31 protein-coding genes and 2 tRNA genes are annotated in these 45,027 nt (G+C 39.9%); 30 read left to right on the top strand and 3 right to left on the bottom strand.

From position 1 onward, the window contains the following. The first annotated feature begins 822 nt into the window (after window positions 1–822). The 23 genes from A2536_00165 (at window position 823) to A2536_00055 (ending at window position 30,727) form a co-directional block, all read left to right on the top strand. Entirely contained in the window at window positions 823–1,905 is a 1,083-nt protein-coding gene (locus A2536_00165; protein OGF47939.1) for a hypothetical protein, read from the top strand. Beyond that, window positions 1,902–4,523, top strand: a complete 2,622-nt coding sequence (locus A2536_00160; protein OGF47937.1) for a hypothetical protein — start codon at window positions 1,902–1,904, stop codon at window positions 4,521–4,523. The genes A2536_00165 and A2536_00160 overlap by 4 nt, the downstream gene beginning before the upstream one ends. 432 nt (window positions 4,524–4,955) lie before the next feature. Further along, window positions 4,956–5,573: a hypothetical protein gene (locus A2536_00155; protein ID OGF47938.1), complete on the top strand. Its 618-nt coding sequence runs from the start codon at window positions 4,956–4,958 to the stop codon at window positions 5,571–5,573. Beyond that, a complete protein-coding gene (locus tag A2536_00150) occupies window positions 5,570–6,568 on the top strand; it encodes a tryptophan--tRNA ligase (protein OGF47936.1) in 999 nt (332 codons plus the stop codon). Before A2536_00155 ends, A2536_00150 begins: the two co-directional genes overlap by 4 nt. After that, entirely contained in the window at window positions 6,561–7,277 is a 717-nt protein-coding gene (locus tag A2536_00145) for a hypothetical protein (protein OGF47935.1), read from the top strand. The genes A2536_00150 and A2536_00145 overlap by 8 nt, the downstream gene beginning before the upstream one ends. Before the next feature lie 31 nt (window positions 7,278–7,308). Continuing rightward, window positions 7,309–7,854 carry an SMC-Scp complex subunit ScpB gene (locus tag A2536_00140; protein ID OGF47934.1) on the top strand — a complete coding sequence of 182 codons (546 nt, stop codon included), beginning with the start codon at window positions 7,309–7,311 and terminating at the stop codon, window positions 7,852–7,854. Continuing rightward, complete coding sequence (locus A2536_00135; GenBank protein ID OGF47933.1) at window positions 7,847–8,647, top strand: hypothetical protein; 801 nt, start codon at window positions 7,847–7,849, stop codon at window positions 8,645–8,647. Before A2536_00140 ends, A2536_00135 begins: the two co-directional genes overlap by 8 nt. Window positions 8,648–8,688: 41 nt before the next feature. Continuing rightward, a complete protein-coding gene (locus A2536_00130; protein OGF47932.1) occupies window positions 8,689–9,486 on the top strand; it encodes a hypothetical protein in 798 nt (265 codons plus the stop codon). Next, the gene (locus A2536_00125) at window positions 9,486–10,553 is read left to right on the top strand and encodes a prephenate dehydratase (GenBank protein OGF47931.1); all 1,068 of its coding nucleotides are present in this window, start codon (window positions 9,486–9,488) and stop codon (window positions 10,551–10,553) included. The genes A2536_00130 and A2536_00125 overlap by 1 nt, the downstream gene beginning before the upstream one ends. A gap of 236 nt (window positions 10,554–10,789) precedes the next feature. Further along, entirely contained in the window at window positions 10,790–11,590 is an 801-nt protein-coding gene (locus A2536_00120) for a hypothetical protein (GenBank protein OGF47930.1), read from the top strand. 174 nt (window positions 11,591–11,764) lie between these two features. Next, window positions 11,765–12,211 carry a type II 3-dehydroquinate dehydratase gene (locus A2536_00115; protein ID OGF47929.1) on the top strand — a complete coding sequence of 149 codons (447 nt, stop codon included), beginning with the start codon at window positions 11,765–11,767 and terminating at the stop codon, window positions 12,209–12,211. Between the two features lie 5 nt (window positions 12,212–12,216). After that, on the top strand, window positions 12,217–15,372 hold the full coding sequence (locus A2536_00110) for a hypothetical protein (protein OGF47928.1): 3,156 nt from the start codon (window positions 12,217–12,219) through the stop codon (window positions 15,370–15,372). Further along, complete coding sequence (locus tag A2536_00105; protein ID OGF47927.1) at window positions 15,369–16,325, top strand: hypothetical protein; 957 nt, start codon at window positions 15,369–15,371, stop codon at window positions 16,323–16,325. The genes A2536_00110 and A2536_00105 overlap by 4 nt, the downstream gene beginning before the upstream one ends. Further along, a complete protein-coding gene (locus A2536_00100) occupies window positions 16,313–17,314 on the top strand; it encodes a hypothetical protein (protein OGF47926.1) in 1,002 nt (333 codons plus the stop codon). Before A2536_00105 ends, A2536_00100 begins: the two co-directional genes overlap by 13 nt. Window positions 17,315–17,381: 67 nt before the next feature. Next, window positions 17,382–17,768 (top strand): hypothetical protein, encoded by a 387-nt coding sequence (locus A2536_00095; protein ID OGF47925.1) that lies wholly within the window; start codon window positions 17,382–17,384, stop codon window positions 17,766–17,768. A gap of 70 nt (window positions 17,769–17,838) precedes the next feature. After that, window positions 17,839–18,168: a hypothetical protein gene (locus A2536_00090; GenBank protein OGF47924.1), complete on the top strand. Its 330-nt coding sequence runs from the start codon at window positions 17,839–17,841 to the stop codon at window positions 18,166–18,168. Then, window positions 18,165–19,934 (top strand): hypothetical protein, encoded by a 1,770-nt coding sequence (locus A2536_00085; protein ID OGF47923.1) that lies wholly within the window; start codon window positions 18,165–18,167, stop codon window positions 19,932–19,934. The genes A2536_00090 and A2536_00085 overlap by 4 nt, the downstream gene beginning before the upstream one ends. A gap of 122 nt (window positions 19,935–20,056) precedes the next feature. Beyond that, window positions 20,057–23,590: a hypothetical protein gene (locus A2536_00080; protein OGF47922.1), complete on the top strand. Its 3,534-nt coding sequence runs from the start codon at window positions 20,057–20,059 to the stop codon at window positions 23,588–23,590. Between the two features lie 65 nt (window positions 23,591–23,655). Beyond that, a complete protein-coding gene (locus A2536_00075) occupies window positions 23,656–26,040 on the top strand; it encodes a hypothetical protein (protein OGF47921.1) in 2,385 nt (794 codons plus the stop codon). Window positions 26,041–26,232: 192 nt separating this feature from the next. Then, window positions 26,233–26,309 (top strand) — tRNA-His (locus A2536_00070). A 113-nt stretch (window positions 26,310–26,422) separates the two neighbouring features. Continuing rightward, complete coding sequence (locus A2536_00065; GenBank protein ID OGF47920.1) at window positions 26,423–28,186, top strand: hypothetical protein; 1,764 nt, start codon at window positions 26,423–26,425, stop codon at window positions 28,184–28,186. 5 nt (window positions 28,187–28,191) lie between these two features. Next, a tRNA-Leu gene (locus A2536_00060) sits at window positions 28,192–28,275 on the top strand. A 349-nt stretch (window positions 28,276–28,624) separates the two neighbouring features. Then, on the top strand, window positions 28,625–30,727 hold the full coding sequence (locus A2536_00055; GenBank protein OGF47919.1) for a ribonuclease R: 2,103 nt from the start codon (window positions 28,625–28,627) through the stop codon (window positions 30,725–30,727). Between the two features lie 38 nt (window positions 30,728–30,765). Here the strand turns inward: A2536_00055 and A2536_00050 are convergent, their stop codons facing one another. After that, window positions 30,766–31,521: a hypothetical protein gene (locus A2536_00050; GenBank protein OGF47918.1), complete on the bottom strand. Its 756-nt coding sequence runs from the start codon at window positions 31,519–31,521 to the stop codon at window positions 30,766–30,768. A 92-nt stretch (window positions 31,522–31,613) separates the two neighbouring features. Between A2536_00050 and A2536_00045 the strand changes: the two genes are divergently transcribed. The 3 genes from A2536_00045 to A2536_00035 all read left to right on the top strand — a co-directional run bounded on the left by A2536_00045 (window position 31,614) and on the right by A2536_00035 (window position 36,733). After that, complete coding sequence (locus tag A2536_00045; GenBank protein ID OGF47917.1) at window positions 31,614–33,560, top strand: hypothetical protein; 1,947 nt, start codon at window positions 31,614–31,616, stop codon at window positions 33,558–33,560. 238 nt (window positions 33,561–33,798) lie between these two features. Beyond that, a complete protein-coding gene (locus tag A2536_00040; GenBank protein ID OGF47916.1) occupies window positions 33,799–34,653 on the top strand; it encodes a glycine--tRNA ligase subunit alpha in 855 nt (284 codons plus the stop codon). Next, entirely contained in the window at window positions 34,646–36,733 is a 2,088-nt protein-coding gene (locus A2536_00035) for a glycine--tRNA ligase subunit beta (GenBank protein OGF47915.1), read from the top strand. The genes A2536_00040 and A2536_00035 overlap by 8 nt, the downstream gene beginning before the upstream one ends. Before the next feature lie 198 nt (window positions 36,734–36,931). On the opposite strand, the gene A2536_00030 is transcribed toward A2536_00035, so the two are convergent. Continuing rightward, a complete protein-coding gene (locus tag A2536_00030) occupies window positions 36,932–38,167 on the bottom strand; it encodes a hypothetical protein (protein OGF47914.1) in 1,236 nt (411 codons plus the stop codon). Window positions 38,168–38,291: 124 nt separating this feature from the next. Continuing rightward, complete coding sequence (locus A2536_00025; GenBank protein OGF47913.1) at window positions 38,292–39,509, bottom strand: hypothetical protein; 1,218 nt, start codon at window positions 39,507–39,509, stop codon at window positions 38,292–38,294. 187 nt (window positions 39,510–39,696) lie between these two features. Here A2536_00025 and A2536_00020 point away from each other — a divergent pair, with 187 nt between their 5' ends. The 4 genes from A2536_00020 (at window position 39,697) to A2536_00005 (ending at window position 44,801) form a co-directional block, all read left to right on the top strand. Next, entirely contained in the window at window positions 39,697–40,386 is a 690-nt protein-coding gene (locus A2536_00020; GenBank protein OGF47912.1) for a hypothetical protein, read from the top strand. After that, a complete protein-coding gene (locus A2536_00015; protein ID OGF47911.1) occupies window positions 40,383–43,463 on the top strand; it encodes a hypothetical protein in 3,081 nt (1,026 codons plus the stop codon). The genes A2536_00020 and A2536_00015 overlap by 4 nt, the downstream gene beginning before the upstream one ends. Window positions 43,464–43,612: 149 nt before the next feature. Then, window positions 43,613–44,335 (top strand): hypothetical protein, encoded by a 723-nt coding sequence (locus tag A2536_00010; protein ID OGF47910.1) that lies wholly within the window; start codon window positions 43,613–43,615, stop codon window positions 44,333–44,335. Continuing rightward, window positions 44,328–44,801 (top strand): hypothetical protein, encoded by a 474-nt coding sequence (locus A2536_00005; GenBank protein ID OGF47909.1) that lies wholly within the window; start codon window positions 44,328–44,330, stop codon window positions 44,799–44,801. Before A2536_00010 ends, A2536_00005 begins: the two co-directional genes overlap by 8 nt. The last annotated feature ends 226 nt before the right edge of the window (window positions 44,802–45,027 follow it).

Raw genomic sequence — 45,027 nt, 5'->3', positions numbered from 1 at the left:
GTATAATTATTAACACGGGTCACAAAAGAATAAAATCCTTGATTTTTCAGTGCAAAAGTTATGGCTTAATTTGCTTGTTGCGGAATCGCTGCCCCCCACCTTTACAAATCGCAAAAATTGAGTTATAATGTACTTATGAATAATGCGATTTATATAAACATAGTGCTCTTCGTAATAATCATTGTACTTATTGCTATAATCCTCAAATACCGGAGAAAAGATAAAGATAAAATAACGGAGACTATAGATTCCGTTATTGATTTTGGCGGAAAGCTGGTTTCTTCTATACCGGAAACGGGGCAAGACCTCATTTCTATGATCAGAAATACAATCTCGGAAGACAAAATACCTCTTACCTCTATTTTTGATATAAGTAAGGGTGTAGTTTCTCAGATGACCCTTCAGGAATTAATGGATCTTATCGTGAGTGTTACCTCGAGGCTTCTTGATACGGAAGTCTGCTCGCTTATGTTGTTGGATCCGGAAAAAAAAGAGCTTAAGATATTTTCTGCAAAAGGGCTTTCAGAAGAGATAACAAAAAAAACCATCCTAAAACTGGGAGAGGGTATTGCAGGGCGTGTTGCAGAGTCAAATGAACCTTTGTTTGTCCCTGATATCAGCAAAGATCCCAGATTTAAAGGCACCGGAAATCCTATTTATAACGGTAAATGTCTAATAAGTGTTCCTCTTACGGTAAAAGATAAAGTTATCGGTGTTATTAATGTTAACAGTAAGACAAAATCCCAGAAGTTCAATGAGGATGATCTTTACTGCCTGATGATTATAGCTACTCAAGCGGCCATTGCTATTGATAATGCAAGGATGTACAGGGAGGTAACGGATAAACTAAAAGCCCTGACGACTCTTTTGGAAATAAGCAAGGAAGTTGCGTCCATGAAAGAGCTTGGTTATGTGCTCCAGCTCATTGTTGATAAAGCCAAAGAGATAATGGATGTAGAGGTTTGCTCTCTCAGGCTTCTTGATGAAGATGGCGATACCTTGAGGATAAGGGCTTCGGTAGGATTGAGCGAGGAGTTTGTAAAAAAAGTTTCTAAAATTAAAGTCGGTCAGGGGATAAACGGTAATGTGGTAAAAGAAGGAAAACCGATTGCAATCTCAAATGTGCTTGAGGATAAAAGATATCTTTCAACGATTGCGGCTCAAAAAGAGGGTATTATAAGCCAGCTTTCAGTACCCATTGCTCTTAAAGAAAAAATTATCGGAACTCTGACAATTTATAAAAATATTGAGCATGTGTTTATGCAGGAAGAGATTAACCTTCTTTCCACCTTCGCGGCTGAGTGCGCGGTGGCAATAGAAAATACCAGGCTTTACGAGAATTTAAATAAAAGTTATTTTGAGACCATTCAAACGCTTGCTCTGACAATAGAAGCCAGAGATCCTTATACAAAGGGTCACTCCGACAGGGTTACCCAGTATGCGCTTGATATTGCAAAAGTTATGGGATTGTCGGAAGCAGAGATCACTACTATTAGATATGCGGGAAAACTGCATGATATAGGTAAAATTGCAATAAAGGATGATATACTTTCCAAACAGGGGCCGCTTACCACTGCGGAAAGAGCTGAGGTAAAACTTCATTCGGATAAAGGAGCTCAAATACTGGGTCCGCTTGAATTTATGAAAGGGATCTCAACTTTCATCAGGGGACATCATGAAAGATTTGACGGCGGCGGGTATCCTGACGGGATAAAACAGGAAGAGATACCTCTTATAGCAAGAATTCTCTCGGTGGCAGATTCCTATGACGCTATGACTTCTGACAGGCCTTATAGAAAAGGCATGGAACAAAATATTGCGGTAGTGGAACTTGAAAAAAATTCCGGTTCTCAATTCGATCCCGATATAGTTAATGCTTTTATAAAGGTTCTTGGTAATAAGTGAGAATCATCACTACCCATACTAATGCTGATTTTGACGCCCTCGCCTCTCTGGTTGCCGCACAAAAACTCTATCCCGATGCCGTCATGGTATTTCCCGGAAACGCAGAGAAGAAGGTTAATGAATATCTCGCCCTTTATAGCAATGAATTTAAAGTCTATAAGGTTAAAGATATCGACCTCAATGAAGTTGACGATCTTATAGTCGTTGATACTAAGGCAAAGAAGCGCATCGGTGAACTGGTTAAAATCCTGAATAATAAAAATCTTAAGGTAACTATCTGGGATCATCACCCTGAAGGGGAAGATGATATTTCCGGAGAGGAGATAATGAAAAACGTCAGGGTCGGTTGCGCTATTACAAAGTTCCTTCTCAAATTCAAAGAAGAAAAAATAGCCATAAGCGAGACTGAGGCGACACTTTATGCCATAGCCCTTTATGAAGAAACGGGTTCCTTCGAATTTTTGACGGTTACTCCTCTTGATTTTCAGATGATGGCGTACCTTATAGAGTGCGGCGCAAAAATTAATATTGCGAGAGATTTTCTTAAAGAAGGTTTTTCGGCCGAACAGGATGCGCTCTTTCGTAAACTTCTTAATTCTATTGAAACCTATGACGTAAAGAGTCTGCCTGTTCGTATTGCGGTTACTGAGATGGACAGGTTTGTAAAGGATATTGCGCTGGTGGTGCATAAGCTTCGTGATATGGGAAATCTGGACTGCATTTTTGTTATTGTAAAGCTGCCCGAGCGTATTCACCTTGTGTGCAGGTCTTCACTTGATGAAATAAATGCAGGTGAAATAATGAAGGAGTTTGGGGGCGGGGGTCATAAAGTAGCTGCTTCCGCAACGCTTAAGGAAGGTACTCTTTTTGATGTAAAAGAAAAGCTTCTTCGAATTCTCCGCGAAAAGACCAGGCCTTTTATGATTGCGTCAGACATCATGAGTAATCCGGTATTAACCATTAAATCTGATGTAACCGTAGAAGAAGCAAGGAAAATAATGCTTCGCTTTAATCACAGTTCGCTTCCTGTCGCAGAGGGTAATATCCTGATGGGTATTGTTTCAATCTCGGATCTTGATAAAGCAATACAACATAAGCTTAATGATGCGGAAGTATCCGGTTATATGTGTACAAATGTTAAAACTGTAGGTCCGGAAACAGCCGTATCAGATATTCAAAAACTTATGATAGACGAAGGTGTCGGGAAGATCCCTGTTATAGACAGCAGTTTAATAATAAAAGGTATTGTGACCAGAACAGATGTTCTTAGAAGCCTTAACAAAGATATTATGAAAGATAAAATTATCCAGATAGAGAAAAAACTGGAAAGCGCTGATCCGCACTTGCATAATGTAAAAGATCTTATGGAGAAAAGACTGGGAGGAAAAGTCTACAGTCTGCTTCAGGAGATAGGAAAACTCGCAGATAAAGAAAAATGTAAGGTTTATGTGGTCGGCGGCTTTGTGAGAGATCTTCTTTTGAACATTGAGAACTTTGACATGGATATTGTTATCGAAGGTGATGGAATAGGTTTTGCTTCTGTTCTGGCAAAGAAATTGAACGCGGATATAAAAAAACATAAAAAATTTGGCACGGCCGTACTTAATTTACCCGGCGGGTTTAAAATAGATGTCGCAACAGCCAGGGTGGAATTTTATGCGTATCCGGCGAGTGCTCCTACCGTTGAATTTTCCAAGATTAAATATGACCTTTACAGGCGCGATTTTACCATTAATGCCATGGCAATTGAATTAAACCGCCAGGATTTTGGCATGCTGGTTGATTTCTTCGGCGCGCAGAAGGACTTACAGGAAAAGCAGATAAAGGTTATGCATAATATGAGTTTTGTGGAAGACCCGACCAGGATCTTTCGGGCAATCCGTTTCGAACAACGGTACGGGTTTAAGATGGAAGAAAGCTCCATGAATTTTTTGGATAATGCTCTTGATCTGGAAATGTTCGACCAGCTTGCCACTTATAAAATGAAAGATGAACTGGTGCTTATTCTAAGCGAGGACCTTCCTTTAAAAGCCATTGACAGGATGAGAGAACTTGATGTGCTGAAATATATTCACCCCGGTATTAAAGTAACTCCCGCGAAAAAACATATTTTCAGGGAGATTACCAATAGTTTTACGGTGGAAGTTCTTTTTCTTGATGATCCTGTTGACAGATGGCTTGTGAATTTTCTTGCGCTTGTAGATGATCTTAATCTGGACCAGATCACCCACATTTGCGAAAAATTTAAGTTATCTTCTAAGGTTATAGCCCAGCTTTCACAGATAAGGACCGGGGAAAAAGAAATACTCCGTATTCTGGAAAAAGTAAAGATGAAGAATAGCGAGGTGTATAATCTGCTTTTTAAAGTCTCTTACGAAGGTCTGTTATTTTACATGTCAAAATCCAAATCCATGCGCGCCAGACAAAGAATTCACCTGTATTTATCTTCCTTATACAAAATAAAGGTAGATGTGACAGGTGAAGATTTAAAAGCCTACGGCATAAAACCCGGTCCTGTTTATAAAGAAATATTCAAAGAGCTCTTAAACCTGAAGCTGGACGGCACGATAAAGACACGGGCGGAAGAACTTGAACTTGTAAAAAAGTACAAGTTCTAAGTTTTTAAGGTTTTTAAAGTTTGTAAGGTGTTATAAGGTTTAGAATCGTTGTAGGATTATTTATTGTGTAGGCGGTTTTGAAAACCACTGGCGTAAGCTTGCGGATTATCTTAGTTTTCTTCCTCTCTGGGGAGACGGGATATGATTTTGCTAGATTTAATACCACCTCTTAAAAAGACTTTATCCCGCTGATATATATCCTATCGGGAAAAGCTTTGCTTACAAACCTTAAAAACCTTACAAACTTTATAAACTGGAACGTGTGTCTGCCAATAGCTGCATTTTCACAAATAACCTTATAGATTAGTATTTTCCATTGTATTTATTGGTAGAACTATGCTTTTGACATAACCGGAAAACTGTGTTAAAATACGTTAATTATTATGCTTTTGTAGAAAGGAGTTTCTCTTGTTTGATGGCGGCTATATTCAGATGAAATTGATACTTTTGCCTGTGATTTTATTGGCTTTAACTACTCATGAATTTGCGCATGCATATGTTGCCTACCTCAGGGGGGACGGGACTGCAAAGGCGATGGGAAGAATGACTCTTAATCCCTGGCCGCATATTGATATTCTTGGTTTAATCTGTTTGATTTTTACATTTTTTGGGTGGGCAAAACCGGTTCCTATTAATCCTGCTAATTTCAAGGATCCAAAAGTAGATGAAATACTTGTTTCTCTTGCGGGAGTTACCGCAAATCTTATTCAAGCGCTTTTCTTCGGCTTAATAATCCGCTTTGTTGATTTAACCGTATTTGGCAGTTATGCTTCCATTGTACATTCAATGCTTGTTATGTCTGTGGCAATAAATTGCGGTCTTGCTATATTTAACCTTATCCCCATTCCGCCTCTTGACGGTTCGCATGTGCTCAAAGAACTGCTGCCTTCCTCTCTGTCAATAAAATATGTTATGTTTTTTGCTAATCGGACGATTGGTTTTATTGTACTTATTTCATTACTTCTTTTACTAAACAGCGGGCTTAGCGTGATTTTAACTATACCGATAACCTTTCTTGTTCGAATATTTTCGGGAGTTACCTTGTTATGACCGGGCAAAAGAAAACCATATTAAGCGGGATGAGGCCTACGGGCAAGCTTCACATCGGGCATTTGCTCGGAGTGCTTAATAACTGGGTTTCTTTGCAGGATGAGTATCACTGTTACTTTGAAGTAGCAGACTGGCATGCGCTGACGAGCGAGTTCGCAAATACTAAAGCAATGTCGGAAAACATAAAAGAAATGGTCACAGACTGGCTGGCGGCTGGGCTTGATCCGGAAAAATCAGTCATGTTTGTTCAATCACAGATAATCGAGCATGCCGAGCTTCATCTGCTGCTTTCCATGATAACGCCTCTTCCGTGGCTGGAAAGATGTCCTACTTATAAAGAGCAGATAAACGAGATTAAGGATAAGGATCTTTCAAATTATGGTTTTCTCGGCTACCCGGTACTACAGGCGGCTGATATTTTGATATATAAGGCAAACGTAGTTCCGATAGGTCAGGATCAGCTGCCCCATCTGGAGCTCACCCGGGAGATTTGCCGCAGGTTTAATAATATCTACGGCAGAGTTTTTCCTGAACCTATGCACTTATTTACCAAAGTACCGAAACTTCTCGGAACTGACGGCAGGAAGATGAGCAAATCGTATAATAATGCTGTTTTTATTTCTGATTCAAAGGAAGAGTACACTAAAAAAATAAAGTCGGCTTTTACGGATCCTCTGAAGATGCGTAAAAATGATCCAGGACATCCGGATGGTTGTCCTATCTTTATGCTGCAGAATATCTACAGCTATGAAGAGACTGTCGGGATCAGGAAGGATTGTGAATCCGGAGCTTTGGGTTGTGTAGACTGCAAAAAGATATTGCTGGATAATCTTTCAAAAGAGATGGAACCGATACAGGAAAAACGGAGTAAGATCATTTCTAAAAAAGGTTATGCCGAAGAAGTCCTCCGCGAAGGCACCAAAAAAGCAGATACTGTTGCAAAAAAGAATATGGCGGAAGTCAGAGAATCGGTATTCGGGAAAAACTATGTTTAATATAGTTTCTAAGACATATGAGGGGCCTTTTGAAGTTCTTTTAATGCTTGTAAAAGATGACGAACTTGATGTTAACCGTGTTTCGGTTTTGGATATAGTTAAAAGTTTTTCGACTAAGAATATCAATGAAGGCAGTGATTTTATTGCAGGCGCGGCTAACCTAATATACATGAAATCCGAAGCCCTGCTTCCCAAAGAAGAAGAGGTGTTGACGGAAGAAGATATAGACTTGCAAAAACTTCTGGAGCAGTACCGGAGGTTTAAGGCTGTTGCGGGTACGCTGGAACAAAGGGAAACGAAACAAAGAGATATCTTCTTCAAAGATGTCGATTACTCCGGAGAGTTTGCGGAAGAACAGGTGGTTGAAGTCACGCTCTATGACCTGATGTCCTGTTTTAAGAGCGTCCTGGCCTACCTTCCCAAAGACGAAATTATGTCTATTTCTAGGGAGGGTATTACGGTTGTCCAGAAGACCAACGAGCTTCTGGAAGAGCTGGAGAACGCGGACCGTATAATGTTCGTGGATTTCCTTAAGAAACAGCCGACTAAAGAACATATGATTGCTGCTTTTCTGGCTATGCTTGAACTTATAAGGCTCGGGCTTATCTCCTGCAAACAGAACGTTATCACGCATGAGATATTTGTTATGAAAAAGAAGCAGATTGTTTTCAACGCGGATGAACTTAGAGACGGGGAAGTCGCAGGTTAAAAAAATATCGAATTTGAAGGCGGGAGATTAAATGGACGGTAATTTCGCAAGATCGATAATAGAGGCGCTTCTTTTTGTCGCAGATGAACCGCTATCGACAAAGGCCATTAAGGCTGTCCTTGATGAATTAAAAGAGGATGAAATAAGAAAGCATATTGCCGATCTGGCGCTGGAGTACGAGACTACCGGCCGGGCTTATGCTGTTACGGAAATAGCCGAAGGCTTTCAGATTGTTACGCGCCCGCAATTTGCGGAGTGGATAAAAAAAATGTATAAGAGCAAGCTGACTCACCGCCTTTCAAAACCGGCGCTTGAGACTCTTGCCATTATTGCATATCGTCAACCTGTTACAAAAATTGAAATTGAGTCAATAAGAGGTGTAAGCGCGGAAGGTGTTATAGATACCCTGCTCGAAAGAGATCTCATTGCCATTAAAGGCCGTAAGGATGTGGTAGGCAGGCCTTTGTTGTACGGGACTACCAAAGAGTATTTACGGTACTTTGGTTTAAAAGACCTGACAGAAATGCCGAAGATAGAAGAACTTATCGGAAAAATGGGGGAAGAATCAGATGTCTGAAGATTATTCCGAGCGAAGAAAACATAGGCGTATAAAGCTTGAATTTGAAGTTAGTTTAACCATAAAAGAGACCGGCAAGGTTTTTAAGGGAACGACAATGAACTTAAGTGCGGGAGGCATGTCTGTTATTCTTGATGAATTTATTCCTCTGGGGAAAAATCTTCTTTTATCTTTTAAAGTTCAAAGTGGTCTTGCTTTTAGCGGTATATCTGCAAAGGTGGTCAGATCCAGCGATATTGATGACAGATTTATATACGGTCTGGAATTTCTCAATATGCCTAAAGAAGGTATGGAGAATATTAACAGCATTGCCGATGTGATATTTTTTATAAAAAAGATAAAGTTGTTTTCCATTATAACGGATGAGGAAGCTCTTTTTTTAAAGAATGTAGGTACGGATGTTGATTACGCTGAAGGGGCCATTATCTTTAACGAAGGTGCCGATGGGGATGCTTTTTACGCAGTGATAAACGGGAAAGTAAGGATTAGTAAAAAATCAAATATTGATGATACCAATGAAGAAGTTCTGGCGCTTATCCGGGAAGGAGAGTTTTTCGGTGAAATGGCGCTCTTTGATGAAGGATTGCGTACTGCTAATGCGGCGGCGCATACAAGCTGTAAACTCTTTACTATTACAGCGGATCAGTTTAATGAACTTATAAAAACAAATCATAAGCTGGCAATTAAAGTTCTTCTTGGCTTTATCCGGACGCTTTCAAAAAGATTAAAATCCATGAATCAGGAGATGGTGGATTTGCTGTTCAGTGAAGCAGCTTTAAATGATATGAAATAGTATTATTAAAAAACTGGGGAAACAACACGGAGGGCAGATCTATGCAGGAGAGAAGAAAATTTAGCAGAATAAATATCAGGGTTTCTGTAGGGGTAATGGTAAGAGATCTTGGAGACAGGGTATTTATAGGAACTCTTACTAATATCGGATCGGAAGGTATTGGATTGCTTATAAATACTTTTCTTCCTCAAGGGACAACATTATTTATTAACTTTGAGCTGCAGGAAGGGCTGAAGATTGACGGTATAGAAGGTCAGGTTATCCGTTCCCGCGAAGCAGAAGACAAGTTTTTTTCTGCCGTCCGCTTTATTACGCTGGATGCTGAGTTAAAGAGAAAACTGGAGATTTACGTGGGTTCGGTTCTGTTTCTGAAAAAAATTAAGCCGTTTAGCACCCTCTCTGATGAAGAGGCCTGGTATATCAGGAAAATAAGCAAAGAGGTTTATTTTAAGGAGGGGCAGAAGGTTTTTGAAGAGGGTACGGAAGGTGATGCGTTTTATATTATGATTAACGGTAAGGTTAAAATAGTTAAGAGAAATCCTCAGGGAAAAGAGGAAACTCTTGCAACGGTTAAAGAAGGGGATTTTTTTGGAGAGATAGCTCTTTTGGATGAAGGCCTAAGATCTGCCGGAGCAGTCGCTTTTGAGAATGCCAGTCTTTTTGTTATTACCAGGGAGGACTTTAAAAAGGTTTTGGATAATAATGATATGCTCTCCCACAAACTTCTTTGGGTTTTTATTCGTACTCTGTCGCACCGCCTCCGGGAGGTAGATAAAGTTATGGCAGATATGTTCTTTACTCCCATAAAAAAGGGCGGCGATCAGGGTGAGGTGAAATAATGAACTTAAAAAAAATCAGGGAAAAAATAGACGGTACGGATAAAAAATTACTTTCCCTGTTAAATATTAGAGCCGGTCTGGCGCTGCAGGTAAAAAAGCATAAATCGGGAGCCGGATATGAGGTTTATGTCCCTGAACGCGAAGCTGCGGTATTTAAGAAAATACTGTCAGGAAATAAAGGACCTTTTCCGGATAATTCTGTAAAAGCGGTTTTTAAGGAGATAGTATCTGCCTCAAGAGCTTTGCAAGCGCCTTTAAAGATTGCCTACTGGGGCCCGGAAGCTACTTTTACCCATCTGGCTGCGATTCGTCATTTTGGCTCTTCCGTAGAGCTTGTAGCAATTAAGAATCTTGCGGATATTTTTGCTGAAGTAGAAAATGGAAGAGCTGATTACGGTGTTATTCCCATTGAAAATTCCACGGAAGGTGTGGTAAATCATACACTTGATATGTTTGTAGATTCAGATCTGAAAATTTGTGCGGAGACCTTGTTGAAGGTTTCTTATAATCTTCTCAGTAAATCTAAAAATCTTTTACAGATTAAGAAGATTTATGCTTTTAATCAGCCTCTGGCGCAATGCCGTAATTGGATTAAGACTAATTTGCCGGAGATAGAAATTGTAGAGGCAAAAAATACAGCCGAGTCTGCCCGTCTTGCGGCTAAAGATAAAAACAGTGCGGCCATAGCAAATTCTTTAGCAGGAGAGCTCTATATCCTAAATTCTCTGGCGGTCCGGATTGAAGATATACCGGATAACTTTACCAGATTTTTAATAATAGGCCGGAAAAATGTGGCAAGAACCGGAAATGACAAAAGCTCTGTGCTTGTTTCTTTGAAAGATAAAGTGGGGGCATTGTATTCCATGCTTTTGCCTTTTAAAAAGTATAAAATCAATCTTACAAGTATTGAGTCGCGTCCTTCAAGAAAGAAAGCGTGGGAATATTTCTTCTTCATTGATATGTCCGGACATGTGGAAGATGCAAATGTAAAGAAAGCGCTGAGTGAGCTCCGGAAGGAATGCCGGTTCTTTAAGGTGCTTGGATCATACCCGGCGGAGAAACAATAAAAGAAAGTACTAATGACTAATGACTATTTAATGAAGGGCGAAATGGAACCTTCGCCGATATAATAGTTTTTAAAAGTATAGGAAAGTATAAAAGAGATTTTACGAGAGCTGATTAGGATTTAGAGCAGACTTTATCAGTGGAATCTTTTTCAATAAATATACGGAAGCTTTATCCGTTACAATAAATAGTCATTAGTCAATAGTACTTAGTAATTACATCTTTCAAAGGAGTTTTTATGATACAAAAAATAGACATACATCTTCATCCGATAGCAGGTGATTCTAAGATGGAAAAGTATCTCCGGATAATGGATAAGCATAATGTTGTCGCCGGTCTTGTTCACGGTTTTCCGGAAGAGGGCTGGGACTGGGGTAAGGATATGCCTAATCCCAATGAAGCTGTTGTTGAAGCCGTAAAAGCCCATCCTCAAAGGTTTTTTGGTACTGTTGCCGTGGATTTTTCGAAAGGGGTTGATAAAGCTCTTGATTTAATAAAGAAGTATGGAGATAAAGGCCTTATAGGCATAAAACTATTTCCGAATGTAGGTTTTGATCCCAATGATGATCAGTATGAACCGATCTGGCAGGAAGTAGAAAAGAGAAAAATGCTTGTATTTTCTCATTGCGGCTGGATCTTGCCAAACAGTAAAAATCCTTCCATGAGATTGGAGTCTGTAGACGGAGCAAGTCCTTTTCATTTTGAAGTGCCTGCCAGAAGGCATGCCGGTATTAATTTTATATTTGCGCACTTTGGCGGGGGCGCGACGTATCTGGAGACGCTTGTTCTTACCTCCAGGCTTAAAAATGCTTTTGCCGATACCTGCCCGGGCTGGGGAAGGTGGGTTTTTGAGAATGATATGCCCGGTTTGAAATCGATGTTCAGGACCCAGTTGATGTACGGGACTGATAACGCCGGAGAACAATATGGTTTGGATGATGATTGGTGGTCCGAAAAACTGACTTCTCTGGGTTTCACTTATGGTGATATCCACTTGTATTTTTACGAGAATGCTAAGAAGATACTAAAAATACAGTAACGAAAATTACCAATGACAAATGACTAGTGACTATTTAAGGTGGGTGATAAAAGCACCGCTGATATTTATTGAAAATAATAAATGTTTTAAAATATTTGGCGGGTATTTTCCCCGCGTTCCTTAAATAGTCGTTAGTCAATAGTACTTAGTCATTATCTTTTAGGAGGGGTTTTTATGAAAAACATACTAGTAATTCACGGGCCGAATCTTAACTTACTCGGTAAGCGGGAGCCGGATGTGTACGGAAAAGTGACTCTCGAATCTATTAATAAAGAACTGAAAGCCCTGGCAAGGAAAAGTAAAGTTGGTATAAAAATATTTCAGACAAATACTGAAGGTGAAATTGTAGATATTATTCAAAAAGAATGTGAATCCTGGGCGGATGCAATGGTCATTAATCCTGCTGCCTACACTCATACAAGTGTGGCTATAAGAGAAGCCATATCTGCCGTAAAGATCTCGGCAGTTGAAGTCCATCTTTCCAATATATTTAAGCGTGAAGAATTCAGGCATAAATCCTATATTTCTCCTGTTTCCGCCGGAGGAATATTTGGTTTTGGAAAAGACAGTTATATTCTTGGATTCCTTGCGGCTGTAAATATATCTAAAACCAAAAGGTAAATAAAGTGGGCAAGCTTCTGCGATGGGCAATTTTTATTCTTTTGTTTTTTGTCCCGCTTTGTTCTCCTGAGTGGTTCCCGTACCTTAATTTGATTTACCCGGTCCTTGTTTTGTTCTTTTATTTTATATTTATCATAGACCGGTTCTTTGTAACAAAGGAAAGTTATACCTCTTCTCCAATGAATTTCCCTGTATTGTTTCTTTCTGCTGCATTTGTTTTTGCCGCTCTTTTTTCAAAGACTGTTCCTTTTAATGTGATGAACATTCAACTTATTTATTTTCTGGCTATCTTTCTTGTTTCTTTAAATATTTTTAGTTCTCCTGTTGACAGAAAAAAAGCAGCTTTTGCCGTACTTGGCGGCGCAGTATTTACGGCTATTTATGCTTTTTATCAGAAATTTACGGGACTTTCTGATATGGCTGTTTACCTTGATAAGAATAAGGACATTGTTTCCAATCCCAGAGTATATGAAGAATTTCTTAAAAATATAGGCGCCGGAAGAGTTTTTTCCACCTTTCTAAATGCGAATGTTTTTGCAGGCTATATTGCAATGGTCTTACCTGTTGCTTTGGGGATTTTTCTTTCCGAAGCAGGTAAAGGAGCCTCTGCAAACAACGGCAAAAGTCTGTTGACAAAAATAGGTGTGGGGTTTATTGTGGTCATTTTAACGGCATCCCTTGCTCTGACCTCTTCTGTCGGAGGAATGCTTGCTGTTTTATTTTCTCTTTTAGTCTTTCTTTTGTCCGTGATCAAAGAAAAGAAAAAGGTGCTTCTGGCAGCAGGTGCTTTATCTGCTGCTTTTTTCGCGGCGGTATTATTTCTTCGGCCTGATATTTTAGATTTTTCAAATATGGATAATTCTGTTCTTAACCGGTTTGGTTATTTCAGTGAAGCTGTTAAAATGTTCATGAAAAACCCGGTTCTGGGGAGCGGAGTAAACACCTACGGGTCTCTGGCCGCAGGCGGGGTTAAATATCCGCACAACTGGTATCTGCAGACTCTTGTCGAGACAGGGGTTTTAGGTTTTGGAGCACTGCTTATTTTTGTTTGCGTCATGGTAAGAGAAAGTATCAGAACTTTAAAAAGAATGGAAGGAAGAAAGAAGCTTGTCTTTGCCGGTTTATTTGCAGGATTTTGCGGCTTCCTCTTCCATAATCTTTTAGATATAGACAGTAACCTCTGGCAGAATTCTTTGACCGCCTTTGCGCTGGCAGGAATTACCGCTGCCGGTTTTAAGTCCGGTACCAAAACAAAAAATAATCCGGTTATTCTTCCTGTAATATCCGGATACTTGAGCCGTAATTATTTCCGTATATTTTCTATAGTTCTGCTGTCGGTTTCCATAATACTTTCTGCAAGCCGTTTTGAAAATGAAGCCCTGATAATATTTGTGTTTTTAAGCGCGTTTCTTTTTCTTTCGTTTGTTTCTTTGAGCAATACGTATATCAGGACAAAATTAGATATTTTTGTAATTGCCCTGCTTTTCACCTGTTTCATTTCCTTAGTGGTTTCAGTAAACAGATTTGTTTCTTTTCGGGCTGTATATTTACTGCTCGGATGCGTGATGGTCTATTATTCCGCGGTTAATAGTATAAGTAAAGCCAAAGATATCGGTTATTTTTCTTTCTTTACGGGGCTGGTATGTTTGTTTGTTTCTGTTGCCGGGATTTCTCAATATATATGGTTCAAAGCGGACAGAGTAGATGCTTTTTTCCCTAATCCGAACTTTCTCGGCGGATTTCTTGCGGCGGGAATCGGGTTCCTTTTATATGATATCCTGAGTAAAAAAGGAACAATTCGAATATTCTATGCAGTAAGCGCGGTACTTTCTTTCATTTGCCTTCTTTTAACAAAGTCCCGGGGCGCTTTATTGGCGTTCGGAATAATTTTAGTATTCTTTCTGTTTGCTCTGATAATATTAAAGAAAAAGAAAATAGTGAAAGAACCGGTTAGATTTTGGACCACAGTCAGCATACTGGTTGTGATTGGGATCTTAATAACTCCCCTTAACCCTGTAGTTAAAAGGGCCGCCAGGGACGGAGTATATGACGATGCAGCGTATTCCAGAGGTAAAATAGCAGTAAGCGCTTTTAAGCTGTTTAAAGACAGGCCTTTTCTTGGTTATGGGCTTAATACCTTTAAAGATATTGCACCCAAATACCGGTTTCCCGAGGGTGGAACTATAGGTAACTACACCAGGGTCGCTCATCATGCGCATAATGAATATCTGCAGACAATGGCAGAGCTCGGAGTTTTGGGGGCGGGTTTAATTTTAGTCTTTCTTTTTGTACTTGTGAACAGGTTTATAACTATTATAAAAAATACAAAGGACAAGGGAAAAATATTTACGGCTTGCGCTGTTTTTACTTCTCTTACAGGTTTATTTGCCCATGCTCTGGTTGATTTTAATTTTCATTGTCTGCCGACCCTGATATTCTTTGTTCTTCTTACGGGTGTGCTCTTTTCCGGATACTTTACATCAAAGAAAGCTCTTGCTGCAGAAAAACCAAATTATTTTAAATTTAAAATATTTGCTGCGCTTCTGGTTTCAATATTTATGCTTCTGGCAGGGATGTCGTATCTTTCCGTATATTTTTACAAGATGGAACCTTCAAATGCCGGGGAATTTGAGAGGAATATGAAGCTGTCAATGTTTTTAAACCCCGTGTTTGCGGACAGTTACGCCGGGCTGGGGAAATTATATGCAGGCGGTTACTTGAATACAAAGGACAAAAAGTTGTTCTTTGAAGCGGAAAAGAATTTTAAACAGGCGGCAAAAAATAATCCGGCAAATCCGGAGTTCAACAGAGAACTTGGGCTGTTTTATTTTTATGCAGGTTACCCGTCTCTGGCTTTGCAGGAGTACGCTGCTGCAATCCAAAAAAGTCCTTTTGATGTGTTTTTTAAGTCCGAAGTTGCAAGGATCTGCTATTTTGAGGGCAGGTATGAACATGCAAAAAAATATGCCGGAGAAGCCGTAAGCCTTGAACCAAATTACGCAGGCGGGCATTGGGCGCTTTACGAAATATATATGAAGCAGAAAAATACTAAGGCAGCCGGCCGGGAGAAAGAAAAAGCGCTGGAAATAAATAAAAAGTACCGGAGCCTTGCAACCATTACCTATGAGAGAAATCTGGTTTTTCTGGGCGGTGAAAGATGAAAGTAACCGCGGTGATAATAAATCATAATGGCGCTGAGTTTCTGGAAAAGTGCGTAAATTCAGTGACGGCGCAAGTGCTAAAAACGTTTGAAATTATAATAATTGACTCTTTTTCTTCGGATGATTCAGCGGAGATACTCGCAAAATACGGCGAATTTAACATTAAAAAGCTAAGTAAAAATATAGGCTTTGCAGCTGCGGCAAATATAGGAATAAGGGAGAGCTCCGGGGATCACGTACTTATTATGAATTCCGATACTTGCTTGAAAAATGATTTTCTGGAAAAACTTTGCGGGACGGCTGAAAAACTTGACGGTACTTACGGAATGTTCTCCGGAAAGCTTCTCAGGATGCAGGATGAGAATTTAGTAGATTCAGCAGGACAGTTCATAAGGCGTACTCTCCGACCGATAGAGAGAAATTACGGCAAGGCTGACAAGGCGTATCCTGCCGGGGATTGTTTTTTCCCCTGCGGCGCTGTAATGCTTTTGAAAAGAGAGATGCTTGAAAGCGTAAAATTTGAAGAAGAGTACTTTGATGAGGATTTCTTCATGTATTTTGAGGATTTTGACATGGGACTACGGGCAAATGCGACGGGGTGGAGATGTTACTACGAGTCTAAAGCGGTTGCAACTCACTTTAGAGGAGGAAGTGACGGGAAGAAGGGCAGCAAGATTTTTCTATTCAGGAAAAAGAGCCTTGAACTTAAACGGCATCTCCTGGCAAACAGATACCTGGTGCTGGCCAAAAATGCACCGGCAGGTTTGATAATTCGAAATCTTCCGTTTATTATTCTATATGAACTATTATTTTGGATTTATCTTATTATATTTGATATAAGAGTAATACCGGGAATGAAGAAATACTTTAAACTTCGCAATCGGATGAGAGAAAAGGGGAAGGTAGTCAGAACAAAAATTATGAAATCGGAGATCAAGAAATGGATTATTTAGATTACTTTATAGTATTTGCCGGTGCTTTTATTCTTTCCATGGGATTTGTCCCGTTAGCCGCTTATTTCGCAAGGAAATACGGGATCATGGATAAACCCGATAATGAGCTTAAAAAGCACGGCAAGGCAATTCCTTATCTTGGCGGTGCTGCAATATTCCTGGCATTCTTTATCACCCTGGTGATAAATCAGCTGGTAGAACATCATAGTCTGCGCGGTTTAGTGGGACTTATTATGGCAGGGAGTTTGATATTTGTTCTGGGAGTTGTAGATGATATCAAAAAACTTTCTGTACCTCTTAAGTTTAGTGTTCAGATCCTTGCCGCCGTAACGCTTATAATCTTCGGAATAAAGGTACAGTTTTTGGAGAACGAATTACTGAATGCCGTGCTGACAATTATATGGGTGGTTGGAGTGACGAATGCTTTTAACCTGCTTGATATAATGGACGGACTTTCTTCCGGAATAGCAGTTATTGCCGCGCTTACCTTTTTTGTGCTCGGGGTGGACGCAGGTAAACTATTTTCTCCGCTTGCATCTCTGGCCCTGGCGGGATCCTGTGTCGGATTTTTATATTATAATTTTCCTCCTGCAAAGATATTCATGGGGGATGCCGGCAGTCTTTTTATCGGCTTTATGCTCGCGGCATTTTCTCTGACAGAAAGTTATACCAATGTGAATAATCTTGCTGTTCTCACTCCGGTAATAATCCTAGGGGTGCCGATATTTGATACACTCTTTGTAATGTTGATGAGGGCCAAACAGGGAAAACCTGTTTATTTCGGAAGCCCGGATCATTTTCCTCTGCGCTTGAAGCGCTCCGGTATGTCAGGTAGAAGGGTACTCACAATAGTCTACTCTGTTGGTTTTATTCTGGCTATAGTTGCGTATGTATCGACAAAGCTTCCTGTTTTCCACGCAGGAATACTTTATACTCTGGTATTTGCCTTCGCTATATTTGCAGGAGTCAAATTGAGCCGGATGAAGTAAGTGTCCTAAGTTAATAAAGTTTGTAAGGTTTTTAAGGTTTGTAAAGTAAAAGATAAAAAAGGTGAAAATGGATAATATTTTTGCTATTTCTTTATTTTTAATTGAAATTTTATTAATAATACTTGTTCAATTTTCAATGCGCTATACCTATGAAATTACCGAAAATACTCTAAATATCAGGTCTCGAATATTGTTTTTTGTCCCTTTGTTAAGAATGAACATTAATCTGGGTGAAATTAGTGAGTTGCGAAAAATTAGTGCATTGAAATTATTTACATTCGGAGAGAGAGATTGGAACTATGTTTATTATTCTAAGGTAAAAAAGTCAGGAATTGAAATAGTGCTTAAAAAGGGCTCTTGGAAGCATCCAAAATATATGTTCATTACACCTGATGATCGTGATGTATTTATGGAAATAGTCAAAACAAAGAACCCCGATATTAATATAAGTTAATCCTTCTTGTGTGTTCTTGACAATAACCATAAAGTATGGTAATATTACCATATAGTATGGTGGAGGGTGTATGTTGAAGCCTATATTTGGGAATGATGTTGTTGAGAAAATTCTATTTTATATGTATTACTGTAAAAAGGCTTATGCAAGCAAGCTTGCAAATGTTTATGACATCAGAATAAATGGAATACAACAGCAATTGACGCGTCTTGAACAGGGCGGAATCCTTGTAAGTGTTTTAGTCGGCAGAACCAGAATGTATGAGTTAAACCCCAGATATCCTTTTGCCAAAGAATTGATTATTTTAATAAAAAAAGCTTCAGAGTTCCTTCCTGAAGGATATGCTGATAAATATTATATGGAAAGAAATAGGCCCCGCCAAAAAGGAAAACCGTTATGAATAATAATTGGGCAACAATGAAAGTAAAAGATGTAGCGGTTGTTGTCCAGGGGACTTTAAGTAAATATGGTATAGATTCGACTCTTGTTGGGGGTGCTTGTGTTGAAATATACTCCAATAATAAATACTCTTCAGGAGATATTGATATAGTTTCTGACTGGCCGCTTGGGGAAATTGAGAATGCTTTAACGGAAATAGGTTTCAAGAGAAAAGATAAAACGAGATTCTTTGAAAAAAAAGATTGTGAATATTTTCTCGATTTTGTTCAACCTCCTCTGGCTATAGGAAATGCTCCGGTAAAACAGCTTTCCATTATTAAGACTCGAAAGGGTATGATAAAACTCCTTACACCATCGGATTGTGTTAAAGATAGACTGGCTGCTTATTTTTACTGGGACGATAAACAATCACTGGAGCAGGCTATTCTTGTGGCAAAAACTAAAACTCTTGACTATAAAAGCATCGAGAAATGGGCAAAAGGGGAATCAAACTTAAAAAAGTATCGAGAGTTTATTTCCAGGGCTAAGAAGATTACAAAAACGCGGAATATATGTGTATTCTTGACAGCCGTACTCGGCTGTCTTTTGTGTGTCTCAAATATAGCAGGAGAGACGGGTTCTAAAGACGGCAAAAAAGCTCCCAACGAGTACTGGCAGAAGCAAATAGAAAAATTTGAAAAGAAATATAAGATCACCGTGGATTACAAAAAGCTTTTTTATAACAGCTCCGGCGTAAATGGTGAAAAAGCTCTTGATTCCCAGCTTGCGGTGTATGTTCCAATGCTCATGTCGGAGTTTTCCATTTATCCCCCTGCACTATTTGAAAGTTCAATGATGAAAAAGATAGTCCTTTGCCGGAATATGAAAAATAATGAAAATCAGAGACTGGGGTACGCTCTTTTTATGAGGGGAAATAATGCTTTTTTTCAGAATGTAGGGGAACTAGATACTTTTAACCATATCCGGCTTACGGTGCATCACGAGTTTTTCCATTCCTTGGATGAACTTAAAGGGGAAGAAGAGGAAGAGTGGGAAAAACTAAATCCAAAAGATTTTAAGTATTTCTGCAGGTTCGGAATAGGCGAGGAATTCCTTGACAAAATTGCGAAAGACCGGCAGAACAAAAAGCCTTTTTCCGGTTTTATAACAAGATACTCCCAGGCAAATGCAAAAGAGGATCGCGCGGAGATATTCTGTCATATGGTGTTTTACCCGGAAGTTATAAAGAAAAAGAGCAAAAACGATCCGGTTATTGCGGCAAAGATTAAATATATAAAAGCCCTGCTGAGCAAAATGTGTAAAGAAATGGATGACGGTTTCTGGGAGATGGCGGAGAAACGACAGGTCTGGAAGATGAGCTCTTATTCCAGGGGAGAGTACTATCAGTACATAGGTGATTATAAAAATGCTTTTAAATATTTTAAAAAAGCTGCTGAAGATGATCCGGAAAAACCTGAAACTGATGAGTTTTATACGGAGGAATGGTACAAAAACTCTTCAGAACTAGCAAAGACCCTCTCGGAGTATGAAGTGGGTCAATATTTGTTTGATGACCGGAACGGTGATAATCAGGAAGCCGTTTCCTGGATCAAGAAATCAGCCGGTAAAGGCTATGTTGATGCCCAGATCTTCCTCGGTCAGATGTATGAGGAAGGGTTGAGTGTTAAAAAAGACATAAATGAAGCAAAAAAATGGTACAGTCTTGCCGAAAAACAAGGAAGTAAAAAAGCCTCCGTTTTATTGAATAATCTGCTGTATGAAAAATAATCTTAGTTGTCGAAAATGCTTGTTTGTAACAGACAGGTGTTTTTTTAAAACGTCAGAATGGCATCGAATATTCAATGTTCTGAGCTAGGAATTAAGAGTCCTAAAGAAAAAGGAGTAAATAGATGACTAAAAATACGCATTTAATGCAGGCAGGGTATCCTGATAGAAGCGTTTCTATGGATGTATTGCCGGGGTTTATTGATCCTCCAAAAGGTTATGGTGAAGTTCCTTTTTACTGGTGGCAGGGGGATAGGCTTACCCGAAAGCGCCTGCTTTGGCAGTTGGATCAACTAAAGAATAAAGGCATATCCAGCCTGCAGATCAATTACAGCCATCTTGATGAAGGCGGTTTTTTCTTTGGCCTTTCCAATCCCAGCAAACCTGCGCTTTTTACAGTGGAATGGTGGAAACTTTTTAAATGGTTTGCTTTTGAAGCTAAAAAGCGTGATATGACAGTGAGCCTTAGTGATTATACGCTCGGGATAGGGCAGGGTTTTTCAATGGATGAAGCAATAGAAAAAAATCCGGAGTTAAACGGTTCCATGCTGAAAAATATTACGAATATTCTCGCCGGGGCAGGCACTCTTAAGATGCCGGAAAATCTTCTTAATCTGACCGTGTATAAAATGAAAGAAGACGGTTCTTTGAACATTAATACCAGAAAAAATATTATGTCTAAGGTTAAAGCCGGCAGTTTGAGTTATGATTTTGGCCGGGAAAAATGGAAAGTAATAGCCGTATATGCAGAGCGGTTAATTCCCTCCTACGACCCTATGCATCCGCAAAGCGGTAAGGCCTATATTAAATATTTTTTCGAGAAATTTGAAAAAGCGTTGCCGGGAAAAAGTTCAAAATATCTTAATTTTTTCTTTTCTGATGAATTAAATTTCAGGGTAATCGGTAATCTTTGGAATAAACGTTTTGCAAAAGAATTTAAAAAACGAAAATCCTATGACCTGATCCCGTATCTGGATGCTTTATATACCGACATCGGGTCTGTCACCCCGAAAATACGGCTCGATTATAATGATGTTATCGTGAAACTTTCTGAAGAAAACTTTTTTAAGCCTGTATATCAGTGGCATCAGGACAGAGGTCTTATTTATGGCTGTGATCACGGCGGACGGGGAAAAGATCCTGAAGAATTCGGTGATTATTTCCGTACGCAGCGCTGGAATCAGGGTCCGGGTTCGGATCAGCCTAATCTGTCAAAAGATATTATCAAAGCAAAAGTTGCATCATCAATTGCCCATTTGTACAACCGGCCGCGTGTGTGGCTTGAAGGCTTTTATGGCAGCGGTTGGGGTACAACTTCTGCCGCCGTTACGGATGCTATTTTTGCCAATTTTGTGGCAGGATATAATCTACTGTCATTTGCCGCTCTTAAATATTCAACACAAGGCGGTTGGTGGGAATGGGCGCCACCCTGCAATCATTTCCGTATGCCTTATTGGGCCCAAATTAGTCCTTTGATGGATTGTATACAGCGTCTGTCGTACTTGCTGTCACAGGGTTATCACAATTGTGACGTTGCAATTATTTATCCCACCGAACCGGTGATTGCCGGACTGGACGGGAAAAAATCCGTGAACGCTGCTTTTGAAGCAGGGGAAAGGTTATACGACAAAGGCATCGACTTCGACTTTATTGATTTTGAATCTCTGGCGTGCGCCGGGGTTAAAGACAAAGAATTGCAGGTTGCAGGCGAAAAATATAAGGTGCTGGTTATTCCTTCGATGAAGGTAATGCGTTATTCTTCGCTTAGAAAAATAGAAGAGTTCAAAAATGCCGGCGGTTTGATAGTAAATATCGGTGATATCCCCGAAGCAACGGAAAAATGCGGCTCGAATGATGCGAAAACATCAGAACTTATTGCCGGTATATTTGCAAAAAGACGGAACATTTTACGTTGCCAGGATGCAAAAATAGTGCCTTCTATTATATCGGGAAAATATCAGGCTAACTTCAAAATACTTTCAGCATTGAAGGAAAGACCTTATGTTGTGCACCGGATAATAGGAAAACGTGATGTGTATGCTCTGTACAATTTCCCTGCAGGAAGCAGATGTTTTTTTAAAGCGAAAGGAGCGGTTACGCTCTGGGATCCATGGAAAGGGGGAATTGCTTCGCTCTCTGATTTTGCCGTGCAGACGAATGAAGGCACGGAATTAACTTTACCGTTATCAAAAAAAGAAATCCAGATCATTGTTTTTGACCCGGAAAACACCGGATGTAAAAATATTATCAGAAAGAAAAAAGTTTTAAAGGAAATTACTCTCGACAATACCTGGGAGTTTGAAATAAAGCCTTCGCTTGATAATCAATGGGGGGACTTTAAGCTTCCTGCCGGGAAAGAATTATTAGGCGCGGAAGTGCGGCAATTGTACTCTTGTGAAGACAAAGAGTATGCTGGTGAGAAAATTGTTTTTGATAAAAACTGGAAAAACGTGACCTGTGCTTACGGACCTCAATTTCAAAAGCTTGGCGCTTTGCCTGTTTTACCTTTTGAAGAAGAGTTGATAAAGATGAAGCCTCAAAACGCGGGAACCGGAGTAAAGATCAACGGTAAGAAATACCTCTGGGAAGAGTATGCTTTTTCCTGGCAGCATGGCGTAGAAGACGATCCCGGTCATCAGGGCTGGCACGGCTTGAAAGGACAAATGTATGATGATTTTATCCGTTTGGGCGCTTTAGGAGAACTGAAACATTCAAAAAAAAGATTTCCGGAACCTTCGGGAAATTACTACATCCTATATACATCGATCATTGCTCCTTTTGCAGGAGTTTTCGATCTCTTGACGGGCAATGAAAAACCAATAGCATTATTTGTAAATAATTCAAAAACAGATGTAAACAGCAGAACAATTATTTTGAGAAAAGGTGCCAATCCGGTATTACTTGTGTATAACAAAGCATGTGAGACCTACTTCCTGGCACGTAAACCGAAGGCGCCGTATCCTAAAAAGCAACCGGTTTCAATGCGTTGGTATAAGGATTATGGCGTGCTGCCTTTTGATTGTTCAATTAAAAAAGATCCGCAAGGGTTATTTGCTTTTGAATCAACCCCGGGACTGCGTTCATTTACTTTCTCGGCTTACGGAAAAGTGACAATCTGGATTGATGGCGTTCAAATACGACCGATAGCCGGACAAAAACAACTTGATGGATTAACGGGGTATATTGTAAATCTTAAAGATTCAAAATTAACGAGTTCGCTAGTTGTATTAAAAATAAAATACCAGCCGGGTTACCGTGGTGCAGGCGCTATTCCTGCGTATTTCAGGCAGCAATGCGGCAAAGGTTCCATAAATTTGGGAGACTGGTCAAAAATTGACGGTTTAAAATCATATTCCGGCGGAGCCTGGTATAGAAAAACCGTTGATATCCTGGCCGCGGATTTAAAAAACAAATTGGAAATTGACCTTGGAGAGTTGGTATCTTCAGTTGAATTGTATGTGAACGGGAAGAGCGTCGGTATTAAGCTTTCACCACCCTGGACATTCGATATTACTCAATTTGCAAAGGAAAGTGAAAATCAAATAGGACTGCTAATTTATAATACTCTGTCCAATAATTATATTGCAATCCCGACCAGATACAGGGGTGAGTTAAAATCAGGATTGATCGGTCCGGTGATAATAAAAATATGCAGGTAATAAAGCGCATTTTAAAGATGTATTTATCTTGCGGAATATTTGAGCAGATAATGATATAATTAAACATGTCCAAATTAAAATTAGGATATAAATATGAAGCTTTGGATAACTGGAAAGCGAAGTGGGTTACGCTTGGCAACGGTTTTTATTTCATAAATCTTTATTACAGGTTTAGAAAGAGCTTCAACCTGCCTGGAAATAATATTAACTCTGCAACAATCAGGATATCTGCGGATACGAGATATAAATTATGGGTTAACGGGGTATATGTTTGCCGCGGTCCTGCCAAGGGTTATCCCTGGGTTCAGCCGTATGATGTTGTAGATATAAAAAAATATCTGAAGCCCGGAAAAAACGTCCTGGCAGTTCTTCATTATTCCTGCGGAGTTTCCACTTCTTCTAACGTTTGGAGAAACAGAGCCGGAATTATTCTTGACGGGGAAGTGACCTTGGAAAACGCCGCACCGGTCAGATTGGATACCAACAGTACCTGGAAAGCAATTTCTGATTCCTCCAGGGTTCCTGAAACCAGCCGGTATGGAATGGCTTTGTTCTTTCAGGAGGTTTTTGATGCAAAAAAAGATGAGAAAGGATGGACAGAAATAGATTTTGACGACAGTAAATGGTTTTGTGCGGTGGAGATGGTTAAACCGGGAGGCTCTCCCTGGTACAATATGGAAGAAAGAGGAACTCCTTTATTAAGTGAAGAAAAAAATAAATTTATTGACGCAGTAAGGTTTTATTCAGGTAAAAATCATGCTGACTGGAAAAATAACAGCCGGCTTAGAGAAATACTATATGAAGAAAAAAGAAATCATATTCCGGCTTCTTCCCCTAATAACCCGATAAAAGTAACGAAAACCATTGACGGTGTTGAATCATTCACAGTAAAACCCTCAGGCAAAGATAAATTCCTGGCGGTATTGCTGGATACAGGCAGAACTTCTGTCGGGTGTCCGAACATCGCTATAGAATCTTTGGCGGGTGGAGAGGTTGTCGATCTTTTTTATACTATGAGGTCTCCTGACGATATAAATTTTATGTTTAAACCGAAAGATTACTGTGAGATTGCGCTTATAGACAGGTATGTTTGCAGGAAAGGGGAGCAGGAGTTTGAACCGTTCCATTTTAAGGGATACCGCTATCTGCTTTTAGTTTTCAGAAATGTGGTCAAGCCTCTTATTATAAAAAAGATCTATCATAACTTTGTGGCTTATCCTGTTGATTTTAAAGGGAAATTTGAGTGCTCGGATAAAGAATTAAATAAAATATGGGATGTCGGAAGATGGACCATGCGCTGCTGTATGCTTGATTCTTACGTGGATTGTCCTGACCGGGAACAGGGGCAATGGATGGGAGATGCTTTAGTCGAAGAAGATGTTAATTTTCATGCATTTGGCGATAAATTCCTTGCTAAAAGGTTAATAAGGCAGGGTGCTCAAAGTCAACTGCCGAATAAGCTCTTATTCGGAGTTTTTCCGACTGAGGCGCATTCCTGTATATTACCCGATTATAATTTTACATGGCTTCTTGCAGCTGAAAGATACTATTTTTATACGGGAGATATTTCCATACTTGAGGAGATTTTTCCGGCCGCAAAATCAAATCTAACCTGGTTTGAAAAATTCGCAGGCGAAAAAAATTTGCTTGGAAATCCCGAAGGGTTATGGCTGTTTTTGGACTGGTCAACAATTGATAAAACAGGGATTACCGCAAGTTTTAATTTATGGTATCTTTTGGGTTTGCAGTGCATGCAGAGAATATGCAAATTACTGAAACAAAACGGAAGTCATTACAGAAAACTCGAGATAAAACTTAAAAAAGCACTGTTAAAAACATTCTACGACAGGAAATCAGGCTGCTGGTACGAATCCTATGATCCTAAAACCGGCAAATTAAGCCAGTTGAGCCAGCATGCAAATGCTTTAGTGGTTTTGGCGGATTTACCTGTGGGTAGCGGCGGTAAAAAGATATTAAAAGATTCTTTTTATAAGGAATCTACCTATAAGAATCCCAGAGCAAGCAGTTATTTTGCCTACTATGTTCTTGAAGCTTTGTTTAAGCTCGGTGAAAGGGAACTGGCTTTAAAAAGAATTAAGGAAGGTTGGGGCAAAATGATAAAAAAAGAAGCTACAACTTTCTGGGAAACATGGGGAGCTTTAGACGGTGCCTGGTCGGTCTGCCATGCGTGGAGCGCTCACCCGGTGGCGCTTCTTTCAAGGAATGTGCTTGGATTAAAGGCAACGGGCGCAAATTGGAAAACATTTGAATTCAAGCCCTGTGAAGATTTAAATATTAAATGGGCAAAAGGTGTTATTCCTACATCATTCGGTGACATAAAAGCGGAATGGAAAAGAGATAAACAGGGAAAACTTTCATACGATGTGGATTATCCGTGTGAATTAAAAGGATATTTTGTGGATTCAAAAGGCAGGCGTAAGAAAATATGAATTATACCGTGTTTTCGGATCCGGAATCTGTTTAATCATTCACTTTCTTTTTAATGAGAATTGTATTTACCTGCTGCTTTTTAGAAAATGAGCATAGATTTAAGCCTCTCTTGTCTGAAATTCCTCAGAATAAATGAAAATGATTGATTTTAAGGGCTTTTTATAATAAAATACTTGTCTGATATAAAGGCGGCGGGTGTAGCTCAGTTGGTTAGAGCGTCAGATTGTGGATCTGGATGCCGCGGGTTCAAATCCCGTCACTCGCCCCATATTATTTGCAAAGCAAATAATAGAGCAATTGAACAATAGATCAATAGAAAATAGACAATATTAACATGCCATTAAATCTTGTAAATTTAAGGAGATGCAGACCTTCAAAGTGATGAGAATATCGATAAAAGTAAAAATGGCTTTGATGGTGTTTTTGATTATATCCGCAGTACTTATTGCGGTAAGTTTTATAATCATAGACCAACTTAAAAAACCTCTTGAAAACGAAATTGAAAAGAAAGCGGCGGCTATTACAAGGAATCTGCTCCGCTCGGGTTCAGAAGCTATACTTACCGGGGATGAACTGCGTCTTTCCGAAGATGTTGAGAATGCGGGTAAAAGCGATCCCGGAGTTATCTATGCGATGGTTGTTGACAACGAAAATAAAATAATAGCGCATTCTAATGCGGAGATTATAAAAGGGACCCGCCTTAATGATACTGCCTCTCTTGGTGCAATGACAGCCGGTAACGAATTTTACAAGCAGGATACCATTGATGCCAAAACCGGTATTGGAGTCCTGGATATTTCCAGGGCGATAATTGTTTCCGGGAAAAAACTTGGTATTGTAAGGCTGGGGTATTCAAAAGACGAAGTGGAAAAAGCAGTCGGCAAAGTAAGCAGGATGATTCTTATAGTCGCAGCTTTTGCAATAGGGATTACGATTTTAGTTTCTTTCTTTGCAATAAGTATGATGGTAAGACCGATAGAACAACTGACCCGGGCTGTTAAATTGTTCGGACAGGGAGGTCCTGACCAGAAGATACTTGTTAAATCTAATGATGAAATACGGGAACTTGCTGACAGTTTTAATGAAACTGTTGAGATTCTTGATAAGACACAGAATAAACTTCGAAGGCGTGTCAGGGATATTTCCACCCTGCTAAACGCGTCAAAAGAGCTTAATTTCAGCCAGGACATGAAGAATATTGTAAGTGTTATTCTTTATACCTGTAAAGAACATATTAATGCCTCAAGCTCGGTTCTTTATCTTTTACTCAGTGAAGAAGAGGCAATACTCAGCTTTAACGTAGCGTCGGGGATAAATGATACCGGGAAGATTTCTTTTGACACCTCTGACCTGTTGTTCAAATATATTTCTGAACACAAAAAAATCCTGCTTATGCCGGAGCTGGAAAAAGCGCTGGGTGAAAGCGATAAGAAAAATCTTGATAATCTCAGAAAATTAAATTGTCAGATTCTTGCTCCGATAATTGCAAAAGAAAAAGTTAATGGTCTGATGATTATCGGGCCCTGCAAATATGAAAGAGAATATCAGGAAGAAGATTGGGAGTTTTTGTCGGCGCTTATAGGTATGGCAAACGTGGCAATTGAGAACTCTTATTTGCATACACTTTCTATTACTGACGGGCTTACAAAGTCTTATTTACGAAGATATTTCCTTTTCCGTCTGGAAGAAGAAGTTAAAAGGGTGCAGCGTTATGGCGGCGTAATATCTGTTCTAATGATAGATCTGGACTTTTTTAAGAAAGTCAATGATACCTATGGTCATCAGGCGGGAGATAAAGTACTTAAAGAATTTGTTCAGGTTGTTAAAGGAATAAGCCGTTCTACAGATCTTATTGCTAGGTATGGCGGCGAAGAATTTGCTATAATAGCTACTGAAACATCAAGAGAAGGCGCCAGAGTCTACGCTGAAAGAATAAGAGCCGCCGTTGAAAAGCGCGATTTTGATATCGGGGACAGTAAAATAAAGATTACTTCAAGTATAGGCGTTGCAAGCTACCCCGTGGATGCAAAAAAGCTGAATGAACTTATTGCGAAAGCGGACGAGATGCTTTACAAAGCAAAAGAAGGCGGCAGAAACAGAGTATGCCTGCCGGAATCGACAGAAACAGAAATAAAGAGTAGTTAACTGCTGCGGAAGTGGTGGAATTGGCAGACACGCTAGATTCAGGTTCTAGTTCCTTCACGGGATTGGGGGTTCAAGTCCCCCCTTCCGCATTAAATTTGCCAAAGCAAATTTAATATACCCACAGGGTATGACGCGATTGGGAATATTATATTCACTTCGTAAGCGCGTTATGAGCAATTGAGCAATTGAAAATAGACAATAGATAAAGATGCTCAATTGCGTTCTATTCTCGATTTTCTATTTTCGAAAAGTCTTTATGAGGTATATAACGGTTCTTCGTCAAAAAGCACGACGGAGTAAAAGTATACATTAAGTACTGACGGTATCGATTGCGGTCAAATCTCAAATTTCGATTTTCGAAAGATTTCCAAGAACACCTCCAAAGATCCTTTATACCTCTTGTATATCCTCCTTTAGTTCTATTATAATAGTCTTATGATGATAACAAAAGAAACATTCCTCAAATATCTTGCAAGCGGAAGAAAAGGTCCGGCGCCCTTCAGGGAGATAATGAAGCAATTTAATATTTCCAAAAAGGACAAAAAGCGTCTGGACAGGTTTCTTTCCGAACTAATAGCTGACGGTACGATTGTACGGGTGGCGCATGATAAATTTGGATTAGCGGAAGCCATGGACCTTAAAGTCGGAGTACTCTCCGGACACAGGAACGGTTTCGGGTTTGTTATTATTCCCGATGCTGAACAGGATATTTTTATACCTCCGCCTATGATGAACGGAGCAATGCATAATGATAAAGTGGTTGTTCGTGTCACGGGAAGTAAAGACGGGGGGAAAAAGAAAGAAGGGGAGATAATCAGGGTACTTGAGAGGGCAAACAATGAAATAGTCGGGGTTTATGAGGAGAGCAAGCACTTTGGTTTTGTTGTTCCTGATGATAAAAAGGTCTGGCATAATATCTATATTCACAAAAATGATTCAAAGGGAGCAAAGGGCGGGCAAAAGGTAGTTGTAAAGGTGACGGAATGGCCGGATAAAGGACAGAACCCGGAAGGGAGGATTACCGAGATCCTTGGATTCAAATTGGACCCTGAAGTTGATTTCAAAGCAATAATAAGGCAGTATAATATAAGAACTGAATTTACTCCTGAGGTAATAGCAGAAGCAAAGGCTTCTGCGCAGCCCATTCCGGAAGAAGAAATCTGGAAGAGGAAAGATTTTAGAGATGATATTGTTTTTACAATAGACGGTGAAGATGCAAAAGATTTCGATGATGCCGTTTCACTTACAGAAAAAAACGGAGAGTATCATCTGGGCGTGCATATTGCAGATGTCAGTTATTATGTTAAACCGGGTTCAGCGCTTGACAGCGAGGGGTATGAGAGGGGAAACAGTATTTATTTCCCGAATCATGTTATCCCTATGCTCCCTGAAGCCTTGTCCAATGAAATGTGTTCGCTTAAACCGGATGTAGACCGCCTTACTATGTCTGCTGTAATGAAACTGGATGCGAAGGGCGAGCTGAAAGGATACGAACTGGTAAAGAGTATCATCAGGTCGAAACGAAGGATGACTTATACGAAGGTTTCAAAAATAGTAGAGGATAAAGATAAAGAGCTGAGAGCGGAATATTCTGACATTGCTTCCACTCTTGACAACATGCTTAAGCTCGCAAAAATCCTGAACAAAAAAAGATTTAACGACGGTTCAATAGATTTTGACCTTCCTGAGACTAAAATTATTCTGGATAGCCATGACGCGCCGCTCCGGGTCGAAAAAATTATCCGTAACTGGGCTCACCGGCTTATTGAAGAGTTCATGCTGCTTACCAATGAAGTGGTTGCCACGCATATCTTCCGCCAGGGGCTTGCTTCAATATACAGGGTGCATGATATTCCTGACTATGATGATTTGATTGAATTTGAACGGTTTGTAAATTCCTTAAAGTATCCCTTAAAGTTGAAAGAAGATGTCGATCCAAAACTTATCCAGGCTCTCTTAAAGAGAGTAAAGGGTACACCGGAAGAAGAAGTTATAAATAATCTGGCGCTCCGGTCTATGAAACTTGCTGTTTATTCCACGGAAGCAAGAGGACATTTTGCTCTGGCAAAGAAGTATTACAGTCACTTTACCTCGCCGATAAGAAGATATCCTGACCTTGCGGTCCACCGCGTGCTTAAAGTACTTCTGGAAAAGGATAATAGAAACAAATATCCTCAAAGTGAACTCATAAAGACTGCGAAACATTGTTCGGATACGGAACGGGTTGCTGAGGAAGTTGAAGAAGAGATAGTAAAACTGAAAAAAATCCAGCTTATTAAAAACCATGTCGGTAGAGTGCTTGACGGGGTTGTTACCGGCGTACAAAGCTACGGTATCTTCGTGGAACTTTCAGTGCTTTATATTGAAGGACTGGTACATGTTTCCAGTATGGCCGATGATTATTATACTTTTGATGAAAAACAGTATGCAATGTTTGGCCGAAATAACAAAAAGAGATACCGGCTGGGAGATAAAGTAAAAGTCAAAGTTGAACGCGTTGATGTTGATAAACGGCAGGTAGATTTTGTGTTAGCGAAGTAAAACAAAGTTTTCTCCGGGTTTTTCTTTGAGAACTCCGTCTATTTGCCGGCTTCAAACCTGTCAGAATAGTCGGATAATGATAAGGCCAGTGTAACGCCGGATTGCTGTAATGAAACGATCCGCACTTTAACAGTTACAGTCCCGATCTGCTTTCTAAAATCAACATTTTTGCTTAGCGTTCCTTTGATTTCGTAAACTGTAATAGTGCACTCGTCCCTGGAATGATTTATAGTATTAAGTCCGATGTAGCCATAGGAAAGATTTCTGCATTTTATAGAAACCTGTTTTCCTGACTTTAAATTGATAATATATTCTTTCCCGTCTGCAGCTGTGCCCGTTGATTTTCCGGAGTTTGTTTCGGAAGGGTTTATTATAGTCAGTGCGTCATCCGGGTTGGTAATGGGAGCTATTGATAAAATAGCGCTTGAACCCTTAACGCTTATGAGCCTGACTTCAAGGGTCCATTTATTTTTTACTATTTTTCGGAGATCCATACCTTTAGATACCGTTCCCGGACTCTTATATATTGATACCATGCATGATTGGTTTGCTTCGTCAACTCCCAGCAGCCGGATTTCTCCGGCAGGTATAATTGCTGATTTTACGGTGACATATTTTCCGATCTCCAGGTTGAAAATCAGGTGATTCTTGGTCTCGCTTGTTTTAGTTGTTACGGTTTCTGTTGCTGTACCTTTTTTTTCGAAAGCTGTCAGAGGGTTTTGGTGTTTAACAAAGTATAGATAAGCTGAATATATCAGGGCCCCTAGAATGACTAGAAATATCAATTTTTTCATAAAAGCTCCTTTACTTTAAAAGAAGTATTTAGTACAATAACTGTAATTTGTTATATGTTATCATAAAAAAATAATTTTTAAAAGGTTAAAGGTTGAAAAATAATAGTTTTAACATAGCTGTTTTTTTTGCGGCAATCAAAGACTACATTTTGATAGCAGCGGTTGCTGCGGTGATTATTACAGGGTCATATTTCGTTATCTTCTCAAAATCCACTTCAGAAAAGGCTGAGTCAAGCGGGGAAAGTACTTCGGAGGACAGTTCCGGCTCCGCTTCTTTGGAAACCCCGGTTAGAAATACAAATGAGGATAGAAAGATATATTATCCTGAAAATAAAAATCAATTTGGCAGTAATAAATTTAATCCGGACAGCAAAGTTGAGAGAAAAGATATTAAAACCCAATCTGTTGAAAAAGGGACTTTTGAAAAAACTGAAGTTAAATCCGGCGTGCCTGAGGGCAGTGCTGCTGATATAACGGGTACTAAGGGTAGTTATTCTGTGTCCGAAACAGGAAGTATCTCCGGCCGGGCATTACTGGAAGAATCCTATTACCATGAGGGCTCAACGGTAATCATCCGGCAGGATAAAGTAGAAATAGCGGTTAAGACCAATGAAAAAGGTGAGTTTAGTTTTATGATGGTACCGGTAGGGAGTTACAAGCTGCTTGCTAAAGCAGAAGAGTATTATCCTGTGGCGAAAGAAGGGGTGAAAGTAGAAAAAAATAAAAATCAAAAGCTTGGCGATATTATACTTAAGCCTGACTTTGATACAGCTTATCCCAGAATTACAAGGAGTAAACCGGAAAGAGGAGCTCTTGATGTGCAGATCCCGAATACTTTCGGTATAAGCGAACTTGAGGCAGGTAATACAAATATGTTTATGGCTTTCGATTTCTCAAAACCTATGGATAAAGATAGTGTTGAAAAAGCTGTGATAATTACTCCGGTTGTCAGGTTCTCGGTTTCCTGGGTCGGCTCCCGGCGTCTTATTGTCAAATGCGATACCCTGGCAGAAGAAAATCCGATAAAACCGAATACGCAATATAAAGTGAGTTTTAAAGAAGGCGCCGTTGCTATAGACGGCAAAAAACTTGTAAAAGCGGAACCATTTACTTTTACTACCGGCGGAATGAAGTTTATTGGGTCGGTTCCGGCTGACTCAAAACTCCATTCGCCTTCAAATAGATCTCTGGAATTTTATTTTAATTTCCCTGTGGATAAAAATAGCGTTACTCCTTCAAATATCATAGTATATCCCGGTTTAAAGGGCCGGCTGCTGTTAAAGGATAATAAGGAGAATCAGATAAGCTTTACTGCAGAGAAATTCCTGCCCTCAGATACTGCTTTTACGGTTACTCTGAAAAAAGATCTAAAGGGAGGGACAGGCGGAACTCTTGGCGCGGATGTAATTGTAAATTTTACTACTGAACCGTTAAAAGTTATGACTACCTGGCCCAAGGATGAAGAGAAAAATATTTTAACCAGCGGATTTCCTTATGTTTTTTTTAACAGTAATGTGAAGAAAGAAACGGTGGAAAAAGCAATTTCATTGAAGCCTGATATTACGGCGGAGCTGGTATGGAAAATAGATGATACTAATATTGAATATTGCATAATGAAGCATAAACCGTATTTTAATGTAAGTACAGAATATACTATTAATATAGCCGACAGTGTTGTGGATTTGTACGATAAAAAACTAAAAGAGCCGTATAAATTCAAATTTAAGACCGAATCCTGCAGGGTTTCCTATATGCAGCCCGGGGAAGGCAGTATGAATGTAGATCCAAAGAGCGGAATTAAAATTATTTTTAATACGGTAATGAATCATGAGGAAACAGAAAAATTTGTCAGTATCGAACCAAAAACAGAAGTTGTTTTCCTTTGGAGTTCCCCCGACAATTATGATATATTAAACATAGAAGCAAAAAACGGTTGGGAACCCCATTCCAGTTATATTTTCAGAGTGGCAAAAGTAGCGCAGGGGAAAAACGGGGAAAGTTTGATAAAAGATTTTAAAGGCGTTATATATATTAAGTAAGTATGGAAGATAAGTACAAAGTGAAAAATTAGAAATACGAAATTCGAAACAAATTCGAAAAGGAAAAAGAAACAACAAAGAAGATGGTTTATTGTCGGTTTTGTTTCGAGTTTTCCGCCTTTGGCGAGATCTCGCTTTCAGCGGACGAGTTTAATGCTTCGAATTTAGCTTGTATCAGTAGAATCTTACTGTACGGATTAGCTGTCGGTTTAACAAAAAACGGTATTGGAGTAAAACCATGTATTTTCAAGAGATTATATTTAATTTGAATAAATTCTGGTCCGATTACGGCTGTGTTATAGTCCAGCCTTATGATATGGAAAAAGGGGCGGGAACCTCTAATCCGGCTACTTTTTTTAATGTACTCGGGGAAAAGCCCGTTAAGGTTTCTTATGTGGAGCCCTCAAGGCGTCCTACTGACGGAAGATACGGGGAAAATCCGAACCGCCTTCAATGTTTTCAGCAGTATCAGGTCATAATAAAACCCTCGCCCAAAGATATTCAGGATATCTATCTTGCCAGCTTGAAAGAACTTGGTATAAGTAAGGATGAACATGATATCCGTTTCCTTGAAGATGACTGGGAATCTCCGACTCTCGGCGCCTGGGGACTCGGGTGGGAAGTGCGTCTGGACGGTTTAGAAATAACCCAGTTTACTTATTTCCAGCAGATGGGAAGTATTGATCTAAAACCAATTTCTTCTGAGATCACCTACGGGTTGGAACGTATTGCTATGTTCATCCAGAAGAAAAAATCCATATTTGATATAGAGTGGAACAAAGGTGTGACGTACGGCGAAGTGGCTCACAGGTCGGAAGTAGAATTCTCTAATTATAATTTTAAGCTGGCTGATACCGGAATGCTGGCGCAGCTGTTTGATATGTACGAAAAAGAGGCAAAAGCGCTTCTAAAACTGGGTTACGCTTTACCCGCGTATGACTATGTATTAAAATGTTCTCATACTTTTAACTTGCTGGATGCCCGGGGCGCCATAAGCGTTACGGAAAGAGTGCATTATATTGGACGGGTAAGAAATATCGCAAGGAAATGCGCTTTAGGGTATCTGAAGAAAACCGGAGAAACTGATGAGTAAAGATCTATTACTGGAAATAGGCACGGAAGAGATACCTGCAAGCTATATTGCTTCCGCTATGCAGCAGCTCGGGCATAATATTGTCAAGCTTTTCTCGGAAAATAAGATAAAGATAGAGGGCGGTGTTACCGGCTATTCTACGCCGAGACGTTTTGCACTTCTGGTTACCGGTGTTTCTGAAATACAGGAGGATATCTCTCTTGAACTTATGGGACCGCCAAAAAAAGCGGCTTTTGATTCGGAGGGAAAACCTACGCAGGCGGGGTTAGGCTTTGCTAAAACAAATGGAATGGATGTAAAGGACCTTATAATAAAATCCACGCCAAAAGGCGAATATCTCTGCGCTCAAAAACTTATCAAAGGTAAGGAAGTTAAGTCCGTACTTTCCGAACTTATGAAGAAACTTGTTTTATCTCTTAATTGGCCTAAATCAATGCGCTGGCATGATGAAGTCCGCTTTCCTAGACCAATACGTTCAATGCTCTGTCTTTTCGGGAAAGATACGGTAGAATTTACCGTCTCAGATGTTACATCATCCAATAAAACTTACGGTCATAGAATATTGAGCCCGGAAAGCGCGGTAGTTATGGAACCTTCTAAATATCTGTCAGTACTGCGTGAAAAAGCGGTAATCGCGAATTTTGAAGAAAGAAAGAATGAGATTATAAAGCAGGTGGAAGCTCTTGCCGTAAAAGCGGGCGGAGTTGCCAATATTTCACCGGTAATACTGGAAGAAAATGTAAATACTGTTGAGTATCCGACTGCAATGCTCGGGAGATTTGATGAAAAGTACCTTGCCTTGCCGGAAGAACTATTGATCCAGGTTATCGAGCAAACACAAAAGTATTTTTCTGTCAGGGGCTCAAAGAAAGAAAAGATCCTCCCGTTCTTTATTGCCGTGAAAAACGGGAAAGATACCGCGGTTCCTGTTATTATTGACGGTAATGCAAGGGTTTTAAAGGCGAGATTTGAAGATGCAGAGTTTTTCTTCAACGAAGACAGAAAAACTACACTGGAAAGCAAGCTGCCTAAATTAAAAACAGTCTCTTTTCAGGATAAGCTGGGTACTATGTTTGACAAGACAGAAAGACTTGCCAAACTTGCCAATGAAGCAAAGCAGCTCCTTAAATTGTCCGAGTATGATGATATTAAAAAAGCTTGTGAACTTTCAAAAATAGATCTTAACACAGGTATGGTCAGAGAGTTTACAGAGCTTCAGGGTGTGATGGGCAGGGAGTACGCGCTTGCTGACGGGGTAAAAAAAGAAGTGGCCATGGCTATTTCAGAACACTACCTCCCTCGGTTTCTCGGAGATGGCCTTCCTAAGACCGAAACCGGTATGGCACTTGCCATTCTTGATAAAATAGACACTATCGTCGGGTGCTTTTCAATCGGCGTTATTCCCTCCGGCTCGCAGGATCCGTACGGACTTAGAAGAAATGCTCTTGGCGTTGTAAGTATTATATTGAATAAAAAGATAGAGGTGCACCTTGAAGAGTTGATCAACGCTTCCCTGGATACTTACGCGGACAAGATCAATGTACAGAAAGGAAAAGTTCTTAATGAAATAATGGAGTTTGTGAAAGGAAGAATGGAAAACCTCCTTCTTGATAAAGGAATCCGTTATGATGTGGTAAATGCCGTTCTGGCCTCTGATTTTGATAATGTAACTCTGACTTTTAAAAAAGCAGCCGAGCTGAACAATCTTTCGAAAGAGCCGGATTTTAATAAAGCAATAACGACCTTCTCCAGAGTAATAAATATTATTTCCAAGAAGGGGGGTGAGCACGGGACTTTGACGGATGCGCCTAACCCGCACCTTTTTAAAGAGCAAGAGGAAAAGGATCTTCATGGTAAAATAGAAAAAAGGAAACTTGATTTTATTAAAATGATAGAAAATAGCGATTATGTATCCGCGTTCAAGGTCTTAAAAGAACTCATGCCCTATATTGATGCCTTCTTTGAAAAAGTAATGGTAATGGATAAAGATAATGCCGTTAAAAATAACAGGATAACTCTGCTGACGCACCTCAATTTCATGTTCAAGAAGATGGGGGATTTTAGTAAGATAGTGCAGTAAAAATATAGTTCATAAAGTTTGTAATGTTTATAAGGTTCATAAGGTCTAAAATCTTGAGGGATGATTGATTAAGGTTGTTTGAATAATTTTACTCGCGTTCCACGTTACTCACATTATAATAATAAAAAAGGCGGGAGATTATCCCGCCTTTTACTTTTATAGACGTTACAGACATTTATAGACTTTTATGGACGTTTTTTATTTGTTCTTTACCTCATAAACAAAGAGATCGTTTTCGTGTCTCAGGTACAGCCTTCCTCCGGTGACTACGGGGTGGTTCCAGAAAGGGTCACTGCCTTCGCTTTCGAGTTTGAAGTTCCCTGTCTCTTTATAGCCTTTTGTGGAGGCTTCGATAAGAGCTACCTGGCCTTTTTCGCTGTAGCAGTAGAGCATACCGTCTGCGTAGGTTACAGAGCCTTTACCGACACCGTTTGCCTTCCATAACTCTTTGCCGGTTTTAATGTCTATACAATGCCAGCCCCGGTATTTATCCCCGGCGCCGTAAATATAACCGTCCAGCATCACAACACCGCCGTGATGGTTGTCTATGTTTTTTCCGGACCAGGCTTCCTCAACTGAATCTCCTGAATCGCTGATTTTTAGCGCTTTGTCCTCAGTGCCATAACCGCTTGTGATATAGACAAAACCGTCTTTGTAAACCGGAGTTGTTGCGTGCACATCATAGGGAGTGGAGTAAGGGAATTTCCAGATGAGTTTGCCGTTTTTAGGGTCTATTCCGACAGCGTATTTTGCGCTCATCGTCAAAAGTACGTTTTTACCTTTATGAGTTACTATTATTCCCGAACAATAAGAGGCATTATCTTTAATACTTTCGGTAGCCCAAACTTGTTTTCCTGTTTTTTTGTTAAGCGCGACACAAAGTACTTTAGAACCTCCCGGCATGCATATTAAGTTGTCGCCGTCTATTGTGACTGATTCGGCAAAACCCCAGTTACCTGAGGAACCTCCCACTTCTTCATCTTTAAAGTTAAAACTCCATTCTTCTTTTCCTGTCTTTGCATCAAAAGCCCCGAGCCGTCCGCCGCCGCTTATCTGATAAATCATTCCGTCACTGTAAACGGGAGTACTTCTTGTTCCGGGGTAAGCCCCTGTCCAGGCCTTTCCATTTTCGACCTGCCATAACATTTTGCCGTTCATCTCAAAAGCTGTAATAAAAGTCTTACTTTTTGAGTCACCTGCCGTATAAATTAGGTTATCTACAACCATAACGGTAGCATATCCCTTTCCGCACTTGTCAAATTTCCAGAGAAGTTTTGGGCCTTCCGGCGGCCAGATTTTTAGCAGACCTTTGTCAGCTGATATGTTATCGTGATTTGTGCCGTTGAACGCCGGCCAAAAAGCCGTTTCCGCCCCGCAAACCGAAAAGAGCAGTACAGTTGAAAATAGCGCTGTAGTCAAAATACTTTTTACCATTTAAAGCCTCCCTTTGAAACCCGAAAAAGCTGAAAGAATGAAACAGAAATATTTAATTTTTGCTTCTTTTTTTGTTCTTTTTCGAATTTGTTTCGAATTTCGAGTTTAGAGTTTTATGCTTTTCCTATTTCCCTTTTACATCATAAGTATAAAGCATATTCGCATGTCTGATATAAAGTTTTCCGTCACAGATAACAGGGTGCGCCCAAAAGGTGTCTTTACTTGCTTTCGGGAGTTCAAAAGAGCTGATCTCTTTGTATGCTTTGGGCGTTGCCTCGATAAGTACCAGTTTTCCGCTCTCATTAAGCAGGTAAAGCATTTTATCCGCGTAAAGAATTGAACCTTTGCCTTCTCTAACTTTCCAGGAGGTTTTCCCGTTTTCAAAATTTATACAGGACCATACGTTGGCTCCGGCCCCGTAAATATAACCGTCAATTAAGACCACTCCTCCGTGATGGTTTTCCATAGCATGAGTTGACCAGACTTCTTTTACGGAAGTACCGTCTTTAGAAAGCTTCAGGAGTTTGGAATCCTTGCCGTAATTGCTGGTAATGAAAATAGAACCGTTTTTATAAAGCGGAGTGGTAGCATGGACATCGCATCCGGTTTCGTAGAAAAATTTCCAGATTAGTTTTCCCGTATCAGCATTTATTCCGAGAGCGTATTTTGCGCTCATGGTGAGGAGCTGTCTTACTGCTCCTACTTTTACTATAGTCGGCGTACAGTAGGAAGGAGTGTCTTCCAGTCCGGTTGTGGCCCATTTCTTTTTTCCGGTTTTTTTGTCTAAAGCGAGGACAATAGCTTCCTTCCCGCCCGGCATGCAGAGAATATTATTTCCGTCTATAAGAAGGGATTCCGCAAGTCCCCAGCTGCCGATGGTGCCCCCGCACTCTTTAACAAGATCCAAAGACCATACAGGTTTTCCTGTTTTAGCATTTAGCGCCGCCAGCATTCCTGCTCCGCTAAGATGGTAAGTCATACCATCATCATAGGTAGGAGTCCCTCTTGTTCCGGGATAATCCGCTTTCCAGGCTTTACCTGTGGCTTGCTTCCAGAGAAGTTTTCCTTCCATATCAAGCGCCATTACCGTGTTTTCCCCTGAAATATCCCCCGCAGTAAATATCATCCCGTCGGAAATCGTAACGGAAGCATAACCTTTCCCGCAGTCCTCAAATTTCCAGAGCAGTTCCAATCCGCCATTTGGCCAGCTTTTAAGCAGTCCCGTTTCCGGGCAGATACTCTTTTGATTTACCCCCTGGAATGTCGGCCAGGACGGTGTTTCAGCATAAGAAAGGGCATTGAAAAACACTGATATTAGCAAAACCAAAGTGAATCTTATCATATGAAGCCTCCTATTTTAGTAGAGCAGGACAATAATACCACTATTTTGACTGTAATTTCAATAATACTCAAAAGTGTGACAGTCACGGTGTGACTGTCACACGGGGACAGACGAACTTCTGAAATGTACCAAAAGGGAAGGTATTATTGTATAATGATATACAATGGGTATTTGGAGGTAATAAATTATGTTGATAAAAAAGAGTGGCTTGCAGGTTAAAGGAATATGTAAAAATTACAAAAATGCGGCGGGGGAGTTGAAGGTACTTAAGAAAATTTCATTTGATGCTCTGCCGGAAGAGACTCTTGCAGTTACCGGACCTTCGGGGTCGGGGAAGAGCACGCTTTTAAGTATAATCGGACGAATCGAGGATCCTGATAGTGGTGAGATCATTCTTGACGGTGTAAATGTTTTGAATTTGAAAGGGGCCGAGTTATACGCTTATCGTAATAGATCTGTAGGTTTCATCTTTCAGGAGCATTTTCTTTTGCCGCAGTGCACCGCGCTTGAAAATGTTTTACTGCCGGCTATACCGGAGGGAAAGGGAAGGGAGCTTAAAGCACGAGGGGTTGAACTTCTTTCTAAGCTTGGTTTAAAAGATAAAGCGGGTTCATTTCCTTCCGGGCTTTCCGGAGGGGAAAAGCAAAGGGTGGCAATTGCCAGAGCTATGCTAAATTCTCCGAAACTTCTGCTCTGTGATGAGCCTACCGGTAATCTGGATGCGGCCAACGGAAAAAAAGTAGTTGATATATTTTTAAAATTGGCTAAGATGGAAAAGGTTATTGTGGTAATGGTGACCCATAATCAAGAACTTGCGGAAAAATTTGAAAGCATTTACCATCTGGATAACGGTTTGTTGAGAAAGGTTAAAAATTGAGTATTCTTAAAGTTGCATTTCAAAGCCTGAGATATTATTGGAAGACAGCCCTGGTAATTTCTCTCGGGACAGCTGTTGCTATTGCAGCGCTTACGGGTTCTCTTTTGGTTGGCAAGTCCGTTAAAAACAATTTAAGAGATATTGCTATAGGGCGTCTTGGTAATGTAGAAGCTGTTGTCCGATCAAACGGGTATTTTACAAAAGATCTGGCGTATTCGCTCAGAAAAGACCCAGGAAATGAAACTATTACCCAGCCTGCCTTAATACTTTCCGCTTCCGTAACTGAACCGGTAAACGGTGCGGTAATACCTGAAATTAACCTTATCGGCATTACGGGCAACGGGTTTAAATACGGAATAGGCTCGGAAGTTAATCCCCTATCAGGGAGGGAGGTTTATCTTAGTGAAGTATTGCAGAGGGAACTCAAGGTTAAATCAGGCGATTTCCTCGTCGTAAAGACAAGAAAAACCGGGCCGGCGCCTGTGGAGACTCTTTTCGGACAAAAGGAACTTTCCGATAATATCCAGTCTTTTTCTGTGAAAGTGCTTGGAACGGTACAGTATCCCAGGGCTGATATTTTTAATTTAAAAAATGAAACTATTAAACCCCGGAATATCTACATCTCTTTGGAGTTTCTTCAGAGAGAGCTGAAAAAAAATGATTTAATAAATACCGTATTGCTTCTCAAATCCGGTTATGCGTTATACTGGGAAGAACGGCTGAAAGAAGCTGTGACGTTCTCTGATCTGGGTATAAAACTAAGCATTACGGGGAAAAACATTCTTCTTGAAAGTGACAACCTTATACTAACCTCCGGAGCGCTTGAAGCGGTGCGTCAGACTGCATCTCAAGTAAAAGCAGATTTCTCTCCGGTCTCCTTCTATATACTAAATAATGTTAATGGAACCTCTCCTTATTCTGTGGTGGGAGGTTTAACAGGTATTGGTAATGATGAAATAGTTTTGAGTGACTGGATGGCTGAAGATACCGGCTCAAAGAAAGGTGATACTTTAAAGGCAGAGTATTTTGAGATCACCTCCGGCGGAGAGTATATTACAAAGTATAAAGTATCCACTGTTAAAGAGATCTTAAAAACGGAAGAAATGGCAAAACTTGTTAGGGCTCCTTTTTTAGAAGGAGTCAGCGACTCCCGGAATATCGCTGATTGGAAATCCCCGTTTCCTGTTGATATGAACAAGATCCGCAATAAAGATGAACTTTACTGGGATAAATATAAAACCGCTCCCAAGGCTCTGGTTTCACTCGAAATGGCACGATCCTTCTGGCCGCCGCAGTATTCCGGGGTGACTTCCAGTAAAGTAACTTTTACTAAAGAGAGGGATATTGAAGTTTTTAAAAGAAACTTCCTGAAGAATTATAATTATACGGATGCAGGTATCAGAGTTATATCCTTGAAAGAAGAGGCTTTGAAAGCCGCGGAAGGCTCTACCGATTACTCAATGCTTTTTGTCTCCCTAAGTTTTATAATTGTCCTTTCAGCCTTAGGTCTGACTGCATTCTTGTTCCGGCTCTTCCTGGAGAAAAGGGGCGCTGAAGCCGGAATCCTACTGGCTTCGGGATTTGCTCCAAAGACCCTTTTTGCTGTCTATATAATAGAAGGAATCCTTATTGTCCTGTTAGGATGCGCGTTTTCACTGCCCCTTAGTGTATATTATGCAGGTTTTGTATTGAGTTTTCTTAAGCCATTACTCGGAGAGAGTTATAGCTTTAAACTTTACCTTGAAAGAAGCGATATCATATCAGGAATAGTCTTGGGTTCTGCGTTATCCCTGTTTTCTATTCTGTGGGGAGTTGTATTGTTTAAAAAGGCAAATATCAAAGCATTGCTGGCAAAAAAAGTAATTAAGTCTAAAAGAATTGTCTCCGGGACGGAAGTAAATAGTTATATTACCCTTGCTTTAAGGTCGATACTGTATTCAGGAAAGAGAAGTTTCCTTACTGCCGGTCTTTTTGCCGCCGCCGCTTTTATTATAATTATCACGGCTGTTAACAGGCCTCAAACTTTTAATTTTAAAACACTGGATAAGAGTTCCGGAGCCGGCGGGTATAATTTACTTGCCAGATCTTCTGTATCAATGTTTGGAGATCTTAACACTCCGGAGGGAAGAAAAAAGAACGGCTTTTCCTCTTTTAACTCTCCAATTTGGAATGATGCAGCGTTTGTAGGCTGCCGTCAGAGCAGAGAAGGGGATGATATCAGCTGTCTGAATATAAATCAACCGGGGCAACCCGGAGTGCTGGGCCTTCCGGAAAAAATATTAAATGAACAAGGATTTATCTTTTCCTCTTATGGAAAGATAAAACCCGGAGAAACTCCCTGGGCAGGACTAAAGGGGCGGGATAATAATGGCGCCTTTCCTGTCTATGCCGATGCGAACAGTCTTGAATGGATATTGCATAAAAAAATAGGTGATGAACTTCTTGTTGATGGTGAAAATAAAGTAAAAGTGAACGGCGCATTGTCCGGAAGTATATTCGCCGGAGTTCTTTTGGTGTCGGAAGAGAATTTTATTAAAATGTACGGCAGTACCGGCGGGTGTAATTATTTTTTAATAAGGACAGGCGAAGGAAAGGAAGACGAGGTTCTTTCAGAGCTTCAGAAAGAGCTGGGCGGGGCCGGTTATACCGTCATGAAAACCTCCGAACTTCTGTCTGCCTTTGCGAATGTTCAAAATACATATCTTTTCACTTTTCAAATTCTGGGCGGTCTCGGATTTCTTCTCGGCACTTTCGGTATAATTGCGGTACTTCTTCAGAATGTATATGAAAGAAAGCAGGAATTTTCTTTGCAATTTGCCGTTGGTTTTAAAAAGAGCCGCCTTGTAAGGCAGGTTATATTTGAAAACGGCATATTACTGATAACCGGTCTCGGAGTAGGTTTTATTGCTTCTCTTGTGATATCTCTTCCATATATAATAAAGATGCATAATCGTTTAGATTTTACATTACCGGTTACAACTCTCCTCGGAATGCTTCTTTTAGGCCTGATTTCCTGTTCAATTGCAGCATATTTTTCAATCAGAGGCAGCTTGCTGGAAGCATTAAAAAGTGAGTGAGATAGATGCGCGGATGCTCGGGAAAAACCTCTAGTTCTAGAATCATTTCATATATCGCACATCTGTTTTCACTGTGCCTCCGCGCCTCCGAACATCTGAGCTTCCATTTTTAGGCTTGTATTTGGATGCCGATATAGCTAAAATATAGTATGAAATTTGAAAAAATAGTCAGTGTAATATTTATGTCTGCTGTTATCTGCATTTTTGCGGGATTTTTTGGGCTTATGTTTAATATCGTTAATCCAAACAGTCTCTCTCTTCTTCCAAAGAAAGAGCTGAAAAAAATTGAAACCGTAAAGCCCATACCACATGAAACAAAAAAGCAGGGACAGATTGCTTCTGAAAGAACTCTTCCAGCGAAAAAACCGGAAAACAAGAATACCGCTCCGGTGCAACAAGCCCAGCATCCTGTCGCCGAGGTGAAAGAAATAAAAAAATCTGCTACTCCTGAAGTTAAACCTCCTGCAGTTGAAGAGAAAAAGGTCGTAACGCAGGAAGCTGCTGTTGTTGATGATAAAAAAATTGATTTGGAAAAAGCCAAAAAATATTTTGATTCAGGTAAGGCAGTATTTGTAGATGCCCGGCCGGAATATGTATATATTGAGCGGCATATTAAAGGTGCCGTATCTCTCTCGGCCAGCAGGTTTAACGTTCAATATGACGTTATAAAGGATAAGCTAAATAAAGATGATTTTTATGTTATATATTGCAGCAGTCTTACCTGTCATCTAAGCGATATGGTGGCGGCTAATCTTAAAGAACGCGGATTTAATAATGTTAAAGTATTCGCTGCCGGTTGGGATGAATGGAATAATGCGGGTTATCCTATTGAAGGTATGAAAGTAAAAAAAGGCGAGGTTACCGGTGAGTAAAAACATTTTCTCAAATGAAAAATTATTACTGGCTCTAAGAATTATTATGGGCGGTATTTTTATATTGGCAAGTGTTGACAAGATCATGAATCCTTCGATGTTCTCAATGATACTGAGAGAATATAAATTAATACCCGGTATTTTTATACCGTTGGTTGCGGTAACTCTGCCGTGGGTGGAGTTCTTTACGGGAATATTCATGATAGCCAATATCTTTGCTCAGTCTTGTGCTTTAATCATGATAGGGTTGAATATCGGATATATAATAGGTATCGTACTTAATCTGATATGGGGACTGGTCCATGAATGCGGTTGTTTTACAATATTTGGGCTAAATGAGCCTATAGGCGGGTTTTCTATTGCACGTGATGCAGTTTTTATACTTCTTTGCCTGCCCCTGTTGATCTATGGAACAAATGAGATTAAACTGAAAAAACAAAAAGAACGGCAGATACTACCATCGTAAAAAAAATAACTAATTAAGTACTAAGCACTAAATTCGACAACAATTACTAAGATTAAATAACTAATAACTAAAAAAGAAGATTATTACTTAAATACAATGATTTTGTTTAAAGCTTAAGATTTGCGTATTGTTTAGTGCTTAGAATTTAGTAATTCAGACTGTGTCGCAATTATTTCTAGAAACACCGTTCTTTGACAACTGGAACCAAGAAGCGGTTTTTTAACCG

The sequence above is a fragment of the Candidatus Firestonebacteria bacterium RIFOXYD2_FULL_39_29 genome, assembly GCA_001778375.1.
In the GTDB taxonomy this organism is placed as follows: Bacteria; Oederibacteriota; D2-FULL-39-29; order D2-FULL-39-29; family D2-FULL-39-29; genus D2-FULL-39-29.
This window is presented reverse-complemented; position numbering and strand designations above follow the sequence as displayed.

Coding starts and splice junctions, on each gene's coding strand:
- A2536_00100 (OGF47926.1), top strand. CDS start 16,313: ATGGATTATTTAGATTACTTTATAGTATTTGCCGGTGCTTTTATTCTT.
- A2536_00065 (OGF47920.1), top strand. CDS start 26,423: ATGAGAATATCGATAAAAGTAAAAATGGCTTTGATGGTGTTTTTGATT.
- A2536_00020 (OGF47912.1), top strand. CDS start 39,697: ATGTTGATAAAAAAGAGTGGCTTGCAGGTTAAAGGAATATGTAAAAAT.
- A2536_00055 (OGF47919.1), top strand. CDS start 28,625: ATGATAACAAAAGAAACATTCCTCAAATATCTTGCAAGCGGAAGAAAA.
- A2536_00125 (OGF47931.1), top strand. CDS start 9,486: ATGAACTTAAAAAAAATCAGGGAAAAAATAGACGGTACGGATAAAAAA.
- A2536_00035 (OGF47915.1), top strand. CDS start 34,646: ATGAGTAAAGATCTATTACTGGAAATAGGCACGGAAGAGATACCTGCA.
- A2536_00165 (OGF47939.1), top strand. CDS start 823: ATGTACAGGGAGGTAACGGATAAACTAAAAGCCCTGACGACTCTTTTG.
- A2536_00040 (OGF47916.1), top strand. CDS start 33,799: ATGTATTTTCAAGAGATTATATTTAATTTGAATAAATTCTGGTCCGAT.
- A2536_00120 (OGF47930.1), top strand. CDS start 10,790: ATGATACAAAAAATAGACATACATCTTCATCCGATAGCAGGTGATTCT.
- A2536_00080 (OGF47922.1), top strand. CDS start 20,057: ATGACTAAAAATACGCATTTAATGCAGGCAGGGTATCCTGATAGAAGC.
- A2536_00090 (OGF47924.1), top strand. CDS start 17,839: ATGTTGAAGCCTATATTTGGGAATGATGTTGTTGAGAAAATTCTATTT.
- A2536_00130 (OGF47932.1), top strand. CDS start 8,689: ATGCAGGAGAGAAGAAAATTTAGCAGAATAAATATCAGGGTTTCTGTA.
- A2536_00140 (OGF47934.1), top strand. CDS start 7,309: ATGGACGGTAATTTCGCAAGATCGATAATAGAGGCGCTTCTTTTTGTC.
- A2536_00010 (OGF47910.1), top strand. CDS start 43,613: ATGAAATTTGAAAAAATAGTCAGTGTAATATTTATGTCTGCTGTTATC.
- A2536_00150 (OGF47936.1), top strand. CDS start 5,570: ATGACCGGGCAAAAGAAAACCATATTAAGCGGGATGAGGCCTACGGGC.
- A2536_00085 (OGF47923.1), top strand. CDS start 18,165: ATGAATAATAATTGGGCAACAATGAAAGTAAAAGATGTAGCGGTTGTT.
- A2536_00095 (OGF47925.1), top strand. CDS start 17,382: ATGGATAATATTTTTGCTATTTCTTTATTTTTAATTGAAATTTTATTA.
- A2536_00135 (OGF47933.1), top strand. CDS start 7,847: ATGTCTGAAGATTATTCCGAGCGAAGAAAACATAGGCGTATAAAGCTT.
- A2536_00030 (OGF47914.1), bottom strand. CDS start 38,167: ATGGTAAAAAGTATTTTGACTACAGCGCTATTTTCAACTGTACTGCTC.
- A2536_00075 (OGF47921.1), top strand. CDS start 23,656: ATGTCCAAATTAAAATTAGGATATAAATATGAAGCTTTGGATAACTGG.
- A2536_00115 (OGF47929.1), top strand. CDS start 11,765: ATGAAAAACATACTAGTAATTCACGGGCCGAATCTTAACTTACTCGGT.
- A2536_00025 (OGF47913.1), bottom strand. CDS start 39,509: ATGATAAGATTCACTTTGGTTTTGCTAATATCAGTGTTTTTCAATGCC.
- A2536_00050 (OGF47918.1), bottom strand. CDS start 31,521: ATGAAAAAATTGATATTTCTAGTCATTCTAGGGGCCCTGATATATTCA.
- A2536_00155 (OGF47938.1), top strand. CDS start 4,956: ATGAAATTGATACTTTTGCCTGTGATTTTATTGGCTTTAACTACTCAT.
- A2536_00105 (OGF47927.1), top strand. CDS start 15,369: ATGAAAGTAACCGCGGTGATAATAAATCATAATGGCGCTGAGTTTCTG.
- A2536_00145 (OGF47935.1), top strand. CDS start 6,561: ATGTTTAATATAGTTTCTAAGACATATGAGGGGCCTTTTGAAGTTCTT.